Raw genomic sequence first — 43664 nt, 5'->3', positions numbered from 1 at the left:
ATGCCGAACACGGAAGTTAAGCGCTTCAGCGCCGAAAGTAGTTGGGGGTCTCCCCCTGTGAGGATAGGACGTTGCCAGGCCAACGCGAAAGACGATCAAGCATCCGCTTGGTCGTCTCTTTTTGTATATATATGTCGTATTTAATTCGGATGGGAAGGTGTCTAAATGACTCGAAAACCTAAACATAATCCTTTTACATTTATGGAGACGCTTGAGCAACATGTGCGAGAAGGACGGGTTTCTTTTCATGTACCTGGCCATCACAATGGAACGGTGAGAGATGAAAAGCTTCCGACGGCCTTCCAAAAAATTATGCCATATGACTTAACAGAGCTTGGTCACTTGGATGATTTACACCATGCGGAAGGTATTATTTTAGAAGGTGAAAAGGCATTAGGATCCCTTTACCAGAGTAAAAGTAAATGGTTGGTAAATGGCTCTACTGCAGGGAATTGGAGTCTATTAGCAGCAACCGTAAAGCGTGGAGAACGAGTGTATGTACAACGTAATTCCCACAAATCGGTTTGGAACGCCATTGAGTGGCTTGGTCTAGAACCGATTTTACTCACACCGGAATTAGACAGAGGAAGTAGTTTGCCTACTGTCATTTCACTAGAAACAATTCAGGATGCTGTCTTGCAGTATCCAGGAGGAAAAGCGCTTCTCCTAACGTCTCCCACTTATTACGGAGACATGGCAAACATTCAGCAAATCAGTGCTTACTTGCGTCCGTTAAATATTCCCCTATTAGTAGATGAAGCACACGGCGCTCATTTGATTCATCCTACATTTCCAAAGCGATCAGCTATCTTCGAGGGGGCTAGCGCAGTCGTACAATCAGCCCACAAAACATTGCCCGCTCTCACAATGGGGGCATGGATTCACTATAAAGAAGAAATCGATGAAAAGCGTCTCTTTCATGCGCTTTCATCTTTCCAAACATCTAGCCCATCTTACTTGATTATGGCCTCGCTTGATTACGCCCGAGAGTACCTCGAAAACTTGAGTGACCGAGATTGGACTCATATTCAAACGAGTCATTTTTCATTCATCATGGAAATGAGACGTGCTGGGTTTTCAATCAAAGTGGGCGATGACTTCACCAAGATGACTGTGTTAACATACCCTAAAAATGGTCTGATCTTTAGCCAGCATTTAGCGTCAATCGGTATTGACGTGGAACTGGCTGCAGAAGATCACGTGTTATTCTGCTTGCCGTTAAGGGAATTAAAAAGCCAAGAGATTCAACATTGGGTCAAACTGATTAAAAATGCATCGCAGCACGTCCCGCTCATTGTTGAAGATGAGACAATCTATCCTTACCCGATGACTGAACGCGTTTCGTTGTTGCGTTCTATATCGGACGACGCTGATATTGAACGTCTACCGTTTGAGCAAGCGATTGGTTCTGTTGCGGCAGAGACCGTTATTCCGTATCCGCCGGGGATTCCTTGGATTCTAAGAGGAGAAGTCATCACAGACGAGAAAATCCGAGTTTTGAATGAATGGATTTCATTAGGACGGAACCTGCAGGCAAGTAGACATGTTATGATGAAACAAATTGATGTTATCGTAGAGGAGTTTTAAGCGTGAAAGGTATGTTTATTACTGTGGAAGGACCAGATGGTTCTGGGAAAACAACACAGCTACAATTGTTAGTTCAGTCATTGACTGAACAAGGGTATGAAGTGGTCGTCACCCGAGAGCCAGGGGGAACGAAGGTCGGAAACAGTATTCGAGAAGTCTTGCTCTCGCCAGAACATGATGAGATGACGCCTCGAGTCGAAATGATGCTCTATGCCGCATCTCGAGCTCAAAACATTGATCAAGTGATTCGACCGGCTCTCCACCGTGGAGCAGTTGTCGTATGTGATCGATTTGTGGATGCCTCGATTGCGTATCAAGGCTATGGGCTCCAATATGATTTGTCACAAATTTTGTCGTTAAACGACTGGGCGACTGCTGGGATCAAACCAGATTTGACGTTTCTCTTTGACTTGACCCCGGATCAAGCGAGCCATCGCATGAAAGATAGAGGCCAATTAGATCGAATCGAGAGCCGTGATGAGTCTTTCCATCAACGCGTATACGAAGGATTTCAAATATTATTAGAGCAACATCCAGAACGAATGGTACGTATTGATGCGAACGCCTCGATTGAAACCATTCAGGATGAAGTGTTAGATATTACGTTAGAACGATTAAAAGAAAGAGGAGTGATGCAATGATGAAGATGGTAATCGCGATTGTACATGATAAGGACAGTGCCCGCTTATCAGATGCTTTGATTGAAGAGGACTTCCGTGCAACGAAATTAGCCACAACGGGAGGTTTTTTGAAAGAAGGAAACACCACGTTTATGATTGGTGTACCGAAAGAGCGGTTAGATGACCTACTTGCGTTAATCAAATCAAACTGCTCGAGCAGGGATCAAATGATTACGCCGATTTCACCGATGGGTGGACACGCTGATTCATACATTCCTTATCCTGTAGAAGTCCAAGTTGGCGGAGCGACTGTGTTTGTCTTGCCGATTGAAGGATTTCATCAGTTTTAATGGGGACGGTCACGAACATGAGTTTTCAGGAGTTATCAAAATCTCAAACGGTTATTGCGAAAGTGATTGAAAACTCGATCGTTGCTCAAAAGGTCGGTCATGCATATATCTTTTCAGGTGACTATGAACCGTACTTGATTGAAACGGCACAGTTGTTTGCGAAATCCCTTTTTTGCGAGTCGCCTGACGGGGTAGAACCCTGCGGTAACTGTCGAAACTGTAGACGAATGGATTCGGGAAACCTTGTCGACTACATGGAAGTCGAACCGGATGGAGCCAGCATTAAGAAAGAACAGGTGCAACAGTTATTGAGTGACTTGTCTTTACGTGGTGCAGAAGGTGACCGTCAAGTGTATGTGATTCACCAAGCCCATAAGATGACGCCACAAGCCGCCAACAGCCTATTGAAGTTCTTTGAAGAGCCAGGTGTAGGGAAACTAGCCATCTTGGTAACAACTCAGCCACAACTTCTCTTACCGACGATCCGTTCGCGAGCTCAGCATTTAGTATTCCGACCGATTGATCGAGAACGGCTTGTGGAAACGTTGGTCGCAGACGTGCAATGTACGAGCGATTTAGCGCGTCTTGCTTTAGAGACATATCCGAAATTCGAAGACGCGCGTGAGGCGCTTCACAACGACTGGTTTGTACAGGCGTATGGGCTAGTGGTACAATTAGTTGAAGTATTGACAAAACGCCCGCAAGAATTGCTTTTATTCGCCCAAGAAAAATGGCTCGGTCATTTTAAAGGGCGGAATGAATTGCGAGTCGGTCTCGAGCTGTTCGGAAATTGGTTGGAGCAAGCGCTCCACTTCAAAGTGCGAACAGACTATGTCCCGGAGTTGTTTACGAAAGAACAAGCGCTATATACCGCGTTTGTAAAAGATCGTCCGGTTCATAAAATCGTCCATGCTATTGAATCTGTCCATGAGGCGATTCGACGACTAGAGGCAAACGTCAATCCTCAATTAACGTTCGAACGGTTAACGTTCGATTTGCAGAAAGGATAGGAGAGCGTGCTTGAAGTAGTCGGAGTCCGTTTTAAAGAAGCGGGAAAAATCTATTACTTTTCACCAGGCGAAGCAACGCTTGAACGTGGGGACCATGTCATCGTAGAGACGGTACGAGGCATCGAGTACGGTGAAATCGTCCAAGTTGGTAAACAACTAGGTGAAGACGAAGTGGTTTTACCGCTAAAGACAATCCTTCGTGTCGCTGATCATAAAGATGCCGAAATCGTACAAGATAATCGATTGGCCGCTTTTGACGCTCACGCCGTCTGTGAAGAAAAAATTCGTGAACATCGACTTGAGATGAAGTTAGTAGATGTTGAGTATACATTCGATCGTAATAAAGTCATCTTTTATTTCACGGCAGAAGGCCGTGTTGATTTCCGTGAGCTCGTTAAAGATTTAGCGAGTGTGTTTCGGACTCGAATCGAGCTTCGCCAAATCGGGGTTCGAGATGAAGCGAAACTGCTGAGCGGAATCGGACCTTGTGGCCGTGTGTTGTGTTGCTCCTCGTTCTTAGGGGAATTTGAACCGGTATCCATTAAGATGGCCAAGGATCAGAACCTATCCTTGAACCCGAACAAGATCTCCGGTGTATGCGGTCGTCTCATGTGCTGTCTAAAATACGAGAACGATACGTATGAAGAATTAAAGCGGGATTTGCCAGACGTCGGAAAACGAATCAAAATTCCAGAAGGTGACGGACGTGTCATCGGTCTCAACATCTTGGATCAATTGATTCAAGTCGAGTTGAATGATCGGACCCGTGTTGTGACGTATACAATCGACGAACTCGTCGAAGTCGGTGCAGTCAAACGAAAACCGTCGAAACAGTGATGGGGTGCTGAGCAGTGGAAAGAATGGATAAAAAGGAAGTCATGATGCGGGTCGATGCGATCGAGCAACAGATGCAATTGTTGACGGAGCATTTAGGGGTGCTCAAAGAGCAACTCGCCTATTTGCTCGAAGAAAACCAACACATGTATCTCGAGAACCATCATCTGCGCGAAAAAGTAGAACAACTCGCAGAAGTCGAGACACCTAACGGAGATCCTCAAATTGCCTTGTCTGGAAAAGGACAAAATAACTTGGCGGCGTTATACCAAGAAGGGTTTCATATCTGCAATTTGCACTATGGACAAGTCAGAAAAGACGGGGATTGTCTCTTCTGTATGTCAATGCTAAATAAACATTAATAAGGGGCGATAGACGGGTATATACTCGTCCGTCGCCTTTGTACGTTATGTAGGAGGGAAATGGCGTGACTGTAAAACAAGGTGAACGTCTTGATGATTTGTTAGGACGTCCCGGAAAAATCATTCAAAGTGATGATGTATTTTCGTTTTCATTGGATGCGGTGTTGCTGGCTGAATTTGTGTGGGTCCCGATTCAAAAAGGGAGACTCGTTGATTTATGCGCCGGTACGGGGGCTATTCCGCTCTTTTTATCGTATCGGACGAAAGGAACGGTGACAGGACTTGAAATCCAGCCCCGTCTCGTTGATATGGCGAATCGAAGCATTGCCGTTAACGATTTAAGTGACAGACTGCACATCCTTGAAGGCGATGTGAAACATGCGACCAGCGTACTAGGGCATGCTCGTTATGACGTTGTCACGTGCAACCCACCTTATTTTTTAGCAAACGAAACTTCGCTCCGTAATCAAAATGAACATCATACGATTGCACGTCATGAAGTGCTTTGCACGTTAGAAGACTGTATCCGCTCAGCCAGTCAACTCGTCAAACCGGGTGGGAAGGTAGCCTTCGTCCATCGACCGGAGCGATTACTCGATATTCTAACGCTCATGCGGGCGTATCGGATTGAACCGAAACGAATGCAACTCGTTTACCCGAAACAAGGCCGAGACGCAAATACACTTTTAATAGAGGGGTCGAAAGATGGAAAAGCAGGGCTCACAATCTTACCTCCGTTTGTCGTTTATGAGGAAGATGACACGTATACGAGCGACATGCGGGCCATCCTCGATGCGTAAGCACTTTGCCTATATTCTCGAGTGTAGCGATGGCACATACTATACCGGATATACGACGGATGTAGATAAGCGGATGGACGTGCACAACAGCGGTAAAGGTGCGAAATATACGCGAGCGCGTCTCCCGGTGACGTTACGATATGTCAGGTCGTTTGCGACCAAACGTGAAGCCATGCAGTACGAATGGTCCATCAAACAACTCACGCGGGCTCAAAAACAGCAATTGATGGAGGGAACGAGTAATGAACTCACAGAAAAGTTATCAGACTGATGGGCCCACGCTCTATGTTGTGCCGACGCCGATTGGAAATCTAGAAGACATGACGTATCGAGCGGTTCGAATTCTAGGAGAAGTTGATTTGATTGCGGCCGAAGACACACGCCAAACGATGAAGCTCTGTCGCCATTTCGGCATTGAGACGAAACTAGTCAGCTACCATGAGCACAATAAGCACGTGAGTGGCCCGCGCTTAATCGAAGATATCGAGGCCGGCAAATCAGTCGCCGTCGTCTCAGACGCGGGCATGCCGGGGATCTCGGACCCGGGGAGTGACCTCGTGCGATTGGCCATTGAAGCGAAGCTCCCTGTCGTCGTGCTCCCTGGAGCGAACGCGGCGTTGACGGCTCTTGTCGCCTCTGGTCTTGCGACCGAGCGGTTTTTGTATTACGGATTCTTGCCACGTAAAAAGAAAGAGCGGCTCGATGTGTTATCTTCTTTGCAATATGAACCGGGCACCATCATTTTTTATGAAGCGCCACATCGGTTAAAAGAGATGCTGACCGGGATTCAGGACGCGTTCGGCAATCGGCAACTCGTTCTCGGACGAGAGTTGACGAAAACGTTTGAAGAGTTTTTACGCGGGACGGTAGAAGAAGCGCTTGTTTGGTGTGAAGGTGAGGTACGTGGTGAGTTCGTCGTCATGGTGGCTGGTTCGACGGAAATAGCACCGACACACGATTGGTGGGAGGCGTTATCGCCGCTCGAACACGTCGATCGTTATATCGAAGACGGATTGAAGCCGAACGCCGCTATCAAACAAGTTGCTAAAGAGCGCGGTTTATCACGTGGCGAGGTGTACGACGCCTATCATCAAGTCGACAAAAAAGAGTAAGCAAGGAATTCCTTGCTTACTCTTCGCTGTAGTAGTTTTCGAGCATGTTTTTCAACTCGACGAGAACGCGTTGTGCGCCTTCTGGTGAAAGGATCAATTTACCGTCAGCCAACTTGAAGTTGTCATCCGATACTTCGCCCGTCACTTGGCAAGTCATGTTCGGTTTGTATTTTTTCAACACGATTTGATCGTTGTCGACGTAGATTTCAAGAGCGTCTTTCTCAGCGATCCCGAGTGTGCGGCGCAATTCGATTGGAATGACGACACGACCGAGCTCATCAACTTTCCGTACGATACCTGTAGATTTCATTTTGTGTTTCCTCCTCCAATGGTGTCGAAATCTCTTGGTGACATGAGTCGTCAAAATTCGACAATGTTACTACAGCAAAAAGCATACTAAACTTTCCAATTGCAGTCAACTGCTTACTATTGGAAATCTACATTTTCGAAAATTGGCGATATGAGAACGATATATACCTAAAATTCCCCGAAAGTTAGGACATGAAACAAAGAAAGGGTTTTTTTGGAACATTTTTTATGAGGTAATAACAAAATAATTCCAAACAATTGGTTTGGAAATTCTTTTGTCGAACCGTGTATAATGGAAATTGCAAATGTCGAAAGGATGGAGAACATACAATGGCGAAGCCTACTTTTTATATTACGACTCCGATTTACTATCCGAGTGCCAAACTACACATCGGTCACGCCTATACGACGGTGGCTGGCGATGCGATCGCGCGTTATAAGCGTCTGAAAGGATTTGACGTCCGTTATTTGACGGGGACAGACGAGCACGGTCAAAAGATTCAGGAAAAAGCGAAAGAAGCTGGCGTGACGCCGCAAGCGTTTGTCGATGAAGTCGTTAAAGACATCAAAGTGTTATGGGACCGTCTTGAAATCTCGTACGATGATTATATTCGTACGACCGATGCCCGCCACAAGGCCGTCGTCGAGCACGTATTCGAGACGCTTCTGAAAAACGATGACATCTATCTCGGTGAATACGAAGGGTGGTATTCGATCCCTGATGAAACGTATTACACGGAGTCACAGCTCGTTGATGGGAAGAGCCCTGACAGCGGTCACCCGGTCGAGCTTGTACGCGAAGAGTGCTATTTCTTCCGTCTCAGCAAGTACGCCGATCGTTTAATCGAGTACTTCGAGTCGCACCCTGACTTCATCTTGCCAGAATCGCGCAAAACCGAGATGATCAACAACTTCTTGAAGCCGGGCCTCCAAGACTTGGCCGTCTCACGGACGACGTTTGACTGGGGTGTCCAAGTGCCATCGAACCCGAAACACGTCGTGTATGTATGGGTCGATGCTCTCACGAATTACATCTCTGCCCTCGGCTATGGGTCGGACAACGACGAGTTGTTCAACCGCTATTGGCCAGCCGACGTGCACTTGGTCGGAAAAGAAATCGTCCGGTTCCATACGATTATTTGGCCGGCGTTGCTCATGGCGCTTGAACTTCCATTACCGAAACAAGTTTTCGCCCATGGTTGGTTGCTCATGAAAGACGGCAAAATGTCGAAATCGAAAGGCAATGTCGTCGATCCGATTCCACTCATCGATCGCTACGGACTCGACTCACTCCGCTACTATCTTCTTCGTGAAGTTCCATTCGGAGCGGACGGTACGTTCACACCGGAGGCGTTTGTGGATCGCTTGAATTTTGACCTTGCCAACGACCTCGGTAACCTGCTCAACCGGACCGTGGCCATGATTAAGAAGTATTTCGATGGCGAGATCCCTGCTTATGCGGGCAACGTGACAGCGTTTGATGCCTCGCTTCTTCAAGTTGTCAATGAGACGACAGAGAAGACGGAAGCGGCCATGGAACACATGGAGTTTTCCGTCGCGCTCACAAGCATTTGGCAACTCGTGAGCCGTGCCAATAAATATATCGATGAGACGCAACCGTGGGTCCTTGCGAAGGACGAAGCGAAGCGTGGTGAACTCGCATCCGTGATGACGCATCTGGCCGGCGTACTTCGCCATGTGGCGGTCATGATTCAACCGTTCATGACACGGGCACCAAAAGAGATGTTCCGCCAGCTCGGTCTTGAAGGGAAAGACATGTCATGGGAAGCGCTCGATACGTTTGCGGCCTTCGATGGAGCGGTCGTCACCGACGGGACACCGATTTTCCCACGTCGTGATGTAAAAGAAGAGATCGATGCAATTCAGGAAATGATGCGTCAAGCATCGAAAGCACGTGTCGAGGAAGCCGAAGTGGAGGCGAGCGATGCTGAGGATGAGGACGTCCGTCCAGAAATCACAATCGACGTCTTTGACCAAGTCGAGTTCCGTGTCGGTCAAATCGTCGAGGCCGATAAAATCAAGAAGGCGAAGAAGCTGTTGAAGCTTCAAGTCGACCTTGGTAGCGAGACACGTCAAATCGTCTCAGGCATTGCCGAATGGTATGCGCCAGAAGACTTGGTCGGGAAGAAAGTCATCGTCGTCGCCAATTTGAAGCCGGTCAAACTACGTGGCGAGTTGTCACAAGGGATGATTTTAGCGGCTGATAAAGACGGCAAGCTTGAGCTTGCGACCGTATCTGAGAATATGCCGAACGGGGCCGTCGTCAAATAATCGTTTGGGGGAGACTTCGGTCTCCCTCTTTGTCTATATAAGGAGGAAGCACCATGTTGATTGATACGCATACCCATATCAATGCCGAGCAGTTCAATGAGGATGTCGAGGCGACGATCGAGCGGGCTCGTGCCGCGGGCGTTTCCCCGATGCTCGTCGTCGGATTCGATAACCCGACCATCACGCGGGCAATCGAGCTCGCGGAAACGTATGAGGATATCTATGCCATCGTTGGGTGGCATCCGGTTGATGCCGTCGATTGTACGGATGCTGATTTGAAGAGAATCGAGACGCTAATGGCTCATCCGAAAGTGATGGCGCTCGGGGAAATCGGTCTCGATTACCATTGGGACAAGTCGGAGAAAGATGTCCAACAACGCGTGTTCCGGCAGCAAATCGCTATCGCGAAGCGGACGAACATGCCCATCGTGATTCATAATCGGGAAGCGACAGCCGACGTGCTCGATATTTTAGAGGAAGAACATGCCGAAGAGGTAGGCGGCGTGTTCCATAGTTACAGCATGTCCGTCGAATTGTTGGAACGCTGTCTGCGCTTGAACTTCTATATCTCTCTCGGAGGACCAGTGACGTTCAAAAACGCTAAAGTCCCGAAGGCGGTGGCGCAACAAGTCCCGCTCGATCGGCTCCTTGTCGAGACGGACTGCCCGTATTTAACGCCGACGCCGTTCCGTGGTAAACGGAACGAACCCGCTTACGTCACGTACGTCGCCGAAGAGATTGCATCGCTACGTGACATGTCCTACGACGCGCTCGCTGAAGCGACGACAGCCAATGCGAAGCGCCTATTCCGTCTCCCATGATGTTCAGGCGCATCATCTTGAGTATTGGTGTCGTAGCGACGGCAGTGTTCGCCTATATGGCGATGCAGCCTGAACCGATCACCATCGTCGACGACGGCGTGACAACCGTGCATGAAAGCCGCGGCGATTCGGTGCTAGAAGTGCTTGACGAGACCGGTATCGTGATCGACGAGGCGGATATGGTGACTCCCGCTTTAAGTGCCGACGTCCCGACGGATCGAGTGATTCATATCGAACGAGCTCGTACCGTCTCGCTTCAAATCGGTTATGGCCAGGTCGAGACGATCGAGACGCGTGAACGGACCGTCAAAGACGTGTTGCTTCGTTATGGAGTGAGTGTACGCGAAGGAGACGACGTGTACCCGGGCGTACGTGCACCGGTCACATCAGGGATGACGATTCGCTACCAGCCTGTCGTCGCCCTCGATGTCATCGTCGGGGACGAGGCGAAGACCTTGTATACGATGGCTCAAACTGTCGAACAGGCGTTACTGGAGGCGAATGTGGTGGTTTCTGACCAAGATACGGTCGTCCCGGCTCTCACGACACCGGTACGGGATGGAATGACCATCAGCGTCAATGTGAGTCGAGACGTCGTACAATATGAGAGTCGTCTCATCCCATTTGAAATCGTCATGGAAGAGGACGATACGCTCGAACTTGGAGAGACCGAAGTCGTGCAAGTCGGCATCCCGGGACTCGAACGGACGCGGTATGCACTGACAGTGGAAAATGGTACAATTACAAATCGGACCGAAACGAGCGTGGAAACGCTACAAAGCGTACGCCCTCAAATCATTAAACGTGGGACGAAAGTCGTGGCCGAACCGGAGATTGAACCGGCAACGAATCAAGAAACGACCGCCACGACCGAACCGTCGAGTCCGTTTCGAGACGAGGCGGAGATTAAGATTGAAGAGACACCTCGTGCCGAGGATGCGCTGGACTTCACTTCCGCGAAACAACTTCTCGTCGAAGCGACCGCGTATACGAACAATGCGGAAGACACGGTCACATTTGATGACAGGGTTCTGACCCGTAGTGGTTATGATGTGACGGACACGATTCTGTATGAAGGGATGCGAATCATTGCTGTCGACCCCGCTATTATTCCTCTTGGCACACGTGTGTACGTTGAAGGGTTTGGCATGGCGATTGCTTTAGATACAGGCAGTGCGATCAAAGGTCATAAAATTGACTTGATGATGGACACGAAAGAAGAAGCGGTAACGTTTGGGCGTCAGCCGCTCACGATTTGGGTTATCCCGAAGCAAGAAGAGAAAGAAGGAAACGATGATGCGTGAAAAAATACAAGAGGTGATTGTCGTCGAAGGTCGAGATGACACGACGCGGCTTCAAGAAGTATATGACGTCGATACGATTGAAACGAACGGATCTGCCGTCTCGAAACAGACGATCGAACGAATCAAACGCGCCCAAGAAACGCGCGGCGTTATCATTTTGACGGACCCAGACTACCCGGGTGACCGAATCCGGGCCATCGTCGAGGAGCAGGTTAAAGGATGTAAGCATGCCTATTTACCTCGGGCCGAAGCGAAAGATAAACGTGGCAAGATTGGGGTCGAGCATGCTTCACCGGCAACGATTCGCCGTGTACTCGAAGCGGTGTATGAACAGCGAGTTGAGACTGACATGCCGCTCGTCACCCGCCAGATGGTGCTCGAAGCCGATTTGATTGGCGGAGCGGACGCTGCGCGCCGTCGTAAACGGCTCGGCGTGTTACTCCGAATCGGTGAACCGAACGCCAAACAGTTTGTAAAGCGCGTGGAAGCGTTACGGGTCACGATTGAGGAATGGGAACGGGCACTGGCTCAGTTAGAGGAGGAAAATCATTGAAAGACATTGCAACAATCCAACGCACGAAATCAATTCTAGAACGTCACGGCTTCTCTTTCAAAAAGTCGCTTGGGCAGAACTTTTTAATTGATTTAAATATTTTGAATAAAATCGTGGATGCCGCGGAGCTGGGAGAGGCGAGCGGGGTTCTTGAAATCGGTCCCGGCATCGGGTCATTGACGGAACAGTCTGCCAAGCGGGCTAAAAAGGTCGTCGCCCTCGAAATCGACCAACGTCTGCTTCCGATTCTGGAAGATACGATGTCTCCTTATCCACATGTGCATGTCATCCACGGCGATGCCCTCGAGCTCGATATTCAAGACATCGTCGAGCGTGAGTTTTTCAGTCAAGGAATCGAAGACATCTCGGTTGTGGCGAACTTGCCGTATTATGTGACGACGCCGATTATCATGCGCTTACTGGAAAGCCAAATCAAGTTCCGTTCACTCGTCATGATGATTCAAAAAGAAGTTGCCGAGCGCATTGGAGCGAAGCCTGGGACGAAAGCATACGGCTCTCTCTCGATTGCGATCCAATATTACGCGGAGGCGAACGTGAGCTTTATTGTTCCAAAAAGCGTGTTCATGCCGGCCCCGAACGTCGATTCAGCGGTCATCACGTTGAAGATGCGTCCCAAACCGGCGGTCGACGTGAAAGATGAAGCCTTCTTCTTCGAGCTTGCCCGGGCCAGTTTCGCACAACGTCGAAAAACGATCTTAAATAACTTGACGAATCACCTCGGGAAAGACAAAAAAATGGAAATCGAACAGTTTTTAGGTGAAGCCGGAATCGACCCGAAACGGCGAGGCGAAACGCTTTCGCTTGAGGAGTTTGCACGGTTAGCTGACACAATTTTACCACTTAAAAACAGTTGACGACCGGATAACGAATCGATATAATATTAATCTTTATTTTTGTTTTTGAATGTGTTATACTTGTAACAGTGAGGTGAAGCGTATGCCAAAGACGTTGCAAGAAATCAGACAGAAACTCGAATCGCATGTTGGAGAACGATTGACGTTGAAAGCAAACGGCGGTCGTAAGAAAGTCGTTACTCGGTTTGGAACGCTCGTTGAGACGTATCCCGCGGTGTTCGTCGTCAAATTGGATGAAGACCATCATAACGTGGAACGTGTCTCATATAGCTACGCTGATGTCCTAACGGATACAGTTAAAATTGAATTCAGTAATTGAACGATAAATGAGGGGCGGATGCATTGGCAGCTGCTTCTTTTTTTGTGCGCTCGTTTACGGTACAATGGCGAACAGGAGATACATGGGAAGGGTGAACGATATGCGCACGATCAGTGTGAAAGCGCCGGCAAAAATCAACTTGACGCTCGATGTCCTTGGGAAGCGGACAGATGGCTATCATGAAGTGGAAATGGTAATGACGACAGTAGACTTATCGGACCGGTTAGAATTGACTGTGCTCGATGCAGATGAGATTCGGATTCAGTCTGAGCATGCCTACGTGCCGAACGACCATCGAAATTTGGCTTATCGTGCGGCTGAGCTGTTACGGAAGCGATTCAATATCAAACAGGGTGTCGAAATTGTATTAGATAAGCAAATCCCAGTGGCGGCAGGGTTAGCTGGCGGCTCGAGCGATGCGGCGGCTACACTTCGGGGTATGAACGAATTGTTCGACCTTGGCCTGTCGTTAGAAGAGTTGGCCGAACTCGGAGCCGCCGTCGGATCGGACGTATCGTTTTGTGTCATGGGAGGAACAGCCATCGCGCGCGGACGCGGCGAACAGCTGGAGACGATTCCGTCACCGCCGCCGTGCTACGTCGTATTGGCGAAGCCGAAAATCGGAGTGTCGACGGCTGACGTCTATCGTGCCGTGCAGATGGAGAAGATTGTGCATCCGAACACCGAGGCGATGGTCACGGCGATTCGGGATCGAGATTTCGCTGGCATCTGCTCACATCTCGGGAACGCCCTCGAGGCGGTCACGCTCGAACTTCATCCGGAAGTTCGCCAAATCAAAGAGACGATGCTGCACTGCGGAGCGGATGGTGTCCTCATGAGCGGCAGCGGTCCAACGGTATTCGCATTGATTGAGCACGAGCAAAAAGCACATCGTGTCTATAATGGACTGAAGGGATTTTGTCCTGAAGTGTTCGTCGTTCGGATTCTCGGCAAAAAACATTGAACAAAGACGAATGAGAATGATATATTCTGTTTAGAACATTCGTCTATTATTGAAGAAGTGAAGGGGAATCCGTATGAAAATTCGTAGAAGTGGTCGTCTTGTCGATATGACCCGTTATTTGCTGGACCATCCACACCAGCTCGTCTCATTATCGATGTTTTCGAGTCGTTATAAAGCAGCCAAATCATCCATCAGTGAAGATTTGGTCATCGTCAGTGAAATGCTTTCGCATGATGGCACGGGAAAACTCGTCACAGTGCCAGGGGCAGCCGGCGGTGTCATGTTCATTCCAGGCTGGAGCAAGGAAAAGTCGCTCTCGATGATCGACGGCCTATGTGAGCAATTGTCGAAACCGGAACGGTTGCTTCCGGGAGGCTATCTCTATTTGACAGATGTCCTCGGGAACCCGCGTCAAGTGAAGCCGATGGGGCAAGTCTTCGCCTCTGTGTTCGCCGATCGTAAAGTTGACGTCGTCATGACGATCGCAACAAAAGGGATTCCGCTCGCGTACGCTGTCGCCGAGCAACTTGGTGTCCCGTTCGTCATCGTTCGTTCTGACAGTCGTGTCACCGAAGGTTCGACGGTCAGCATCAACTACGTATCAGGCTCGTCAAAGGCGATTCGCACGATGGCGCTCGCTCGTCGCAGCTTGCCGCGTGGCGCGAACGTCTTGTTGATTGACGATTTCATGAAAGCGGGCGGTACGATTCGCGGGATGATGAGTCTCTTGAATGAGTTCGAAGCGAACCTCGCGGGTGTCGGTGTCCTCATGGAAGCGGAAGGCGCCGAGAAGAAGATGGTAAGCGAATACGTCAGTTTGATGAAATTGACGAACGTCGATTCGGATGAAGGGCTCGTCACCATTTCGCGAGGAAACGTCGAACAGTTCTTAAAGTGATTGGCAAAAATTTGATTTCGTTTTATGATGAAAGGGTATAAGATTCGTACGAAGTCAATCGGTTCGCTTGGAATCATCTCAACCTTTTAGAAGGTACACCACGGTCTAGACAACGATGAAAAGGGGATGCGAAACATGCAGATCACAGACGTAAAAATTCGCAAAGTCGCGACGGAAGGTAGAATGAAGGCACTGGCCTCCATTACACTCGACCATGAATTTGTGGTACACGATCTTCGAATCATTGAAGGGAGTACCGGTCTTTTCGTAGCGATGCCGAGCAAGCGGACGCCAGAAGGGATTTTCCGCGATATCGCTCACCCGATTAATGGAGATATGCGTCAAAAAGTCGAGGCGGCTGTTTTAGAGGCGTACGGCCAAGAGGACGTCGCTATTGCCGAGACGCAAGCACGATACAATGCCATGAATGAGTAATCTTTGACAGCGGATGGGGACCCTTCCGCTGCCTTTTTACGTTTCATTGGTTACGAATGGTTACAACGGTTGAAACCACGTCACGGTTTCGATATAGTAGATACGGTGTAAATAAGATTTGAATGTAGAAAAAAACCGAACAATTGAGTACATTACAGTCGATATGAGATAGGAGCGAATCAAGAATGGATCGTTTTGCAGTCATTTTGGCAGCAGGTAAAGGGACCCGCATGAAGTCGAAGCTATATAAAGTGCTTCATCCGGTCCTCGGAAAACCGATGGTCGAACACGTCGTCGATCAACTCGACAAAATCGGGGTCAGTCGTCAAATCGTCATCGTCGGCCATGGGGCTGAAGCGGTACAAGAGACGTTGGGCTCACGCGTGGAATATGCGGTCCAAGAAGAACAGCTCGGGACAGGTCATGCAGTGCAGATGGCAGAAAGCGAACTCGCAGGCAAACCGGGCGCAACGCTCGTCGTTTGCGGCGACACACCACTGTTGACAGCGGAAACGCTCGAGGCGCTGTTGGCTCATCATGAAGCCCAGCAAGCGAAAGTGACAGTACTGACAGCCATCGCTGACGATGCGACAGGTTATGGTCGCGTCATCCGTGGGGAAGACGGAAACGTCACAAAAGTCGTCGAGCATAAAGATGCGTCTGACACTGAACTAGAAATTCGTGAAATCAACACAGGCACGTACGTGTTCGATAACGAGCTCTTGTTTGATGCATTGAAGCAAGTCGGGAACAACAACGCTCAAGGTGAGTACTACTTGCCGGACGTCATCTCGATTGCGAAAGAAGCAGGCGAAGTCGTGGCAGCACACACGGCGCCGACATTCGATGAAACGATCGGCGTCAACGACCGTGTCGCTCTTTCACAAGCTGAAGCGGTCATGCGCAAGCGGACGAACGAACGCCTCATGCGTGAAGGTGTCACATTCATGGATGCAGCTTCGACATACATCTCACCAGATGCCGTCATCGGTTCGGATACGATCATCTATCCAGGGACGGTCATTCTCGGGAAAACGATTATCGGTTCAGAGTGCGTGATTGGTCCAAATTCAGATATCCGCAATAGCGTCATCGAAGACGGTGCGACGGTTCGTCAATCGGTCGTGAGTGACAGCCGTGTCGGAACTGAAGCACAGGTCGGGCCGTTCGCCCACCTTCGTCAACAAGCAGTCCTCGGCGCGAATACGCGCGTCGGTAACTTCGTGGAAATCAAAAAATCAACGTTCGGAGACGGTGCGAAAGCATCACATCTCAGCTATATCGGAGATGCTTCGATCGGGGAACGCGTCAACCTCGGCTGTGGCTCGATCACGGTCAACTATGACGGCAAGAACAAGTTCGAAACGGTCGTCGAAGCCGATGCATTCGTCGGCTGCAATGTGAACTTGATTGCTCCGGTGAAAGTCGGGAAAGGCTCAATCGTAGCAGCCGGTTCGACGATCACGGATGACGTTCCTGAAGAGGCGCTTGCGATTGCACGCGAACGCCAAACAAATAAAGAAGGTTACACGAAACGATAAGTTGCTGCCTATTATTATGGAAAACGATGGAGGAGAATCCTAAACATGTCTACTGTATATGAACGTGAAATTCGCCTATTTAGCTTAAACTCAAACCGCCCACTCGCCGAAGAGATTGCCAAGGAAATTGGCATCCCGCTCAGCGATTGCCAAGTGAAGCGGTTTAGCGACGGAGAACTTTACATCAACATCGAGGAGAGCGTGCGAGGCGATGATGTGTACATCATTCAATCGACGAGCTCACCGGTGAACGAAACGCTCATGGAGTTACTCGTCATGATTGATGCGTTGAAACGAGCATCGGTTCGGACGATTAACGTGGTCATGCCATACTACGGTTACGCTCGTCAAGACCGCAAGGCGCGCTCACGTGAGCCGATCACAGCGAAACTTGTCGCTGATTTATTGACGGTTGCAGGTGCCACGCGTTTAATCACGATGGACTTGCATGCTGCTCAAATCCAAGGTTTCTTCAATATCCCAGTAGACCAATTATTAGGTGTTCCACTCATCTCGACGTATTTTGAGACAGATGAATTTAAAGCGAAAGACATTGTCGTCGTTTCACCGGACCACGGTGGCGTCACGCGTGCCCGTAAGCTTGCCGAACGCTTGAAGGCTCCAATCGCCATCATCGACAAGCGTCGTCCTGAAGCGAACGTGGCTGAAGTCATGAACATCGTCGGCAGCGTTGAAGGCAAGACGGCCATCTTGATCGATGACATCATCGATACAGCTGGAACAATCACGCTCGCGGCCGATGCCATCGTCCAAGCTGGTGCAAAAGAAGTGTACGCCTCGTGTACACACCCAGTCTTATCTGGACCGGCGATGGAACGGATCGACAACTCGTCAATCAAAGAACTCGTCGTTTTGAACACGATCGATTTAGAAGGTCGCGAATGTTCGAGCAAAATCAAGCAGATGTCGGTTGCCCGTTTGCTTGGGGAAGCGATCATGCGTGTCCACGAGCACAAATCGGTGAGCACGCTGTTCGATTAAAAAAACGAGGCCCGAAGGCGTTCGCCTTTGGGCTTTTTTGTTCAGGAGGAATAAGATGAAATGTATCGTCGGCCTCGGGAATCCAGGCAAAAAGTATGAGATGACCCGTCACAACGTCGGTTTTTTAGCGATTGATCGCTTAGCTGACAAACATGGGATTCAACTTGATGAAGCCAAGTTTAAAGCATTGATCGGAACGGGAAGAATCAATGGAGAACGTGTCGTCCTCGTCAAACCGCTCACTTACATGAATCTATCAGGGGAGTCGGTACGTCCGATTTTAGATTATTATAAGATTGAGATTGATGACTTGCTCGTCATTTATGACGACTTGGACATGGTGCCAGGGAAACTGCGATTCCGTCCGAAAGGCAGTGCCGGTGGACATAACGGCATCAAGTCGCTGATTCAACACCTGGGAACCCAAGATTTCAAACGTCTGAAACTCGGCATCGGTCGTCCGCCGCATCCGATTAAAGTCGTCGATTGGGTGCTCATGAACTACCGGAAAGAAGATATGCCAGAATTGAATGATACGCTCGATCAAGCGGTGTCCGCCGCGACTGATTTTGTGGACACGGAATGGATCGCGCTCATGAATCGATATAACTAAAGGGTCAACGTACCCTTTTTTGTCGTATGAGGTGGAGGAAATCAAAATGAATGCTTTAGAGAAATTCATGTTGGCATTGCCTGAGACGAATGTGATTCGGGAGCGGTTGCCAAAAGTTGATCGTCAACTCGTCACCGGATTGACGACGAGTGCCAAAGCGCTCGTGTTGGCAGGTTTGGCGAAAAATTCGCCCCGACGTCTCGTGGTCGTCACACATAACATGTACCAAGCCCAAAAAATGTACGATCAGCTCGAGTCGCTCGTCGGCCCGAGTCAAACATTGCTTTATCCGATCGATGAGACGCTTGCTGGAGAACTGTCACTCACATCGAGCCCAGAACTTCTTGCCGCGCGGATTGAAGCTCGAACACGTCTCCTTGACGAAACGGGAGGCGTCCTTGTCGTGCCACTCGGTGGGTTACGTCGCTTTATCCCGAGCCCGACGGACTGGCGGACAAGCCATCGAGTCATCAAACCAGGTCAAGAGCTCGATTTGAAGCCGTTTGCCGAGACGCTGATTATGCTCGGATATGAACGAACGGCTACCGTCACCGCACCGGGCGAATTCTCCGTCCGCGGCAGCATTTTAGATGTCTATCCGCTCACGGAAGCGCGTCCGTATCGCATCGATTTGTTCGACACCGAGGTCGATTCGATTTTTACGTTTGATGCTGAGACACAACGCTCACTCGGGGTCGTCGCCGAAGCGATCATTCCCCCGGCGACCGAGTTTATCGCTTCGACAGAACAATTGAAAAAAGCTGGACAGGCACTCGAACGTCAATATGATCGGACGCTCTCGTTGATTGAGACGGAAACGATTCGTCAAGCACTCGAGGACGGGATTGCCCGGGACATCGAACAGTTCGGTCGAGGTGAGGCGCCCGAAAAAGTTGGAAAGTACACGCCGCTGCTATATAGCTCGACACTCCTCGACTATGTCGGACCGGATGCTGTCTTGATTTTAGATGAAGTGGCCCGGATTGAAGACGCCGCCGACGTGCAAGATCGCGAGGAAGCCGAATGGTTCTCGTCGCTCATCGAACGCGGGGAATCTGTCAGCAACTATACGCTTGCCGTTCCGATGCATAAAGTGTTTCGTGATTTGAAGCAAGTGGCGTTCTCGCTCCTCCCGTCGAGACGGTCGGGGATTCCGGAAACGAACACGGTCCACCTCAGTTGCCGTCCGCTCCCGGCGTTTCACGGGCAGATGCACTTGCTGAAGCAAGAAGTCGAACGTTGGCAACAAGGTGACCATCGTCTCGTCTTCTTAGCAGGGGATCAAACGCGGGCCGACAAGGTGGTAGCATTGCTTGAAGACTATGGCATCTCGTCAACGTTCACAAATGTGGACGGCGAGTTGTTGCCGCGTCATGTCCACGTCATGATTGGACAAATCGAGGGCGGATTCGAGCTCTCGACGAGTCGCCTCGTCGTCGTCTCCGAAGAAGAGCTGTTCAAACGCGTCACGAAGCGGAAACGACAGACGAAGAATTTGACGAACGCCGAACGGATTAAAAGTTATCAAGAGTTGAAGCCGAACGACCACGTCGTCCACATCCATCACGGGATCGGGAAGTACCTAGGCATCAAAACGATTGAAGTCGGCGGCATTCATCAAGACTACTTACATCTCGTCTATGCCGGTGACGATGCGCTCTACGTCCCGGTCGACCAAATCGATCTCGTCCAAAAGTACGTCGGGGCGGAAGGCAAAGAGCCTAAGATTTATAAGCTCGGTGGGACCGAGTGGAAGAAGGTCAAATCGAAAGTCGCCAAATCGGTCGAAGATATCGCCGACGAGCTGATTAAGTTGTATGCGGCGCGGGAAGCGTCCGTCGGTTATGCGTTCCCAGGTGATGACGAAGAGATGAGCCAATTTGAAGGTTCGTTCCCGTATGCGGAGACAGAAGACCAGGTCCGTTCCATCGCCGAAATCAAAGCCGATATGGAACGATCACGGCCGATGGACCGTCTCCTTTGTGGCGATGTCGGTTACGGAAAGACGGAAGTGGCGATTCGAGCCGCGTTCAAAGCTGTGCTCGCTGGGAAGCAAGTCGCGTTCCTCGTGCCGACGACCGTACTCGCACAACAGCACTACGAGACGATGCTCGAACGGTTCAGTGAGTTTCCAATCAACGTCTCGGTCATGAGCCGTTTCCGCTCAAAAAGCGAGATGGCGGCAACAAAGAAAGGTCTAAAGGAAGGGACGATTGACGTCGTCGTCGGGACGCACCGCGTCTTGTCGAAAGATGTGACGTTCGCCGACCTCGGACTCGTCATCATCGATGAAGAACAGCGTTTCGGGGTTAAGCATAAAGAACGGCTCAAACAGTTGAAGACAAATATCGACGTCTTGACGCTGACGGCGACACCGATCCCGCGGACGCTCCACATGTCGATGATTGGGATTCGGGACTTGTCAGTGCTTGAGACACCGCCGGAGAACCGCTACCCGGTGCAGACGTACGTCATGGAATACGACGGTATCGTCTTGCGTGAGGCACTCGAGCGTGAACTCGCGCGAGGCGGGCAGGCGTTCTTCCTCTATAACCGGGTCGAAGGTATCGAGCGGAAGGCTGAAGAGATTCGCGCTTTGTTACCGGAAGCACGGATCGCGACGGCACACGGTCGGATGACCGAGACTGAACTCGAGAGCCAGCTTATCAGCTTCCTCGAAGGAGAAGCCGACGTGCTCGTCTCGACGACGATCATCGAGACCGGCATCGATATCCCGAACGTGAACACGCTCATCGTCCACGATGCGGACAAGATGGGACTGTCACAGTTGTACCAGTTGCGCGGTCGTGTCGGTCGTTCCAACCGAATCGCCTACGCCTACTTCACGTATCGGAAAGATAAACGCTTAACCGAGGTCGCGGAGAGCCGGCTACAGGCCATTAAAGAGTTCACGGAGCTCGGGAGCGGGTTCAAGATTGCGATGCGCGACTTATCGATTCGCGGTGCCGGCAATCTGCTCGGGGCCCAACAGTCCGGGTTCATCGATTCGGTCGGATTCGACTTATACTCGCAAATGTTGTCCGAAGCCATCGAAGAACGGAAAGACCGGATGCGCGGCCAGGCGAAACAAGTCGTCTTCAAACCGGAGATTGCGTTCCAAGCGGACGCGTATATCCCGGACGAGTATTTGTCAGACAGCGAATTGAAAATCGAGATGTACAAACGCTTCAAATATGTCGATACACCAGAGGCGCTGTTCGCCCTCCAAGACGAGTTGATCGAACGGTTCGGGGAATTCCCGGAGCCTGTCGCCCTCCTCATCCAACTGACGCGTCTGCGCATCTATGGCGAGATGGCGAAAGTGGCGCGCATCAAACAGACGCCGGGTCGCATTGAGATGGTATTGTCGCTCGAATCGACGACAGCGCTCGACGTGCCGTCGTTCATGGAGTGGACGATGCCGCTCGGTCGGAAACTTGGCGTCGGTCAAGACAACGGTGCTCTCAAGTTGTCGCTTAGCGGCAGGATGCCGGTCATCGAACTGTTGAACGATGCCGATACGGTACTCGAGGAGCTTGTGAAGAGGTTGGCCCATGCGGTCGCCAAGTAAATTTGCGACCGGGGTCATCTTATTTGCGCTTGCGGGCTATCTTTCAAAATTCATCAGCTTCGCTTATCGGGTCCCGTACCAAAACATCGCCGGAGACTTTGGCTTATACGCCTATCAGACGGTATACCCGTTTGCTGCGATCGTCGCCTCGCTCGGCATGTATGCGATGCCGGTCGTGATTGCGAAAATTGGTGTCGGGGCCCAAGGGCCGAGACGCAAGCTCGAGGTGTTGTGGGGGAGTTTTTATGTCTTACTCGGCCTCGGCTTCGCCCTTGTCGTCGCGATGTGGATGCTCGCACCGGCGATTGCCCGTCTTCTCGGTGACATGCAGCTCGCACCGACGTTACGCGTGATCAGCCTCAGCTATTTGCTTATGCCCGCGTTGGCGGTGCTCCGCGGTTCGTTCCAATCGGTCGATGACTTAAGGCCAAGCGCCATCTCGCAAGTGCTCGAGAACCTTGTCCGTGTCACAGTTCTGCTCGGCGCTCTGTTGATTGGCGTCCGCTTTGGACAAGACGCCTATACGCTGAGCCGGTACGCGTACGCGGCGACGCTCGTCGGAGGTGTGGTGGCGATTATCATCTTATCGTTGTGGGCGAAGAAGCTGCGGGTCGTCCCGGTCCAACGTGCGACGTTGCGGTCTGTCCTTCGGATTTTACTGACGACCGGCTTTGCCGTTGGCTTCGCCTCGCTCGGGATTTTATGGATGCAGCTCGTCGACTCATTCACGATTGTCAATCTGATGGGTGGAGACTACGCCGCGAAAGTCGGGAAAGGGGTATTTGACCGAGGTTATCCGCTCGTTCAATTTGCGATTCTTTTCACGACGGCTCTCGGGATGGCGAACGTGCCAAATTTGGTGCGCCATTACCGGGCTGGTCGTGTCGAGGCGACGTCATCCGGACTCAGCTCGATGATCCGTGTGACGACGACAGTCGCCGCAGCGGCGACCATCGGCTTGATGGGTGTCATGCTTCCATTAAACATTGCCTTATTCGAAAATGCCGCTGGGACAATGGCACTCGTTCTGTTGGCGACAAGTACGTTTGCTGCTTCGCTTGCCGTGGCGAGTATGACGTGCCTACAGGCGATTGACCGGGAACGGACGGCCGCTGTCGGTATGATTCTCGCGATCGGTGTCAAACTCGTCAGCAATCTGTGGCTCGTCCCTCCCTATGGCATCGAAGGGGCTGCCCTCGGGACATCCCTTGCCTTTTTAACGATGGCCGCCTTCAATTTCAATCGGCTCGATCAAATCATTCCGCTTGGCATGCTCCGATTTCGACACTATGGGCGTCTCATCAAAACGGTGGCGCCAATGGGGGGTGTCTTGTTCGGTTTGAATGTCATCATAATGAACTGGCTGCCAAATCGTCTCGATGCTCTCGCTTGGCTCGGCTTTATGCTCGTAGTCGGGGCTGGCAGTTATGTCTGGCGGTTATGGAAAGAACAAATCTTGACGATAGACGAGTGGGAAATGATCCCGTTCGGAGGTCGTCTCATCAATCTGCTAGAGAAAAAGGAGAACTGATATGAGTTACGGAATTACGGTCGTCGGCCTCGGGTCCGGCGAACTCGAGCAATTGCCGCTCGGTGTCTATCGTCATTTGAAACAGCAACCTCTCGTTTGGTTGCGTACGAAAGAACATCCGGTCGTTCAAGAGCTGGAGACGGAAGGGGTCCACTTTGAATCGTTCGACTCGATTTACGAGTCGTGCGATACGTTTGAGGAAGTGTATGCCAAAATCGTTGAGACGTTGCTCGACAAGAGTGAGGAGTTGGCCATCACCTATGCTGTACCAGGTCATCCGTTCGTAGCGGAGCGGACCGTCGAACTGCTCGTCGAGCAAGGTGCGGACGTCACGTTTCTCGGCGGTCAGAGCTTTTTGGACGCCATGTTCCAAGCCCTGCGCATCGATCCGATTAACGGCTTCCAATTGCTTGATGCGACCGCGCTCGATGTGGAACGGATTCAAGTGACCCAACATGTGTTGATTGGCCAAGTGTATGATGGGTTCGTGGCCGGAGACGTGAAAGTCCAGTTGATGGAACGTTATCCAGATGAGCACATCGTTAAACTCGTGACGGCCGCCGGGACGAAAAGCGAGCGGGTCAGTGAAATCCCGCTCTACGAGATGGACCGCGTGGCAGAAGTCGACAACTTGACGACGCTCTATGTGCCTCCGCTCATGGATGAGACGCATTTGGCGCGCGAGTTTTCGACGTTGAAGCATATTATTGCGACGCTCCGCGGACCGGACGGGTGCCCATGGGATCGGAAGCAGACGCACGAGTCGCTCCGCAAATATTTGCTTGAAGAAGCATATGAGTTGATTGAAGCGATCGACGCGGAAGACGATGATGCGATTGTAGAAGAGCTCGGTGACGTTTTGCTCCAAGTCATGCTCCACGCCCAAATCGGGGCGGACGAAGGCTATTTCGATATCCGGGACGTCATTGGCGCCGTCAGCGAGAAGATGGTCCGCCGTCACCCCCACGTGTTCGGTGACGTGACAGTAAACGATGCCGATGACGTCGTGACGAATTGGAATGCGATTAAACAAGTGGAAAAAGGGGAAAAAAGAAAATCGCAGCTAGATGGTGTCCTCATGACTCAACCCGGGTTGATGCGGGCCGAGCAGTTGCAGAAAAAAGCTGCACAAGTCGGTTTCGAATGGGACGATGTTCAAGGTGCGTTCGAGAAGTTGGAAGAAGAACTCCGCGAGTGGAGAAGTCAGCCGGAAGATGAACGAGAACTTGGCGATGTCCTGTTCTCAATCGTCAACGTGGCGCGCTATTTCAAGTTGAACGCTGAGCAGGCGCTCGAACGGACCAACCAAAAATTTAAGAGACGATTCGAATACATTGAAGCGAACGGCTCCCTCGACGAGATGACGCTCGACGAGATGGATCGGCTCTGGGATGAAGCGAAGGAGAAGGGATTATGAGATTAGACAAGTTTTTGAAAGTATCCCGTTTGATTAAACGGCGTACATTGGCGAAAGAAGTTGCCGACCAAGGCCGAATTCAGTTGAACGGACAAGTGGCGAAAGCGAGCACGGACGTCAAAGTCGGTGACGAGTTGCAAATTCGCTTCGGAAACAAGCTCGTCACGGTTGTCATCGACTCGATTGCCGAGCATGCTCGAAAAGAGGACGCGAAAGAAATGTACCGCTTGCTCAAAGAAGAAAAGGTGAACAGTGGTACGGAAGCGTAAAAAAAAGGTATACTGAACGTAACAGGACAGGAGGAAGGTGATTCGATGAATGGACGTAACCCGATGGAACGCAAACAGCGGATTCGGGCTCTTGATGAACGAAGAGAACAGCTGGAAAAAGAACAGAACCGGCAACGTATCCATCTTCGACGCCGCCTGGCTGCAGCCTCGCTTCTCTTTTTGTTGATGATTGTCTTCATCGGTCAGAGTTACTTCTCGAAAGTCGGATATGTGTCCGAGCAAGAACGGAAACAAAATGAAGCGCAAGTCGAACTTCGGGAAACGAAGGACGAACAGTCAGAACTAAAAGAGCAGGTCGAGCGTTTACAAGACGAAGAATACATCGCCAATCTAGCGCGCAACGAGTTGTTGTTCTCGAAAGATGGCGAGATTATTTTTTACTTCTCACCAGAGGAATAAGTGGGTTCGTTGACCGTTGACGAATCGACTCGTATAATTGTAGGGAATCAATCAAAAAAGGAGTACATTATTTTATGTCAATTGAAGTAGGAAGCAAGGTACAAGGTAAGGTTACAGGGATTACGCATTTCGGAGCGTTCGTAGAGCTTCCAAATGGCAAAACGGGTTTGGTGCACATCAGTGAAGTGGCAGATTCTTACGTCAAAGACATCAATGAGGTTCTAACGGTCGGTCAAGAAGTGACGGTCAAAATCTTGAACGTCGAAAACGATGGCAAAATCGGGTTGTCTATCAAAAAGGCCGTCGATCGTCCTGTCAGTGAACGCCCAGAGCGCCCAGCCGGCGAGCGTTTCTCTCGTGGCCCACGCCCAGGCGGCCCGGGTCAAGGCGGCCCACGCCCAGGTGGTCCAGGACAAGGTGGCCCACGCGGTGGCGGCGGTCCTCGCGGTGGCGGTCCACGTGGTGGTGGCGGACGTCGTGAAGTACGCCGTGAACCAGAAACGTTCGATACGTTGATGAGCAAGTTCTTGAAAGATAGCGACGAGCGCTTGACAACGTTAAAACGTCAAACTGACTCAAAACGCGGTGGACGTGGAGCCAAGCGCGGGTAACCCTTCGTAAACCATCAGCTTCTACTCGTAACAATAAAGACGACGAACCACAGACTGTCACAGTCTGTGGTTTTTTGTCGTCTATTTTTTTGTTATGAAAAATAACTAAAAAGGGTTGCATTTTTGAAAGGAAGCGAGCACAATAGGGAACATGAAAAAAATAGTTATGTTTTATAAGTGAAAGGTGAGAGTTGAAATGAATGGATGGAAACTGTGGACAGCAGAATGGCGCAGTATCGGGAAAGATCGACGGGTATGGATTCCGATTCTCGCGGTCGCGCTCGTGCCGCTCATGTATGCCGGGATGTTTTTATGGGCTTTTTGGGACCCGTATGGACAAATGGAAGACTTGCCGGTGGCACTCGTGAACGAGGACCAGGGTGCAACGTTCGATGGGAAACAACTGACTATCGGTGATGAACTCGTAGAGAAATTAAAGACATCTGATGCGTTCGAATTTGTCGAGACGACAAAACGAGAGGCTGAGTCAGGATTGGACGACCATGACTATTACATGGCGATTGAGATCCCGGCGGATTTCTCGGAAAAAGCGACGACCGCGCTCGATAAAGAGCCGGAGAAGCTCGAACTGAAATACATCGCCAATGAGTCGTATAACTTTTTAGCGGCTCAAATCGGAGGTTCGGCGATGGAACAAGTGAAAGGCGAACTATCGACCGAGGTCGCCAAACAGTACGTCAGCGCGATGCGTGACGGAATTCAAGATGCCGCTTCTGGGCTCGATGACGCCGCAACCGGGGCTGCGAAACTAGCAGACGGTTCGAAGACGGCCGAGAACGGCGCGACCGAGTTGGCCGACGGGACTGCGCTGCTCGCTTCGAAACAACAGGAGTTGGCCGACGGAGCGAGTCAATTGAATAAAGGTGTCGCGCAACTCGAGGCAGGGACGACCGAGTTGGCGAACGGAAGCCGACAAGTACATGATGGCAGTGCCGCCTTATCGGACGGGGCTCGTCAAGTAAATGACGGGGCGTCCGCCCTTCAAGACGGGACGAACCAACTCGTCGAAGGGACAGATACATTCGCTTCGAAGTTGGAGGAATTGCACAGCGGGACGGCTTATCTCAATCAAGGCGTTCAACAACTCGCGGCCGGGATTCAGCGCTCGAAGGACGGCAGTGTTCAACTAAGCGCCGGTTCGAATGAGTTGGCGGCCGCGATGACAGCGGCGAAAGAAGGCAATGCTGCTCTATTGGCAGGTGAGACGGAACTCATGGCCGGAATCGGTCGGATGAAGACGGAGATGTTGGCCAGCCAAGACCAGTTGATCACCCAGCTGGCAGCACTCGCCGAGGCAGGACAACCTGCTTCACCAGAGATGCTACAGGCAATCGTAACCCAATTGGCGGAAGGTCAAACAGCGACCGCAGCCGGGTTCGATGAACTGGCAGCGGGAGCGACGCGTGTGAAAGAAGGACAGGCCGCGCTCGGTGACGGATTGACGCAAGCAGAGGCCGGTGCCAATGAACTTGCTTCGGGACTGGTGACGTTACGTGACGGACAAGCCGAGCTCGCAAGCGGGGCACAGGCGTTGGCGGATGGGTCGACACAAGTGGAACAAGGGGCTCAAACGGCCGCTACGAGTTCGAAAGAGCTGGCTGCCGCGAGCAACCGAATAAATGCCGGGGTCGGAGAGTTGAAAGACGGGACGTCCGAACTTGCGACCGGTAGTGACCGTCTGACCGAAGCGACAGGAGCTCTTTCAGAAGGAAGTTCAAAACTCGCGGACGGAGCGAAGAGTGCGGGTGACGGAACGGACACACTTGCGGACGGCGCTGTACGTTTGGCAGAGGGCGGTAAAGACCTTCAGTCAGGTAGCGACCAGCTCGCAGACGGAGTGTCCGAACTTGCGGCTGGCAACAGCAAGTTACGGGACGCGCTCGCCGATGGGGCCGAAGCAGCCGCAATCGACATTCGAGACGATAACGTTGACATGATGGCCGGACCGGTCACAGTCGTCAACGACTCGATTCATAAGGTGCCGAACTACGGAACGGGCTTTGCACCGTATTTCATGTCACTCGGTCTATTCGTCGGGGCGCTCTTGCTCTCGATCGTCTACCCGCTGTACGATCCGGCTGGTAAGCCGAAACGGAGCCTGTCGTGGCTCGTCTCGAAATCGGGTGTCCTACTCGTGGTCGGCTTTGTTCAAGCGCTTGTCTTAGATGTGGCGATGGTCATGCTACTCGGACTTGAAGTCGAGGCACCGCTGCAGTTCTTCGGATTCAGTTGGCTCGTCAGCATCACTTTCTTGTTGATCGTACAACTGCTCGTCACGACACTCGGGAACCCAGGTCGTTTCGTGGCCATCGTCCTATTGATCCTGCAACTGACGACGTCGGCCGGAACGTTCCCGCTCGAACTCATTCCGAGCGCGTTACAACCATTCAACGCCTGGTTGCCGATGACGTATACGGTTGCTGGCTATAAAGAGATTTTGTCAGCAGACGGTTGGAGTTATTTGCAACAAGCTATCGTATATCTAGCGTTTGTATCGGCTATTTGTTTCTTCTTGCTTTGGGGTTATTTCCACATTGCCTGGAAGAAAAAATATCGGCTGACGACGTCAGAAGCGTGATGCACAACGAACTGAAAATCGTGTATAGTGGATAAGACGACACTATACACGATTTTTTTGTAAAAAAACTTTTAAAAAAGAATTGACACTGGCGTGGGTACTGGTTATTATAGAAAATGTGCTTAGGACACAACAATAACATGGCGGTGTAGCTCAGCTGGCTAGAGCGTACGGTTCATACCCGTGAGGTCGTGGGTTCGACTCCCTCCGCCGCTACCATTTTATTTAGGCCCGTTGGTCAAGCGGTTAAGACACCGCCCTTTCACGGCGGTAACACGGGTTCGAATCCCGTACGGGTCACTTACCTAAGCGAAAAGAAGCCATCTCACTCGAGATGGCTTCTTTTGTTATATCAAGGAGGGCGACGGATGACGAAAGTATTGATTGCTGTGTCAGGTGGAGTCGATTCGGTCGTCTTGTTAGACCGTGCTGTCCAGAGCGGTCTTGAGATCGGGGTGGTCCACGTCCATCACGGATTGCGTCTCGAGTCGGATGAAGAGTATGAATTTGTGCGACGTCTGGCCGACTCGTACGATGTGCCGTTTCATGGCAAACGGCTCGCTTTCCCGAACGGTGGTTCACAAGCTGCTTACCGGACAGCACGTTATGCATTCTTTGAAGAAGTCATGCGTGCGTTCGGATATACACAACTGATGACGGCTCATCATGCGGACGACCAACTCGAGACGGTTCTCATTCAACTACACCGTAACGTCGTCGAAGTAACAGGAATTCCCGAGTGTCGTCCGTTCGCAGGAGGGGAGCTCGTCCGCCCGCTCCTATCGGAAACGAAACGAGAACTGATTGCCTACGCCAATCGACATCGTCTCGAATGGCGAGAAGATGCGAGCAATGCCGAAGCGGATTACTTACGAAACAAGCTGCGGCATCAGCTCGTCCCGCAACTCCTCGCCGCTCGACCGGATCTCGTTTACGTCGTGAGCGAGACGGCAAGGCGTCAGCGCGAACTATGGGACGCTCGTTATCGACGGATGGAGATGTGGATGGATACCTCAGTTCATTTTGAGATGAAAGCGTTTCATGTGAAACTAGACGACGTGCTCGGTTTAGATCGGTTTGAGCGACACGTCGTGGGGCGATTGCTCTCTACTCGATATGGGGTAGAGGTAGGAGAAGCGATGGAACGTCTTCTTGAGAATCCACGAGGGTCAGGACACTTTGATTTAGAAGGTCCGTGGCAACTTTGGAAACAAGGTGGAAACTTGTCATTGCAGACAACCGATCGACCGCTGCCTCTCCCGACTGAACTAGTGGTGACGACGTTCCCAGCATGCGTAACGTTCGGTGAGAGTCGATTTTCACTTGAAATCGTCGAAGAGGCACATGGCATCCCGCTCGAGGCGATCGAGTTGCCGTTGATCATCCGTTCTGTCGAGGCTGGAGACGCAATGAAACTGTCCGTCGGGACGAAAAAAGTCGCCCGCATCTTCATTGACGCGAAGATTCCGCGAGAAAAACGGCCTTTTGTCCCATTGGTAGTTGACGCAACGGGACGGATTATCGCTATAGTAGGGGTAAGAGTTTCCGATTTTCCGGATAAGTCGGGTGCGATGTGCCCACGATTAATGGTAAAATGATGATTGTGTCGGATAAGAAAGAGGAGGATTTTAAGATGTCATTAATGAACGATATGGAGAAAGTACTGATTTCAAGCGAAGAGATTCAAGGTAAAGTGAAAGAACTCGCTACAACACTTAGCGAAGAATATAAAGAAGAGTTCCCACTCCTCGTCTGCGTGTTAAAAGGTGCGATGCCATTCATGTCAGACCTCGTCAAAGAAATGGACATCCATTTAGAAATGGATTTCATGGACGTGTCGACGTACCATGGCGGAACGTCATCGACGGGTGAAGTTAAAATTGAGAAAGATTTAAATACATCTGTAGAAGGACGCGACATCTTGATTGTAGAAGATATCATTGATAGTGGACTCACGCTCGGCTATCTCGTCGACTTGCTCAAGTACCGCAAAGCCAAATCGGTTAAAATCGTGACGCTTCTCGATAAACCGACGGGCCGCAAGAACGGATTGTCGGCAGATTATAGCGGTTTCGTTATTCCGCACGAGTTTGTTGTCGGCTATGGTCTCGATTACGAAGAGAAATATCGTAACCTTCCGTACGTCGGTGTGCTCAAGCCGAGCATTTACGGGGGCTAACGTTTTTCTTTTGAAAATGCGTCGTGTTAAGATAAAAGAAATACCCAAAGTATACACATATACTGAATGGGCGAGAACATCGTTTCTCGGAATAGGAGGCAGAGAATGAATCGTGCAGTGAAAAACACCTTAGTTTTCGGTGTGATTTTCCTAGCCTTGATCTTGTTCCTTCAATATTTACAAAACCCGAATAGCCAGAGCGAGACGCTTACGTATTCGAAGTTCTTGGAATATGTGGAAGAAGGTCGGATTGAAACGGCAACCGTACAAGAAATTCCGGGAGCCATCTCAATTACAGGAGATCTAACAGGAGACGAAGATCAGCGTTTTGAAACGAATATCCCGGCCAACGAGGCCGAATACGCCGAAGTGCTCTCGTCACTTCGCGCGGATACCGACATCCAAATCGAAGAAGCAGAGTCGAGTGGTAGCTGGTTCAGCATCGTATTCGCGATCTTACCGTTCATCATCATCTTCATCTTATTCTTCTTCTTGCTCAACCAAGCCCAAGGTGGCGGTGGTGGCGGTCGTGTGATGAACTTCGGGAAATCGAAGGCGAAATTATACGATCAAGAGAAGCGCCGTGTGACGTTTGAAGACGTTGCCGGAGCGGATGAAGAGAAGCAAGAGCTCATCGAAGTCGTTGAATTCTTGAAAGATCCTCGCAAGTTCTCGAAACTCGGGGCACGGATTCCGAAAGGTGTCTTGCTTGTCGGTCCTCCGGGAACAGGTAAAACATTGCTCGCTCGTGCAGCTGCAGGAGAAGCCGGTGTACCGTTCTTCTCAATCTCAGGTTCTGACTTCGTCGAAATGTTCGTCGGTGTCGGGGCGTCACGTGTACGTGACTTGTTCGAGAATGCGAAAAAGAACGCACCGTGTATCATCTTTATCGATGAAATCGATGCGGTCGGACGTCAACGTGGCGCCGGCCTCGGTGGTGGCCATGACGAGCGTGAACAAACGCTTAACCAACTTCTTGTCGAGATGGATGGATTCAGTGACAACGAAGGCATCATCATGATTGCCGCGACGAACCGTCCGGATATTCTTGACCCGGCCCTTCTTCGCCCAGGCCGTTTTGACCGTCAAATCACGGTTGATCGTCCGGATGTGAAAGGCCGTGAAGCGGTACTCAAAGTTCATGCGCGCAACAAGCCACTTGATTCGACAGTCGACTTGAAGTCGATTGCGCAGCGGACACCTGGATTCTCAGGTGCTGACCTTGAAAACTTATTGAACGAAGCAGCGCTCGTCGCAGCCCGGTCTGACCGTTCAGCGGTATCAGTCGTGGATGTTGAGGAAGCGATTGACCGCGTCATCGCCGGTCCTTCTAAGAAGAGCCGTGTCATCTCGGAGAAAGAACGACAAATCGTCGCCTATCATGAAGCGGGTCATACGATTATCGGGATTGAACTTGAGAATGCAGATGAAGTGCATAAAGTGACGATCGTTCCTCGCGGTAACGCAGGCGGCTATGTCGTCATGCTTCCAAAAGAAGATCGCTACTTCATGACGAAACCTGAGCTTGAAGATAAAATCGTCGGTCTCCTCGGGGGCCGCGTGGCGGAAGACGTCATCTTCGGTGAAGTGTCAACAGGAGCAAGTAATGACTTCCAACGTGCGACTGGTATCGCCCGGAAGATGGTCATGGATTACGGGATGAGCGATAAGCTCGGGCCGCTCCAACTTGGGTCAAACCATGGTGGACAAGTCTTCCTCGGCCGTGACTTCCAAACGGAACAGAACTACTCGGATGCGATTGCACAAGACATCGACCTCGAGATTCGTGATATCATCAACCGTTGTTACGCCAAAGCGAAACAAATCTTGACGGATCGTAAAGACGATCTTGAGCTCGTCGCGAAGACGTTGCTCGAAGTCGAGACGCTCGATTCGAAACAGATTCGTCACTTGATTAAGACGCGCGAATACCTTCCGCACGAACCGGAAGAGCCGTCTGAACCATCGAAAGATGATGCAAGCGACGAAGCGAAGAAAGATGAGGCGGCCGTCAAGCACGGACAAGTCATCGATCAGCCTGGAGTCGTTCAAGAAGCGAAGCCGGACGTTGTCCCTGAAGGCGATAAGCCGGAAGCGACGCCGACGGAACGCCCGAACAACGAATCACGCTAAGTGTAAGAGACGAATGCCCTAAACAAGGCATTCGTCTTTTTTCGTGTTATAATTCGAGCGAACTGTAATTGACAACAAAGTGAGGAACGCTATCATGATTTTAGTGATTGATGTTGGGAATACAAATATTGTCCTTGGGATGTATGACGGCGAGACGCTCGTCCATCATTGGCGCATCTCGACCGACCGCACGAAAACGACCGATGAATACGGCATGCTCGTGAAATCGCTGTTCGATCATTCGAACGTTTCGTTCGATCAGATTGACGGCGTGATTCTATCTTCGGTCGTCCCACCGGTCATCTTTCCGCTCGAGCAGATGTCGCAACGTTATTTCAACGTCCGGCCAATCGTCGTCGGTCCCGGCGTGAAAACCGGTCTCGACATTCATGTCGACAATCCGCGCGAAGTCGGAGCGGACCGCATCGTTAACGCGGTCGCTGGAATCGCCAAGTATGATGGACCGCTCATCATCGTCGATTTCGGTACGGCGACGACATACTGCTATATCGATGAGAATCGCCGCTATCACGGAGGAATTATCTCGCCGGGGATCATGATCTCGGTCGAGGCGCTCTACCAACGGGCGGCTAAATTACCTCGTATCGAGCTCGCGACGCCACCTACGGTCGTTGGGAAAAATACAATTCAAGCGATGCAGTCCGGGACGTATTACGGCTATGTCGCACAAGTCGATGGCATTGTCGGCCGCATGAAGCGTGAAGTCGGAGAAGCGACCGTGATCGCCACAGGCGGTCTCGCACGTTTGATTAGCGAGCATGCCGAGACGATTGATGTCGTCGATTCATTTTTAACGCTCGATGGGCTTCGTCTCATCTATGAGCGCAACCAGAAATAAACTTAAAGGAGTTACTCAATATGATTCAACCAGAACAACAAGCATTACTTGACCAAATGAAAGCCGATTACCTCGTCCGTGCCCTCGGGTTCAACGGGGAAGTCCGCGCGTTTGCCGTCCGGACGACGAAAACGATCTTTGAAACGCAACTCCGTCACCAGACGACACCGGTCGCTTCAGCAGCGCTCGGCCGCACGATGACGATCGGGACGATGATCGGTGCGATGCAAAAAGGTGCCGCTCGCGTGACGCTCAAAGTCGAAGGCGATGGACCAATCGGGAAAATCATCGTCGATGCTGATACGGCGGGAGACGTACGTGGTTACGTGTCACATCCTCGTGTCGAAGGCGGCACGTTCGTGAATGATCACGGTTTGACGAAGCTGAAAGTTGGTGAAGTCGTCGGACGCGGTACGATTTCGGTGATTAAAGACCTCGGTTTAAAAGATTTTGTCGGCGGCTCGTCTGAGATTCAAACGGGTGAGATTAGCGAAGACTTCACGTACTACTTCGCGACGTCAGAACAAGTGCCGTCAGTCGTCGGTGCGGGTGTGCTCGTCCTCCCGGAAGATGAATCGATTCTTGCGGCCGGTGGCATTATCGTTCAATTGATGCCGGATGCGTCAGAAGAGACGATTCAAGCGCTTGAGCAGGCGCTCAAAACGTTCCCGCCAGTGTCGGTGCTCATCGGAGAAGAGAAGACACCGGAAGAGATGCTCCATATGCTCCTTGGCGACAGCCTCGAAGTGTTGGATCAAAAGCCGGTCCAATTCAATTGCACATGTGGTCGCGACCGTATGGAAAGCGCGATTATCGGGCTCGGTGCCGAAGAGATTCGTCACATGATTGAAGAGGATGGCGGCGCTGAAGCGGTTTGTCACTTCTGTGGCGAGAAATACCACTTCTCGGCGGAACAATTAGAAACGATGAAACAACAAGCACGCTGACCGCTTTGCTCCAAATTGCATATTTTGAATCTGATAGGGTATGATTACAATATCGGAATAGTCGGAATTATGGAGGAGGAAATAAAATGCGTATCGTAGATTCAGTAACAGACTTGATTGGAAAGACACCGATTGTGAAGTTGAATGGATTGACTGGCGCTGAAGATGCCACGGTTTACTTAAAATTGGAGTATATGAACCCGGGCTCTAGCGTAAAAGACCGGATTGCGCTCGCTATGATTGAAGCGGCGGAACGAGAAGGGGTCTTGAAACCAGGAGATACGATTATCGAACCGACCAGTGGGAACACGGGAATCGGTCTCGCCATGGTCAGTGCGGCCAAAGGCTATAAAGCGATTTTGGTCATGCCGGAAACGATGAGCATGGAACGTCGCAATTTGCTTCGTGGCTACGGCGCCGAACTTATTTTGACGCCGGGTCCTGAAGGGATGGGCGGAGCGATTCGCCGTGCGACGGAAGAGGCTGAACAAAACGGTTATTTCCTCCCGCAGCAGTTTAACAATGAAGCCAACCCGAACGTGCACGAGATGACGACGGGACCTGAAATCGTCGACGCGTTCGATGCGTCAGGCCTTCAAGTCGATGCGTTCATCGCCGGCGTCGGGACAGGCGGAACAATCACGGGAGCGGGTAAAGTGTTGAAAGCCCACTATCCGAACGTTCAAATCTTAGCGGTCGAACCGGTCGATTCACCGGTCTTGTCGGGTGGTAAACCAGGCCCGCATAAAATCCAAGGAATCGGGGCCGGGTTCATCCCGTCGATTCTCGATACAGAGATTTATGAAGGTGTCCTTCAAATCACGACCGATCAGGCGTTCGAATACGCACGTCTTGCGGCCAAAACGAACGGCGTGCTCGGAGGCATCTCATCTGGGGCGGCGATCGCAGCGGCTGTCGATACGGCGAAACGTCTCGGCAAAGGGAAAAACGTGCTGGCAATCATCCCGTCAAACGGAGAACGCTACCTCAGCACACCGCTCTATCAATTCGATGAAGAATCAGATAGCGTTCGCTCATAAACAAACGGCAGTTACCGGGAGACAACTTCTTTCGGTAACTGCCTTTTCTTGTGTACAATTAAAGGCATGAATCAGTGGAACGGGGGAATGTGGCGTGAGACAAACAGCGTTCAAAACCATGAGTATGACAAAAGAGAAGATGTACGACACATATATGACATTGACGGAAGGGAAGAAGCACTATGCGTGGTTAGAGAGCGGACGCGTCGGCCGCTATACGATGGCCGGGATTGAGCCGTTCGCTACGCTTCACGTGAAAGATGGAATCGGGACGTTCATCACCTCTGATGTGACAGAGACGATGCACGGTGAGCCGCTCGACATCGTCGAAACGGTGCGAGCCCGCTACGCCACCGATCGACCAGCAGGTGCTCCCCCATTTTTCGGCGGGATGATCGGTTATGTGAGCTATGATGTAGCCCGTACCCTCGAACGTTTACCACGGCAAGCGGAAGACGATTTGGCAACACCAGACGTTTCATTCTTGCTGTTCGATGAAGTAGCGGTCTTCGATGAAGAAGAGTCACTCTTATACGTGATGGTCACGGCCGATGAGCAAGCGGAGGCGAAGCTCGAGCGCTTTGCCGCCCTTTGGCGAACAGAAACACATTATGCGTTTCCGCCGCTTACGAGCGGAACGGTCGAGCGATCCCGTTCGCTGTCACAGGATGAATTCGTTGCGGCCGTGCAAAAGATTCAAGACTACATCGTCGAGGGCGATGTGTTCCAAGTGAATTTGAGCGTCCGGCAGTCGGAACCGCTGCTCGCACACCCGCGTCACATCTACGACACGCTCCGGAAAGTGAACCCTTCACCGTATATGGGTTATTTCGTTGACGACTCGCTCACGATGGTGTCGGCTTCACCAGAACTGTTGATTGAAAAACATGGCGCCGCCATCTCGACCCGTCCGATCGCCGGAACGAGACCGCGAGGCCGGGATGAGGCGGAAGATCTGGAACTGGCTCGGACGCTGCTCGACAATGAGAAAGAGCGGGCCGAACACGTCATGCTCGTCGACCTTGAACGAAACGACTTGGGCAAAGTCGCGGCTTACGGGACAGTGCATGTCGATGAACTGATGGTCATCGAGAAGTACTCGCACGTCCAACATATCGTCTCGAACGTGCGCGGTCTGATGCGGGACGGCGTATCGGGAGCCGAAGCACTTGGCGCGATGTTCCCGGGCGGCACCATCACCGGGGCGCCGAAAATCCGGACGATGGAAATCATCGAGGAACTCGAACCGGTCCGGCGTGGGATTTACACCGGCTCATACGGCTGGCTTAGTTGGGATGATGACCTCGTGTTCAACATCACGATTCGGACGATGGTCGTGAAGGACGGAATCGCCCATGTTCAGGCTGGTGCCGGGATTGTGATTGATTCGGATCCTGAAGCGGAGTACGCCGAATCACTTTCCAAGGCGAAAGCGCTATGGACAGCGAAAGAAATGACGGAGGCGACGGTATGATTTTACTCATCGATAACTATGACTCGTTCACATACAATTTAGTTCAATACTTTGGGGAGCTCGGTGAACAACTCGTCGTCCGTCGTAACGATGACATCACGATCGAGGAAATTGAAGCGCTCGCCCCAAGTTATCTCGTCATTTCGCCTGGTCCGTGCACACCGAGTGAGGCGGGTATCAGCATCGATGCGATTCAGGCGTTTGCCGGTCGCATCCCAATTCTTGGCGTCTGTCTCGGACATCAAGCGATTGCTCAAGCGTTCGGCGGAAAAGTCGTTCATGCCGAGCGGCTCATGCATGGCAAGACGTCAGCGATTCAACATGACGGAAACACGCTGTTTAACGGCATCCCGCAACAGACAATCGTGACACGCTACCATTCGCTCGCAGTCGAACGAGACTCGCTGCCATCGTGCTTGCAAGTCACGGCGGAAACGAGCCTTGGAGAGGTCATGGCGCTTCGACATGAAACGTTACCAATTGAAGGGGTCCAGTTTCATCCGGAAGCGATTTTGACAGAACACGGCAAAGACATGATTCGTAATTTCGTCGAGGTGTATCGTCATGTGGCTTTGGCATAACGGCGAACTGCGGGGCAGCTCTGAAGTAACGATTCCGGTGGAAGATCACGGATTTTTATATGGGATGGGCCTGTTCGAGACGTTTCGAACGTTCAATGGCATCCCGTTCTTGTTTGATCTTCACTGGGAACGTCTCGAAAAGAGCTTAGCGGAACTATGGATTGATTTACCGTATACGAAACAAGAGATGGAGCAGGCGATTCAAGACGTCGTTCGTCAAAACGGGACCCCGAACCTGTATGTGCGCTTGAACGTGTCCGCGGGGGTGGCGCCACTTGGACTCTACGACGGACGCTACACTCGTCCAAACGTGACACTGCTCGTCAAGCCGTTACCGGAATCGTTCCAGCCCACGGAAAAACGGCTGGAAGCCATCCCGTTTCCAAGAAGTCGGCCCGAAGCGGCATTCCGCTTAAAATCCCATCATTATATGAACAATATATTAGGGAAGCGCACGCTTGTTGATCGGGAGGCGGAAGGACTGTTCGCCGATGACTCAGGACATGTCGTAGAAGGGCTTGTCTCGAATATCTTCTGGGTCGAAGCTGACCAACTTTGGACGACGCCGCTCGCGACGGGACCTCTGGCTGGGGTCACGCGACGTTGGGTGATGGATACGTTTGATGTGAAGGAACGTGATGTGACGTTTGCGGAACTTACACAGGCAGACGAGATTTGGTTGACCAATTCGGTTCAACAGATTGCTCCGGTCACAGACTATGCCGGGAACAGTTATCCAGGAAAAGACGGGGCAAAATTTAAAGCATGTTGGTCTGTCTTGTTGCATGCGATTGAAAGGGAAGAAACGCGATGACAAAAATCATGGGCATTTTAAATGTGACGCCGGACTCGTTTTCGGACGGAGGACGGTATACGGCGCTCGAACAGGCGGTCGCTCACGCCAAGCAACTCGTTCAAGACGGAGCGGACGCGATTGATATCGGCGGGGAATCGACACGGCCGGGAGCCCGGTTCGTCTCGGCGGAAGAAGAAATCGAGCGAGTCATTCCTGTCATTCGTCAACTGAAGCAAGAGCTCGACGTGCTCATCTCGATCGATACGTACAAACCGGTGGTGGCAAAGGTGGCATTAGAAGCCGGGGCCGATATCATCAATGACGTCTGGGGCTCGAAGTGGGGCGATCAATCGATGGCACAAGTGGCACGGGCGTTTAACGTTCCCATCATCTTGATGCACAATCGCGACAATCGAAATTATGGCCATTTCATTGAGGAGGTCGTCGGTGACTTGTACGAATCGATTGAAATCGCCCAAGCGGCCGGTGTGCCGGATGAGATGATTTGGTTAGACCCGGGAATCGGCTTTGCGAAAGACTATGCGCAAAACATGGAGTTGATGAATCGACTCGACGTGATCACGAACCTCGGTTATCCGGTGTTACTCGGAACGTCGCGGAAATCATTTATCGGGCAAGCGCTTGATTTACCGACCGAAGAACGACTGGAAGGGACACTGGCGACGACGTGTCTAGGCATCATGAAAGGCTGTGCGTGGATTCGGGTCCATGACGTAAGAGAGAATAAACGAGCGTCACTCATGATGGACGCGATGCTGGGAGGCGGACAAATTGGATAAGATGTTTGTGAATGGGATGCGTTTCTATGGCTATCACGGTGTGTTTGAAGAAGAGAATCGACTCGGTCAACGGTTTAACATCGATTTGATGTGTGAGTTGGATTTGGCGCCGGCGGGACAATCGGATGATTTATCAGACGGGGTCAGCTACGCCGGTCTCTATCAATTGACGGAAGACATCGTCACCGGGGAGCCAGTCAATCTACTTGAGGCGCTAGGCGAGCGCATCACGACGGCTGTTTTGGCCCACAGCGACAAGATTCAAAGCGTCACCGTCAAAGTGATCAAGCCGGACCCGCCCATCCCGGGTCATTATGACTCAGTCGCAATTGAGATGACACGGAGACGGAACGTATGATGTACGTAGCGCTGGGCTCGAACATTGGGGAGCGTGCCAACTATCTGGCAGAAGCGATTCAAGCGATGGCGGTAAACGGTCTTCAGGTGACGAAAGAGTCATCCGTATATGAGACGGCACCGGTCGGATACACAGATCAGCCATCTTTCTATAATATGGTCGTCGAAGTCGAGCCGGTTCTTTCGGCGGAGGCGGCCTTGCTTCGACTCCAACAGATTGAACGGGACCTAGGGAGAGAGCGGTTATTTAAAAACGGACCGCGTACAATCGACCTTGACATCTTGGTCTATAACAGCGAAGATATACAATCGAAGCAGTTAACTGTTCCGCATCCACGGATGCATGAACGCGCTTTTGTACTTGCCCCGTTCGCGGAGATTGCTCCGGTGGTCGAGGTAAAGGGAATGACGGTGCGGGCATTACTTGAAGCCCTCCCTGAGTCGGAACGGCAAGATGTCGTCCGTCTCGGACCGTTACAATCATTGGTCAACTCGGTTTAACGTTAGCAAAGGAAGTGGAGAAGTGTCAGGGTTCAAAATTGGTAATATCGATATAAAGAACCGCGCCGTCCTTGCCCCGATGGCCGGAGTGACAAACCCTGCGTTTCGTTTGATCGCTAAAGAATTTGGCGCGGGACTCGTCTGTGCTGAAATGGTCAGCGATAAAGGGATTTTATTGGAGAACGCAAGAACGCTCCGGATGCTCTACGTCGATGAACGGGAAAAGCCGCTCAGCCTTCAGATTTTTGGTGGTTCGAAAGACACACTCGTCAGAGCGGCTCAGTACGTGGATCAAAACACGAATGCGGACATCATTGATATCAATATGGGTTGCCCAGTCCCGAAAGTCACGAAGTGTGAGGCGGGTGCCAAATGGTTGCTTGACCCGGATAAAGTTTATGAGATGGTGAACGCCGTGTCGCAAGCGGTCGATAAGCCGGTCACGGTCAAAATGCGCCTCGGTTGGGACGAAGACCATATTTATATTCTCGACAATGTTCGGGCGGCTCAATCTGGAGGAGCGGCGGCGATTGCGATTCATGGTCGTACGCGGTCTCAACAATATGAAGGAACAGCGAATTGGGATTGGATTGGCGAAGCCAAGAAGATTGCGACGGTTCCGATTATCGGTAACGGCGATATCTCGACACCTCAAGAAGCAAAACATGCGATTGATCACTACGGTGTCGATGCCGTCATGATCGGGCGGGCAGCACTTGGTAACCCATGGATGCTGTATCAAACGGTGCAGTATTTGGAAACGGGTGAACTTCCGCCAGAACCAGCGGCGCGTGAAAAAATCGACATCTGTATGTTGCACCTCGATCGCTTGATTGCCATCAAAGGAGAAGTGACGGCCGTTCGCGAGATGCGTCAACATGCGGCGTGGTACTTGAAAGGGTTGAAAGGCAGCGGCCCGGTTCGGAAGCAAATCAACGAAACGGAATCGCGAGATGCTTTTGGCATCGTGTTGTATCATTTTGTGGAACAGCTCGAGCGACAAATGCAAGAAGTGTGAACTAGTGAAAAAAATTGATTTGTGGTAAGCTTGTTTGGCGAAAAAGTGAACCACACAAGCAAACGGTTTAGGCTGTGCTGTTGGCCGTGAGGCTGACAGTTTTTTATTAGACATCCCCAATACGTATAGAGGAGTGAATGGAGTAGTGAGTCACGAGTTGGAAATGAATGACCAAATGCAGGTTCGGTTTGAAAAAATGACCGAGATGCGTGAACAAGGGCTTGACCCGTTCGGACGTCGGTTCGAACGTTCTGCCCACGCCGGTGAATTACATGAACAATATGAGGCGATTGAAAAAGAAGCCTTGGCCGAACAAGACGTCGAAGTGACGCTTGCCGGACGAATCATGACGAAACGTGGAAAAGGGAAAGTCTTCTTTGCCCACATCCAAGACGTCACAGGACAAATCCAAATTTACGTTCGTAAAAATGACGTAGGTGACGAACCGTTCGATTTATTCAAATCATCTGACCTTGGTGACATCGTCGGTGTGAAAGGGAAGTTGTTCAAGACGAACGTCGGCGAATTGTCGATTCATGTTGAAGAGTTCGAACTCTTAACAAAAGCACTTCGTCCGCTTCCTGATAAATATCATGGCTTAAAAGATGTGGAGCAACGCTATCGCCAGCGCTACTTGGATTTGATTACGAATAACGATTCGCGTCAAACGTTTATTCTGCGTAGCCGCATCATCTCGGAAATTCGGAATTTCTTGAACCATCGCGGTTACTTGGAAGTCGAAACGCCGATGTTGCATACAATCGCAGGTGGAGCGGCGGCCCGTCCGTTCTTGACGCACCATAATGCACTTGATATGGAATTATATATGCGAATCGCCATCGAGCTTCATTTGAAGCGCTTGATTGTCGGTGGTCTCGAGCGCGTGTATGAGATTGGTCGTGTTTTCCGTAATGAGGGGATCTCAACACGTCATAACCCAGAGTTCACGATGATTGAATTGTATGAAGCGTATGCGGACTATAATGACATCATGGATTTGACGGAAGAACTCGTAGCTCACGTAGCCCAAGAAGTGCTTGGCACGACGGACGTTCAATATGGAGAAGATACGATTCATTTGGCTGTCGGTTGGAAACGTGCGCACATGGTCGACTTGGTTAAAGAAGAAACAGGCGTCGATTTCTGGCAACAGATGTCTGATGAAGATGCACGTGAGCTTGCAAAAGAGCACGGTGTCGAGATTCAAGACCATATGACATTCGGCCACATCGTCAATGAATTCTTTGAGCAGAAAGTCGAAGAAACATTGTTACAACCGACGTTTGTCACAGGTCACCCTGTCGAAGTATCGCCATTGGCGAAAAAGAACGATACAGATCCACGCTTCACGGATCGATTCGAATTGTTCATCGTTCGTCGTGAACATGCTAACGCCTTCACGGAATTGAATGATCCGATTGATCAGCGTGAGCGTTTCGAAGCTCAACTTCTTGAGAAAGAAGCAGGGAATGACGAAGCCCATGAATTGGACAACGATTTCCTTGAGGCACTCGAATACGGAATGCCGCCAACGGGCGGTCTTGGAATCGGAATCGATCGCCTCGTCATGTTGTTGACGAATGCACCATCGATTCGTGATGTTCTATTGTTCCCGACGATGAGACATCAACAGTAAAGAATCGTTTTAACCTCTCGCTCTTACGGGCGAGAGGTTTTTCTATGGAGAATGTTGCCGGGTTAAAGAGGCTAAAAACTTTTTTAGAAAAACTTTTGCAAAAAGTCTTGCGTTCTATTTAGGGATGCGGTAAAGTAATAAACGTTGCCGCTGATGGCAGCGGAAAAGAATAAAAAAAGTGGTTGACAACTGTGTCGATGACTTGTATTATTTTAAGAGTCGCCAATGAGCGACAGACGAACTTTGAAAACTGAACGATGAGGCAAAAAAGTTTTACAATTTTTGAATGAAGCGCAAGCTTCGTCATTTTTAAAGAGCTATATC

44 protein-coding genes, 2 tRNA genes and 1 rRNA gene are annotated in these 43664 nt (G+C 51.0%); 45 read left to right on the top strand and 2 right to left on the bottom strand.

What is annotated here, in order from left to right; all coding sequences use genetic code 11:
• The 10 genes from rrf to rsmI all read left to right on the top strand — a co-directional run.
• Positions 1–80 (top strand): 5S ribosomal RNA (rrf, locus tag KNP75_RS15910); the annotation flags it as partial.
• An 85-nt stretch (positions 81–165) separates the two neighbouring features.
• Positions 166–1587: an aminotransferase class I/II-fold pyridoxal phosphate-dependent enzyme gene (locus KNP75_RS15435; RefSeq protein WP_233005511.1), complete on the top strand. Its 1422-nt coding sequence runs from the start codon at positions 166–168 to the stop codon at positions 1585–1587.
• Positions 1588–1589: 2 nt separating this feature from the next.
• Positions 1590–2228, top strand: coding sequence for a dTMP kinase (tmk, locus tag KNP75_RS15430; RefSeq protein ID WP_034781763.1), 639 nt, complete (start codon positions 1590–1592; stop codon positions 2226–2228).
• Positions 2228–2557, top strand: a complete 330-nt coding sequence (locus tag KNP75_RS15425) for a cyclic-di-AMP receptor (protein WP_029594397.1) — start codon at positions 2228–2230, stop codon at positions 2555–2557. The genes tmk and KNP75_RS15425 overlap by 1 nt, the downstream gene beginning before the upstream one ends.
• Entirely contained in the window at positions 2557–3567 is a 1011-nt protein-coding gene (locus tag KNP75_RS15420) for a DNA polymerase III subunit delta' (RefSeq protein ID WP_353049045.1), read from the top strand. The genes KNP75_RS15425 and KNP75_RS15420 overlap by 1 nt, the downstream gene beginning before the upstream one ends.
• Positions 3568–3573: 6 nt before the next feature.
• Positions 3574–4404 (top strand): PSP1 domain-containing protein, encoded by an 831-nt coding sequence (locus KNP75_RS15415; RefSeq protein ID WP_214712704.1) that lies wholly within the window; start codon positions 3574–3576, stop codon positions 4402–4404.
• 23 nt (positions 4405–4427) lie between these two features.
• Entirely contained in the window at positions 4428–4763 is a 336-nt protein-coding gene (gene yabA, locus KNP75_RS15410; RefSeq protein ID WP_034781768.1) for a DNA replication initiation control protein YabA, read from the top strand.
• 65 nt (positions 4764–4828) lie between these two features.
• Complete coding sequence (locus KNP75_RS15405; protein WP_034781771.1) at positions 4829–5563, top strand: tRNA1(Val) (adenine(37)-N6)-methyltransferase; 735 nt, start codon at positions 4829–4831, stop codon at positions 5561–5563.
• Positions 5556–5834 carry a GIY-YIG nuclease family protein gene (locus KNP75_RS15400; protein WP_034781773.1) on the top strand — a complete coding sequence of 93 codons (279 nt, stop codon included), beginning with the start codon at positions 5556–5558 and terminating at the stop codon, positions 5832–5834. The genes KNP75_RS15405 and KNP75_RS15400 overlap by 8 nt, the downstream gene beginning before the upstream one ends.
• The gene (gene rsmI / locus KNP75_RS15395) at positions 5806–6675 is read left to right on the top strand and encodes a 16S rRNA (cytidine(1402)-2'-O)-methyltransferase (RefSeq protein WP_214709874.1); all 870 of its coding nucleotides are present in this window, start codon (positions 5806–5808) and stop codon (positions 6673–6675) included. The genes KNP75_RS15400 and rsmI overlap by 29 nt, the downstream gene beginning before the upstream one ends.
• A 16-nt stretch (positions 6676–6691) precedes the next feature.
• Here the strand turns inward: rsmI and KNP75_RS15390 are convergent, their stop codons facing one another.
• Positions 6692–6985, bottom strand: a complete 294-nt coding sequence (locus tag KNP75_RS15390) for a transition state genes transcriptional regulator AbrB (protein ID WP_012727742.1) — start codon at positions 6983–6985, stop codon at positions 6692–6694.
• A 329-nt stretch (positions 6986–7314) separates the two neighbouring features.
• Here KNP75_RS15390 and metG point away from each other — a divergent pair, with 329 nt between their 5' ends.
• The 35 genes from metG (at position 7315) to lysS (ending at position 43340) form a co-directional block, all read left to right on the top strand.
• The gene (gene metG / locus KNP75_RS15385; protein ID WP_215190769.1) at positions 7315–9276 is read left to right on the top strand and encodes a methionine--tRNA ligase; all 1962 of its coding nucleotides are present in this window, start codon (positions 7315–7317) and stop codon (positions 9274–9276) included.
• Positions 9277–9329: 53 nt separating this feature from the next.
• The gene (locus KNP75_RS15380) at positions 9330–10097 is read left to right on the top strand and encodes a TatD family hydrolase (RefSeq protein ID WP_034781781.1); all 768 of its coding nucleotides are present in this window, start codon (positions 9330–9332) and stop codon (positions 10095–10097) included.
• 17 nt (positions 10098–10114) lie between these two features.
• Positions 10115–11401, top strand: a complete 1287-nt coding sequence (locus KNP75_RS15375; protein ID WP_251128391.1) for a 3D domain-containing protein — start codon at positions 10115–10117, stop codon at positions 11399–11401.
• Complete coding sequence (gene rnmV / locus KNP75_RS15370; RefSeq protein ID WP_034781784.1) at positions 11394–11954, top strand: ribonuclease M5; 561 nt, start codon at positions 11394–11396, stop codon at positions 11952–11954. The genes KNP75_RS15375 and rnmV overlap by 8 nt, the downstream gene beginning before the upstream one ends.
• Positions 11951–12829, top strand: a complete 879-nt coding sequence (gene rsmA / locus KNP75_RS15365; protein WP_214764672.1) for a 16S rRNA (adenine(1518)-N(6)/adenine(1519)-N(6))-dimethyltransferase RsmA — start codon at positions 11951–11953, stop codon at positions 12827–12829. Before rnmV ends, rsmA begins: the two co-directional genes overlap by 4 nt.
• Before the next feature lie 82 nt (positions 12830–12911).
• On the top strand, positions 12912–13148 hold the full coding sequence (locus KNP75_RS15360; protein WP_021065751.1) for a Veg family protein: 237 nt from the start codon (positions 12912–12914) through the stop codon (positions 13146–13148).
• Between the two features lie 100 nt (positions 13149–13248).
• Complete coding sequence (gene ispE, locus KNP75_RS15355; RefSeq protein ID WP_215190767.1) at positions 13249–14112, top strand: 4-(cytidine 5'-diphospho)-2-C-methyl-D-erythritol kinase; 864 nt, start codon at positions 13249–13251, stop codon at positions 14110–14112.
• A gap of 73 nt (positions 14113–14185) precedes the next feature.
• Complete coding sequence (purR, locus tag KNP75_RS15350; protein WP_114165389.1) at positions 14186–15010, top strand: pur operon repressor; 825 nt, start codon at positions 14186–14188, stop codon at positions 15008–15010.
• Between the two features lie 135 nt (positions 15011–15145).
• Positions 15146–15445 carry a septation regulator SpoVG gene (gene spoVG / locus KNP75_RS15345; RefSeq protein ID WP_034781793.1) on the top strand — a complete coding sequence of 100 codons (300 nt, stop codon included), beginning with the start codon at positions 15146–15148 and terminating at the stop codon, positions 15443–15445.
• Between the two features lie 185 nt (positions 15446–15630).
• The gene (gene glmU, locus KNP75_RS15340; RefSeq protein WP_034781794.1) at positions 15631–16986 is read left to right on the top strand and encodes a bifunctional UDP-N-acetylglucosamine diphosphorylase/glucosamine-1-phosphate N-acetyltransferase GlmU; all 1356 of its coding nucleotides are present in this window, start codon (positions 15631–15633) and stop codon (positions 16984–16986) included.
• Between the two features lie 45 nt (positions 16987–17031).
• Positions 17032–17988, top strand: coding sequence for a ribose-phosphate diphosphokinase (locus KNP75_RS15335; RefSeq protein WP_021065746.1), 957 nt, complete (start codon positions 17032–17034; stop codon positions 17986–17988).
• A gap of 55 nt (positions 17989–18043) precedes the next feature.
• Positions 18044–18601: an aminoacyl-tRNA hydrolase gene (gene pth / locus KNP75_RS15330; protein WP_034781796.1), complete on the top strand. Its 558-nt coding sequence runs from the start codon at positions 18044–18046 to the stop codon at positions 18599–18601.
• A 46-nt stretch (positions 18602–18647) separates the two neighbouring features.
• Complete coding sequence (gene mfd / locus KNP75_RS15325; protein ID WP_215190766.1) at positions 18648–22172, top strand: transcription-repair coupling factor; 3525 nt, start codon at positions 18648–18650, stop codon at positions 22170–22172.
• On the top strand, positions 22156–23703 hold the full coding sequence (locus KNP75_RS15320; RefSeq protein WP_215190765.1) for a polysaccharide biosynthesis protein: 1548 nt from the start codon (positions 22156–22158) through the stop codon (positions 23701–23703). Before mfd ends, KNP75_RS15320 begins: the two co-directional genes overlap by 17 nt.
• Position 23704: 1 nt before the next feature.
• The gene (gene yabN / locus KNP75_RS15315; RefSeq protein ID WP_215190764.1) at positions 23705–25120 is read left to right on the top strand and encodes a bifunctional methyltransferase/pyrophosphohydrolase YabN; all 1416 of its coding nucleotides are present in this window, start codon (positions 23705–23707) and stop codon (positions 25118–25120) included.
• Positions 25117–25389 carry an RNA-binding S4 domain-containing protein gene (locus KNP75_RS15310; protein WP_021065741.1) on the top strand — a complete coding sequence of 91 codons (273 nt, stop codon included), beginning with the start codon at positions 25117–25119 and terminating at the stop codon, positions 25387–25389. Before yabN ends, KNP75_RS15310 begins: the two co-directional genes overlap by 4 nt.
• A gap of 45 nt (positions 25390–25434) precedes the next feature.
• Positions 25435–25809, top strand: a complete 375-nt coding sequence (locus KNP75_RS15305) for an FtsB family cell division protein (protein WP_034781803.1) — start codon at positions 25435–25437, stop codon at positions 25807–25809.
• A 74-nt stretch (positions 25810–25883) separates the two neighbouring features.
• A complete protein-coding gene (locus KNP75_RS15300) occupies positions 25884–26420 on the top strand; it encodes a S1 domain-containing RNA-binding protein (RefSeq protein ID WP_034781804.1) in 537 nt (178 codons plus the stop codon).
• A 196-nt stretch (positions 26421–26616) separates the two neighbouring features.
• Complete coding sequence (locus KNP75_RS15295; RefSeq protein WP_215190763.1) at positions 26617–29019, top strand: YhgE/Pip domain-containing protein; 2403 nt, start codon at positions 26617–26619, stop codon at positions 29017–29019.
• Positions 29020–29161: 142 nt separating this feature from the next.
• Positions 29162–29238, top strand: a tRNA-Met gene (locus KNP75_RS15290).
• A 9-nt stretch (positions 29239–29247) separates the two neighbouring features.
• Positions 29248–29319, top strand: a tRNA-Glu gene (locus tag KNP75_RS15285).
• 68 nt (positions 29320–29387) lie between these two features.
• Complete coding sequence (gene tilS / locus KNP75_RS15280) at positions 29388–30617, top strand: tRNA lysidine(34) synthetase TilS (RefSeq protein ID WP_251128390.1); 1230 nt, start codon at positions 29388–29390, stop codon at positions 30615–30617.
• A 35-nt stretch (positions 30618–30652) separates the two neighbouring features.
• A complete protein-coding gene (hpt, locus tag KNP75_RS15275; RefSeq protein WP_021068188.1) occupies positions 30653–31198 on the top strand; it encodes a hypoxanthine phosphoribosyltransferase in 546 nt (181 codons plus the stop codon).
• A 105-nt stretch (positions 31199–31303) separates the two neighbouring features.
• On the top strand, positions 31304–33331 hold the full coding sequence (gene ftsH, locus KNP75_RS15270) for an ATP-dependent zinc metalloprotease FtsH (protein WP_034781808.1): 2028 nt from the start codon (positions 31304–31306) through the stop codon (positions 33329–33331).
• 94 nt (positions 33332–33425) lie between these two features.
• The gene (locus tag KNP75_RS15265) at positions 33426–34190 is read left to right on the top strand and encodes a type III pantothenate kinase (RefSeq protein ID WP_021068190.1); all 765 of its coding nucleotides are present in this window, start codon (positions 33426–33428) and stop codon (positions 34188–34190) included.
• Positions 34191–34210: 20 nt separating this feature from the next.
• Complete coding sequence (hslO, locus tag KNP75_RS15260; RefSeq protein WP_285800851.1) at positions 34211–35137, top strand: Hsp33 family molecular chaperone HslO; 927 nt, start codon at positions 34211–34213, stop codon at positions 35135–35137.
• An 86-nt stretch (positions 35138–35223) separates the two neighbouring features.
• Positions 35224–36177, top strand: coding sequence for a cysteine synthase A (gene cysK, locus KNP75_RS15255; RefSeq protein WP_021068192.1), 954 nt, complete (start codon positions 35224–35226; stop codon positions 36175–36177).
• Between the two features lie 94 nt (positions 36178–36271).
• On the top strand, positions 36272–37651 hold the full coding sequence (locus KNP75_RS15250) for an anthranilate synthase component I family protein (protein ID WP_353049044.1): 1380 nt from the start codon (positions 36272–36274) through the stop codon (positions 37649–37651).
• Entirely contained in the window at positions 37648–38232 is a 585-nt protein-coding gene (pabA, locus tag KNP75_RS15245) for an aminodeoxychorismate/anthranilate synthase component II (RefSeq protein ID WP_215190761.1), read from the top strand. The genes KNP75_RS15250 and pabA overlap by 4 nt, the downstream gene beginning before the upstream one ends.
• Complete coding sequence (locus tag KNP75_RS15240; RefSeq protein ID WP_215190760.1) at positions 38216–39046, top strand: aminotransferase class IV; 831 nt, start codon at positions 38216–38218, stop codon at positions 39044–39046. The genes pabA and KNP75_RS15240 overlap by 17 nt, the downstream gene beginning before the upstream one ends.
• On the top strand, positions 39043–39828 hold the full coding sequence (gene folP, locus KNP75_RS15235) for a dihydropteroate synthase (RefSeq protein WP_215190759.1): 786 nt from the start codon (positions 39043–39045) through the stop codon (positions 39826–39828). Before KNP75_RS15240 ends, folP begins: the two co-directional genes overlap by 4 nt.
• Positions 39821–40186 carry a dihydroneopterin aldolase gene (folB, locus tag KNP75_RS15230; protein WP_034781816.1) on the top strand — a complete coding sequence of 122 codons (366 nt, stop codon included), beginning with the start codon at positions 39821–39823 and terminating at the stop codon, positions 40184–40186. Before folP ends, folB begins: the two co-directional genes overlap by 8 nt.
• Entirely contained in the window at positions 40183–40686 is a 504-nt protein-coding gene (gene folK, locus KNP75_RS15225) for a 2-amino-4-hydroxy-6-hydroxymethyldihydropteridine diphosphokinase (RefSeq protein ID WP_215190758.1), read from the top strand. Before folB ends, folK begins: the two co-directional genes overlap by 4 nt.
• A gap of 79 nt (positions 40687–40765) precedes the next feature.
• Positions 40766–41704: a tRNA dihydrouridine synthase DusB gene (gene dusB, locus KNP75_RS15220; protein ID WP_233005531.1), complete on the top strand. Its 939-nt coding sequence runs from the start codon at positions 40766–40768 to the stop codon at positions 41702–41704.
• Positions 41705–41849: 145 nt separating this feature from the next.
• A complete protein-coding gene (gene lysS / locus KNP75_RS15215; protein ID WP_215190757.1) occupies positions 41850–43340 on the top strand; it encodes a lysine--tRNA ligase in 1491 nt (496 codons plus the stop codon).
• Positions 43341–43458: 118 nt separating this feature from the next.
• Here lysS and KNP75_RS15210 read toward each other — a convergent pair.
• A partial coding sequence (locus KNP75_RS15210) for a hypothetical protein (protein WP_215190756.1) occupies positions 43459–43664 on the bottom strand: 206 nt, incomplete at its 5' end.

The organism is Exiguobacterium sp. s6 (genome assembly GCF_018618155.1).
In the GTDB taxonomy this organism is placed as follows: Bacteria; Bacillota; Bacilli; order Exiguobacteriales; family Exiguobacteriaceae; genus Exiguobacterium; species Exiguobacterium mexicanum_A.
This window is presented reverse-complemented; position numbering and strand designations above follow the sequence as displayed.

Coding starts and splice junctions, on each gene's coding strand:
- KNP75_RS15265 (WP_021068190.1), top strand. CDS start 33,426: ATGATTTTAGTGATTGATGTTGGGAATACAAATATTGTCCTTGGGATG.
- KNP75_RS15240 (WP_215190760.1), top strand. CDS start 38,216: ATGTGGCTTTGGCATAACGGCGAACTGCGGGGCAGCTCTGAAGTAACG.
- yabA (WP_034781768.1), top strand. CDS start 4,428: ATGGATAAAAAGGAAGTCATGATGCGGGTCGATGCGATCGAGCAACAG.
- KNP75_RS15390 (WP_012727742.1), bottom strand. CDS start 6,985: ATGAAATCTACAGGTATCGTACGGAAAGTTGATGAGCTCGGTCGTGTC.
- tilS (WP_251128390.1), top strand. CDS start 29,388: ATGACGAAAGTATTGATTGCTGTGTCAGGTGGAGTCGATTCGGTCGTC.
- ftsH (WP_034781808.1), top strand. CDS start 31,304: ATGAATCGTGCAGTGAAAAACACCTTAGTTTTCGGTGTGATTTTCCTA.
- KNP75_RS15380 (WP_034781781.1), top strand. CDS start 9,330: ATGTTGATTGATACGCATACCCATATCAATGCCGAGCAGTTCAATGAG.
- rsmI (WP_214709874.1), top strand. CDS start 5,806: ATGAACTCACAGAAAAGTTATCAGACTGATGGGCCCACGCTCTATGTT.
- spoVG (WP_034781793.1), top strand. CDS start 15,146: ATGCAGATCACAGACGTAAAAATTCGCAAAGTCGCGACGGAAGGTAGA.
- rnmV (WP_034781784.1), top strand. CDS start 11,394: ATGCGTGAAAAAATACAAGAGGTGATTGTCGTCGAAGGTCGAGATGAC.
- KNP75_RS15400 (WP_034781773.1), top strand. CDS start 5,556: ATGCGTAAGCACTTTGCCTATATTCTCGAGTGTAGCGATGGCACATAC.
- KNP75_RS15335 (WP_021065746.1), top strand. CDS start 17,032: ATGTCTACTGTATATGAACGTGAAATTCGCCTATTTAGCTTAAACTCA.
- KNP75_RS15420 (WP_353049045.1), top strand. CDS start 2,557: ATGGGGACGGTCACGAACATGAGTTTTCAGGAGTTATCAAAATCTCAA.
- KNP75_RS15305 (WP_034781803.1), top strand. CDS start 25,435: ATGAATGGACGTAACCCGATGGAACGCAAACAGCGGATTCGGGCTCTT.
- folK (WP_215190758.1), top strand. CDS start 40,183: ATGATGTACGTAGCGCTGGGCTCGAACATTGGGGAGCGTGCCAACTAT.
- mfd (WP_215190766.1), top strand. CDS start 18,648: ATGAATGCTTTAGAGAAATTCATGTTGGCATTGCCTGAGACGAATGTG.
- yabN (WP_215190764.1), top strand. CDS start 23,705: ATGAGTTACGGAATTACGGTCGTCGGCCTCGGGTCCGGCGAACTCGAG.
- folP (WP_215190759.1), top strand. CDS start 39,043: ATGACAAAAATCATGGGCATTTTAAATGTGACGCCGGACTCGTTTTCG.
- purR (WP_114165389.1), top strand. CDS start 14,186: ATGAAAATTCGTAGAAGTGGTCGTCTTGTCGATATGACCCGTTATTTG.
- hpt (WP_021068188.1), top strand. CDS start 30,653: ATGTCATTAATGAACGATATGGAGAAAGTACTGATTTCAAGCGAAGAG.
- hslO (WP_285800851.1), top strand. CDS start 34,211: ATGATTCAACCAGAACAACAAGCATTACTTGACCAAATGAAAGCCGAT.
- cysK (WP_021068192.1), top strand. CDS start 35,224: ATGCGTATCGTAGATTCAGTAACAGACTTGATTGGAAAGACACCGATT.
- KNP75_RS15300 (WP_034781804.1), top strand. CDS start 25,884: ATGTCAATTGAAGTAGGAAGCAAGGTACAAGGTAAGGTTACAGGGATT.
- glmU (WP_034781794.1), top strand. CDS start 15,631: ATGGATCGTTTTGCAGTCATTTTGGCAGCAGGTAAAGGGACCCGCATG.
- pth (WP_034781796.1), top strand. CDS start 18,044: ATGAAATGTATCGTCGGCCTCGGGAATCCAGGCAAAAAGTATGAGATG.
- KNP75_RS15295 (WP_215190763.1), top strand. CDS start 26,617: ATGAATGGATGGAAACTGTGGACAGCAGAATGGCGCAGTATCGGGAAA.
- ispE (WP_215190767.1), top strand. CDS start 13,249: ATGCGCACGATCAGTGTGAAAGCGCCGGCAAAAATCAACTTGACGCTC.
- KNP75_RS15435 (WP_233005511.1), top strand. CDS start 166: ATGACTCGAAAACCTAAACATAATCCTTTTACATTTATGGAGACGCTT.
- KNP75_RS15310 (WP_021065741.1), top strand. CDS start 25,117: ATGAGATTAGACAAGTTTTTGAAAGTATCCCGTTTGATTAAACGGCGT.
- KNP75_RS15320 (WP_215190765.1), top strand. CDS start 22,156: ATGCGGTCGCCAAGTAAATTTGCGACCGGGGTCATCTTATTTGCGCTT.
- metG (WP_215190769.1), top strand. CDS start 7,315: ATGGCGAAGCCTACTTTTTATATTACGACTCCGATTTACTATCCGAGT.
- dusB (WP_233005531.1), top strand. CDS start 40,766: ATGGCCGGAGTGACAAACCCTGCGTTTCGTTTGATCGCTAAAGAATTT.
- KNP75_RS15425 (WP_029594397.1), top strand. CDS start 2,228: ATGAAGATGGTAATCGCGATTGTACATGATAAGGACAGTGCCCGCTTA.
- KNP75_RS15360 (WP_021065751.1), top strand. CDS start 12,912: ATGCCAAAGACGTTGCAAGAAATCAGACAGAAACTCGAATCGCATGTT.
- pabA (WP_215190761.1), top strand. CDS start 37,648: ATGATTTTACTCATCGATAACTATGACTCGTTCACATACAATTTAGTT.